The sequence below is a fragment of the Pseudoalteromonas sp. PS1M3 genome, from assembly GCF_016865405.1.
Taxonomy (GTDB): Bacteria; Pseudomonadota; Gammaproteobacteria; order Enterobacterales; family Alteromonadaceae; genus Pseudoalteromonas; species Pseudoalteromonas marina.
In genome coordinates this window covers 2,479,872-2,537,542 of sequence record NZ_AP022624.1, presented here as the reverse complement: position 1 = coordinate 2,537,542, position 57,671 = coordinate 2,479,872, and the positions used below count along the sequence as shown (strand labels likewise).

The window sequence follows — 57,671 nt, the reverse complement described above, 5'->3', positions numbered from 1 at the left end:
GTGGGATTTATATCAACAAAGTCGATAGATGCACCACAATACAGACCACAGTTAGCCGAAGCGACAAATGTGATAGGAGTGGTCCAAAGTGAATCTCCTGGCCCTAAACCCAATGCTAAGCATGCAATATGCAGTGCAGAGGTTGCGCTATTTACCGCAAGAGCGAAATTTGCGCCCGTTGCAGCAACTATTGACTGCTCAAAGGCTGGAACTTGAGGGCCTTGAGTTAAAAAATCAGATTGTAATACATCAATCACAGCATTAATGTCATCTTGTGTAATACTTTGTTTGCCATAGGGAATTATCATATTAGTCATAAGAAGTACTACAGTAACGCTTGAACATTGAAGTTTTTGATTTCTTCTATACTCATGTAATCAGGGTTGTCTAATGAGTTATACTCAAATCCTTGGCATACTTTCTTTCCTTTTTCGCCAATTGCATTTTCAGTAAAGTCGTTGCTTCGGCTGCTAAATTTAATACCTGGGGCAATAACAAAGTGGTCGTTGTACTCGTAGGTTTCAAAACATAAATCAGCGGGGCACATAACCTCATGAAGTTTTTCACCAGGGCGAATACCAATTATTTTTAGTGGTAAGTCAGGTGCCATTGCTTTTGCAAGATCGGTAATACGAATTGAAGGGATTTTAGGAACGAAAATTTCACCGCCTAACATGCGTTCAAAATTAGTAAGTACAAAATCGACGCCTTGTTGAAGGTTTATCCAAAAGCGAGTCATTTCATCGTGTGTGATTGGGATGTGATCGCGCCCTTCATCAATAAACTTTTGGAAAACTGGCACAACAGAGCCGCGAGAGCACACCACATTGCCGTAGCGAACAACAGAAAAGGTAGTGCGGTTGCCACCTGCAATATTATTAGCGGCTACAAAAAGTTTGTCTGATGCCAGTTTTGTGGCGCCATACAAATTAATTGGGTTTGCAGCCTTATCGGTAGACAAAGCGATTACTTTTTCAACATCGTTATCAAGGGCTGCATCAATTACGTTTTCGGCCCCATTAATATTTGTTTTGATACATTCCATTGGGTTGTATTCAGCGGCCGGAACCTGCTTCAAAGCAGCTGCATGAATAACGTAGTTTACACCGCGCATGGCACGTATTAATCTGTCTTTATCTCTTACATCGCCAATAAAATAACGCATACAAGGTTGGTCAAACTCTTGTTGCATTTCAAATTGCTTAAGTTCATCGCGTGAAAAAATAATGATTTTTTTTGGATTGTAACGCTCAAGTAGTGTCTTGACGTATTTTTTCCCGAATGAACCGGTACCACCGGTGATTAAAATTGTTTTGTTATCGAACATAGTGCTACCCAAATTATTTATTATTGGCGTTGTATGACACGCAAACGTGATTTTTTAATACACATCTCAATACTTTAACCACTAAGCAAGCAAAGTGCCAAGTTAATTTAGTCTAACAATGGTACAAAGGGCAAAATTTCGCAAATTAAGCTATAATTTAATCAGTCAGCACCACGGAGGCCGTTATGAAAATTCAATCAGCATCAGCTAACTTTTTAAACCAAACTCAGCAAACAAATAACAAACTTGCAGAGCAACTTGCAACAGGTAAAAAAGTAAATACCGCAGCAGATGATGCAGCGGCTTTGCAAATTATTGATAGGCTTACTTCACAGCAAAATGGTTTTAGCCAAGCTGTAAGTAATGCGTATGACGGGATTTCATATACTCAAGTAAGCGAAGCTAACTTGAGTGGTGTGAATGATGCCGTTTCGCGTATTCAAGAGTTATCAATTCAAGCGGGTAACGGTGCATTGACTGACAATGATCGTGCTGCGTTGCAAGAAGAAGTCGTGCAATTGCAAAGCCAAATATCTGAAACGTTCGAAAATGCTTCATTCGGTGGTAAGCCTTTATTTGATGGTCAAGCTGTCACGTTTCAAGTTGGTGCTGATGCGAATACAAACCAAACGGTAAACTCTACAGATGGTAGTTTTGCCTCTGCGTTATCAACCATTGATATTTCAACCCAAGCCGGTGCTCAAGCGGCTATTGACATCAGTAAGCAAGCAAATGATGAAATAAATGCACAACGAGCTGAGTTAGGTGCATTTCAAAATACGTTGGCAAGCACAATTAAAGGGTTAGGGACGCAGCAAGAAAATAATGCAGCCAGTCAAAGCCGCATTCAAGATACCGATTACGCCCTAGCAATTTCTCAACAAGTGTCTAATGACATTTTAGCGCAATCATCAGTTGCTCTTCGTGGCCAGGCTAACCAATCTGCCGAGTCTATTTTAGGCTTACTTTAAATATTAATACTTAATAGTTAATTCTTAAGTATGATTGAATTAACGAGTGCGTCTGTTTTTTGGCGTTTATGTCAAAAAACTGCCGCTATCACTTGCATCCGTGCTTAACTGGCTTACAATTTAGTTAATTACATTAAAGAGTGAAGCACGGCTCGCTAACTATGATCCTGATTTTAGATAATAATAACAATCGCTCTATTGGGTTAAACGCATCACTTGGTTTTATCGGTGAGGTTACTCATCGTTTAGATGAAGACAACTTTGAACAAGAGTGTGCAAAATATCAGCAGCATGAGTGCATGGTCATTTTAGGGGCATTAAAGTCTCTCGATCACGAAAACTTAATTAAGCGCTACCCAACACTTCCATTTTTATTAATAGGTGAAACGTTAAGACCATTACTTAGCATTGCTAATGTAGTTGGACTTATTTGTGAGCCATTTAATCACGAAGTGACCACACAGTTGCTTCATGATTGCCAGCAGTATCATCGTATGTTGCCGGGGGAGCACAAAAATACTCAGCCACATAAATCTTTTGATGGCCTTGTAGGTGAAACACAAGCTGTAAAAGAGGTTCGCTTTTTAATTGAACAAGTAGCAAAAACAGATGCAAACGTTTTAATTTTAGGTGAGTCAGGTACTGGTAAAGAAGTGGTTGCACGTAACGTTCACTTGCTATCTAAACGAAGTACAGGGCCATTTGTGCCTGTAAACTGTGGAGCTATACCTGCAGAACTATTAGAAAGTGAACTTTTTGGCCATGAAAAAGGGGCGTTTACAGGGGCTATTTCTGCGCGTAAAGGCCGTTTTGAGTTAGCGCAAGGCGGTACGTTGTTTTTAGATGAAATTGGTGATATGCCGCTACAAATGCAGGTTAAACTTTTACGCGTATTACAAGAACGAAGCTACGAGCGTGTAGGTGGCACTAAGGCGATTCAAGCCGATGTACGTGTTATTGCTGCAACACACCGCAACCTCGAAACCATGATTGAAGCAGGCAGCTTTCGTGAAGATTTATATTACCGGTTAAATGTATTCCCTATAGAGAACCCGTCGTTAAGTGAGCGTGCTGATGACATTCCTTTACTACTTAAGGAGTTAATGCGTCGCGTAAACGAGCAAACGGGCACGACAGCTAAATTTACTGAGCGAGCAATCGAAAGTTTAAAAGAGCATGCATGGCCGGGTAATATCCGTGAGCTTGCGAATTTGGTTGAGCGCATGGTTATAATGTTCCCTGAAAAGGTAGTGGACATCCCTGATCTACCCAATAAATATCGTTACATTGAGGTAGATGCTTATGAACCTGAATATCCTGAAGAACTTATGGAAAAAGATGCTTTTAACGATATATTCAGCACAGGGTTTAGTGACTATGAAAACGAACCCGAGGCAGAGTTTAATAGCAACGCTAGCGGCTTACTTCCGGAAGATGGCATTGAGCTTAAAGAGTATTTAGCTGAGCTTGAAATCAGCCTAATAACCCAAGCATTAGAACGATATGATTACGTGGTGGCTCGGGCAGCTGAAATACTGGGCGTAAGAAGAACAACGCTCGTAGAGAAAATGAAAAAGTACAACCTTTCAAGAGATTAGAAGTACGAAAGTGGTGAAATACTCTTCGTTATTTTAATCATTTATGATCAATCACTTTACGGGCTTTGCCCGTCACGCAAGCTTGGCGTCTACAAGATAAACACAAACTTAAACCATGGCGGTAGACGCCGAGCTTGCTCGCGTGAAAAGCAAAGCTTTTAATTACTTACCTACCTGTTTAGCTGCTTACTCACCACAAAAAGCCTCAATAATTTCTTCTTTTCTAAAGCAGTCATTACTATGATCGTTAACCATACCGCAGGCCTGCATATGAGCGTATACCGTAGTAGGTCCTAAAAATTTAAAGCCGCGCTTTTTTAAATCCTTCGAGAAGGCTGTTGATTCTTTGGTGATTGCAGGCGTCTCTTCGGTATAATTTAAATTGCTCACGATCGGTTTGTTATCAACAAACTGCCATTGATACGCGCTAAAACTGCTAAATTCTTTTTGAATGTCTATAAATTGCTTGGCATTATTTATTGTGGCGTTAATTTTTAAACGGTTTCGTACGATATTTTCATCAAGCATTAAACGCTCAACATCGTCTTGGGTAAACAACGCGACTTTATCTACATTAAAATTAGCAAATGCATTTTTATACCCTTGTCGTTTTTTTAAAATAGTATACCAACTTAAGCCTGCCTGAGCCGACTCTAGCGTTATAAATTCAAACAGTGTTTGGTCATCGTAAACAGGGACGCCCCATTCTAAATCGTGATATAAAACGTAATCGGGCTTGGTTGCGTCTAACCAAGCACATCGGCATTTTTTTTGCTCACTCATACATATTCCTTTTTATGCGCGTCATTTTTATGTCACGCTATTATTATTGTAAGTCAATGAAAATAATGTAAATAAATTTTGGTACACATTGTGCATTAAGCTCTGTATCTATACAAATTCGAGATTTGATTATGGCCCTTGCGAGCGTGCTTAAACCACAGTTTATTTCTGCAAATCAGTATAACCCATGTTTACTTCAAGAGGAGTACATAGGTGAGTTAAGCGATCTGCGTCAGCAAGCAAGTTGGCTTTCACATTTAGTTGATACCATGCCCGCAGGTGTGGTTGTGCTTGATGGTAAAGGAATGATTGCAAAGGCCAACCAAATAGCCATTGATATGTTAGGCGAACCTTTAGAAGGTGAAAAGTGGTTTAGCGTTATTCAACGCTCTTTTAGACCGCATCAAGACGATGGTCACGAAGTATCGCTTAAAGATGGCCGTTTAATTAAGCTTGATATAACAGCGTTAGCGCCCGAGCCGGGCCAGCTAATTTTAATGACCGACTTGAGTGAAACACGCCGTTTACAAAAGCGAGTTGCTCATATGCAGCGCCTAAGTGCTTTGGGTAAAATGGTGGCGTCGCTTGCACATCAGGTTCGAACCCCACTTTCAGCGGCCATGCTTTATGCTGCTAATTTGGGCTCTAAGCGTTTACCCGAGGCATCTCGCGATAATTTTCAAAGCAAGTTGATGTCACGCTTAAAAGATTTAGAAACTCAAGTAAACGATATGCTACTTTTTGCCAAAAGTGGCGACCAACAAGTTGTTGAGCAAGTGTCTATGCAGCAGTTACTCAGTGAGGTAAAAGCGGGTGCTGATGCTATGGTGACACTAAATGACAGTCATTTAGCTGTTAACCTCCCAGAGCCAGATATTCAAATAACAGGCAATAAATCAGCCATAGCCAGCGCAATTCAAAATTTAATCCATAACAGTATTCAAGTCATTGGTGCTGGCGCTGAAGTAAAATTAAGTGCTGCGACTGACGAGCAAAATCCAGATTTTGTTCGTATCAGTGTATCCGATAACGGTCCAGGTGTTGATTTAACTCAAGCAGAAAAAATATTTGAACCCTTTTATACCACTAAAAGCCAAGGCACAGGGTTAGGGCTTGCTGTTGTGAGTTCGGTTGCAAACGCTCATCAGGGGCGTGTTGACGTGACTAATAATAAAGGCGGTGGAGCATGCTTTAGTTTGCTTTTACCTATTCGCACCGCATCTAAATTAGAGGAATCATTATGAGTAACACTATTTTAGTTGTCGAAGATGATGCAGGGCTTCGCGAAGCCTTAATTGACACACTCGAAATGTCGGGGATTGAATGTATTGCGGCTAATTGTGCAGAGCAAGCCATGTTATTGCTAAAAAAAGAGCAATTTTCGCTGGTGGTGAGTGATGTACAAATGGGCACTATGAGTGGGCTTGATTTACTACGCAGTATTAAGCTTAACCACCCTGAATTGCCTGTTTTAATGATGACGGCGTACGCTACCATTGACGATGCTGTTGAAGCGATGCGCTTGGGCGCTATTGATTACATGGCAAAGCCGTTTGCACCTGAAGTTTTACTCAATATGGTAAGTCGATACTTACCTGAAAAAGCAAAAGAGACCGACGGCCCCATTGTTGCCGACCCAAGCAGTATTCAACTTTTAGAGTTAGCAAGTAAAGTTGCACGCTCTGATGCGAGCGTTATGGTGCTAGGCCCAAGTGGTTCAGGTAAGGAAGTGCTTGCACGGTATATTCATGATAAATCGAACCGATGCGATGCGCCGTTTGTTGCGATTAACTGTGCAGCAATTCCTGAAAATATGCTTGAAGCAACCTTATTTGGGTATGAAAAAGGCGCGTTTACAGGCGCAATTCAAGCGTGTCCTGGTAAGTTTGAGCAAGCGCAAGGCGGTACTATATTGCTCGACGAAATAACAGAAATGGATTTAGGGCTGCAAGCTAAACTACTTCGTGTGTTGCAAGAGCGCGAAGTAGAGCGCTTAGGTGGAAGAAAAACAATCCAGTTAGATGTACGTATACTTGCAACAAGTAACCGCGATTTGAAAGAAGCGGTTACCGAAAACCAATTTAGAGAAGATTTATATTACAGGCTTAATGTGTTTCCTTTGATGTGGCGACCACTTTGTCAGCGACCTGGAGATATCCTTGTATTGGCTAAGCATTTAATTGAGCGCCACTTAAACAAAAGTAAAGAGCCTATGGCTTATCTTGATAGTGCCGCAGAGAAAAAATTACTTGCTCATTCATGGCCTGGTAATGTGCGTGAGCTTGATAACGTAATACAACGTGCGTTAATACTTAGGACTGGGGATACTCTAAACGAGCATGCTATTTTCATTGAAAACATAGCGGCGACAGATTTTGTAATGGAGCCTGCATCTGTCAGCGCGCAACATACTACTCAGCAACAAATAGGTGTTACTAATAAAGATATTGACCAAGGAGCTATGAGTTCAGCTTATTATGACGAACAGTCATCTCCAGCTGAGCCAACAAAACAAGACTTATTGGCTGTTGATACGGGAAGCTATAAGGATGAGCTAAAAGATAAAGAACATCGTATTATTTTAGAAACGTTAGCAAGATGCCAAGGTAAGCGAAAAGATGTCGCTGAAACGCTAGGTATAAGCCCTCGGACTTTACGTTACAAACTAGCGCAGATGCGCGATTTAGGTATTTCACTCCCCGCATAACATCATTTTTAGCCCTAAATTTACTCTTTGAATTTAGGGCTGTCAAAACTCTGACTTGCCAAACCTCTTCTAACTAATTGAAATTATTAATTTAATTTATTGGCATGCTTTGTGCTTTATTCATGTTAAGAGTTAACTGCATTGTCAGAGACAAATTATGAAAATTCAAAACAGCGCTGTATTTCAAGAAATGCAATCAATGGCTTTAGAGGCTGGCCGTAATAATCAAATCGAAAGACTGCCAGTAAAAACACAAGCCTCATCAACCGCTCAATTTGGCGATATGCTATCGGATGCAATTAATACTGTGCACGGTTTGCAGCAAGATGCTAAACAAAAAGTAGTGGCGGTAGAAACAGGCGACAGAAGCGTGTCTTTGGCTGAAGCAATGATTGCTTCTCAAAAGTCGTCAGTTGCATTTGAAGCGACAGTGCAGGTTCGTAATAAACTTGTCGAAGCTTACAAAGAAATCATGAACATGCCTGTTTAACTAGGTAGTGGAGAATTATTGTGGCGCAATCTAATCAATCAACCGATCTGGCTCTTGCTACTGGTGAAATGGACCAAAGCGATAGCGACGATCAACAAGAACAGAAATCAGGCTACTTAAGTTCGCTAAATGGCGTTGATTTATTGCGCCAAGTAACTTTAGTTATTGCTTTAGGCATTTGTTTAGCGATTGCTATATTTATTATTATTTGGGCGCGTCAGCCAGATATGCGCCCGCTTGGTAAAATGCAGACAGAAGAGCTTATTGAAACGCTCGACTTTTTAGATGCACAAAAAATTGAATACCAAGTAGATGGAAATGTAGTACTCGTCCCTGAAACTGAGTATCAAAATATTAAACTTTTAATGACTCGCGAAGGGTTAGAGCAAGGCCCTACATCGGGTTCAGATATTTTTATGCAAGACATGGGGTTTGGTGTAAGTCAGCGTTTAGAACGTGAACGCTTAAAGCATGGCCGAGAACAACAGTTAGCGCGCACAATTGAAGAGCTCAATAATATTACGCGTGCACGTGTATTGCTTGCCATTCCAAAAGAAAATGTATTTGCGCGCAGAGAGAAAAAGCCTTCAGCAACTGTTGTACTTACTCTTAAGCGTGGGCGTTCGCTAGATAGCGAAGAGGTCGACTCAGTGGTTGATATGGTTGCATCGGCTGTACAAGGTTTAGAGCCGGCTCGTGTAACAGTAACGGATCAAAATGGTCGCTTACTAAATTCAGGCTCACAAACATCGCTTGCTGCACGTTCACGTAAAGAGTACGACATAGAGCGTAAGCGTGAACAAGAATATCTTGAAAAAATAGACAGTATTTTAATACCTGTTGTAGGGCTTGCAAACTACACTGCACAAGTTGATTTAAGTATGGACTTTAGTGCTGTTGAGGAGACGCAAAAACGCTACAACCCAGATTTACCAGCAGTAAGAAGCGAAACAACATTCGAAGAAAATAATATAGGTGGTTTAGCGGTAGGTATACCTGGTGCACTGACGAATCAGCCTCCAGTAAACTCTAATATCCCTGAAGTAGCAGGACAAGGTGGCGCAGGTAGTGCAACTTCACCATCAAGAACGCATAAAGAAGCGACGCGTAACTATGAGTTAGATACAACTATCTCACATAAGCGCCAGCAAACAGGTGTGATACGCAGAATAAGCGTGTCGGTGGCCGTTGACTACATTCCAAAAGTAGGTGAAAACGGTGAAACCACAATGACACCGCGCTCAGTGGAAGAACTGTCAAATATTCGTCGTTTATTACAAGGTGGCGTTGGTTTTGACATGCAGCGTGGTGATGCACTTGAAGTGGTAACGGTTCCGTTTGTTCGCGAAGCAACTGATTTTGATATTAGCGTGCCGCTTTGGGAGCAGGATTGGTTTATGAAAATAATCCGCTTGGTACTGGGTGCATTAGTTATTATTGTACTCATAATGGCGGTAGTTAAACCGATGCTTAAACGCTTAATTTACCCAGACGATACACTTGAAGAATATGACGAAGATGCGTTAAGTGCAGGCGTAGACATTGGCGATAGCACGTTGGATATGCTAAACAAAGACTTTGATTCTGCTTCAATTGGTTTCTCAAGCGATGGTACACTGCAGTTACCAGATTTACATGGCGACGAAGACTTACTCAAAGCAATTCGTGCCCTTGTAGCCAATGAACCAGAACTATCATCACAAGTAGTGAAAGCGTGGTTAACAGAAGATGACTGATCAAGATCAAGAACAAAAACAACTTCCAGCAGCGTTTGATGTTGATAAGCTAGACGGTGTAGATAAAGCCGCTATTTTATTACTGAGCTTGTCAGAGGAAGATGCAGCGCAAATACTTAAGCACTTGGAGCCTAAACAAGTTCAAAAAGTTGGGATGGCAATGGCTGCGTTAGACGACCTGTCACAGGCTAAAATAAGTGCGGTTCACAACTTGTTTATTGAGCAAATTCAAAGCTTCAGTACTATAGGGTTTCAGTCAGAAGACTTTATTAAAAAGGCGCTTACTGCTGCATTGGGTGAAGATAAAGCGGCCAGCCTTATTGACCAAATTGTTATGGGGTCTGGGGCTAAAGGCCTTGATTCTCTGAAATGGATGGACTCTAAGCAGGTGGCGAATATTATTCGTAATGAACACCCCCAAATACAAACGATTGTATTGTCTTACTTAGAGCCTGAGCAGTCCGCAGAAATTATTGCGCAGTTCCCAGAGAAAGTACGTCTTGATTTAACCATGCGAATCGCTAACCTTGAAGAAGTGCAACCAGCTGCACTGCAAGAACTTAACGAAATTATGGAAAAACAATTTGCCGGACAAGCAGGGGCACAAGCTGCGAAAATGGGTGGCTTAAAAGCCGCGGCAGACATTATGAACTACCTAGATACAAACGTAGAAGGGCAGTTAATGGATTCTATTCGTGAACATGACGAAGAGATGTCTCAGCAAATTCAGGATCTTATGTTTGTATTTGAAAACTTAATGGATGTGGATGACCGGGGTATTCAAGCCATTCTACGAGAAGTACAACAAGATGTATTAATGAAAGCAATCAAAGGTGCAGACGACGGTCTGAAAGACAAAATACTGGGTAATATGTCTAAGCGTGCTGCCGATATGCTGGCTGATGATTTAGAAGCAATGGCGCCTGTACGTATTAGCGAAGTTGAAGCTGCCCAAAAAGAAATTCTATCAACGGCACGTCGTTTATCTGATTCGGGTGAAATTCAGTTAGGCGGTGGTGGTGGTGAGGAGTTCTTGTAAGCCATGAGCAAACTCAAAGGGCGTCCACTTCGAGCTGAAGAAGCTGATGAATTATTAAAACATTGGGCTATTCCCGATGTAGCACCTAACGAAAAAAGCTTTGGTAACCGCTCAACAGCCTATGGTACGCCCCTTAGTGAGCTTTATAAAAAAGAGCTTGCCGAAGAAATGCCCGCTGATGAACCCGAAGAGCCCGAGCTGCCAAAGCTTACTATGGTTGAGCTTGAACGCATTAGACAAGATGCTTATGAAGAAGGCCTTAAACAAGGTCATGAACAAGGCTACATTGACGGCTTTGAAAAAGGCGTTAGTGAGGGAAAAGAAGCTGGTTATAAAGAGGGGCTAGAGCTCGGTAAAACTCAAGGCCAAGAAGATATAAAACCGATTATTGAAGAGCAACTAATTAGTCTTAAAGGTATTTTAGAAGCACTTAATTCACCGCTAAAAAAAGTGGATGAACAAGCCGAGTTGCAACTTATTCAATTAGCTAGCATGTTGGCTGAAGCAGTTATATACCAAGAAGTACAAACATCGCCAGATGTTATTTTACATACATTAAAACACAGTATTGATTCGTTAAATGCGCAACAAGAAAAAGTAAAAGTGCATCTAAACCCAACCGATCTAGAGGTTATAAAAGATAGCTATGGCGAGCAAACTATAGCAGACAATAACTGGCAATTAGTTCCCGAACCCACGCTTGAAAGAGGTGGATGTGAGGTAAAAACCGCGCAATCCTCGCTCGATATGACTTTAAAAACACGCGTCAAAGAAACGTTGGATAGCTTTTTGCATAATAGTAATATCTAAATATTTTTTAGGCGTACTATGTCTGTGCAAATTGCTTCTTTGAGCGAACGCTTGTCGCAATATCAACAAAACATTAAGCCCTACACACCTGCAGTGGCGGGTATTTTAACGCGTGTTGTTGGCCTTACCTTAGAGGCAAAAGGTCTGCGGGCGCCTGTTGGTAGTCAATGTAAAATTGAAACCATGAATGGTTTTGTTGACGCAGAAATTGTTGGTTTTAACGACCAAACCTTATACTTAATGCCTAATGATCATATTTCCGGCGTACTGCCAGGTGCTCGAGTAATACCCCAAGTAAATAATTTGGGATTACCTGTAGGGATGAGCCTACTAGGGCGTGTGGTTGATGGCTTAGGCCGTCCACTCGACGGACTTGGTAAAATAAACGCTGAACATTATTTAAAGTTTGCTCAAAATACGATTAACCCTTTAGCCAGACGTCCGATCAGCCAGCCAATGGACGTTGGGGTGCGGGCTATTAATTCAGTGATCACCGTAGGGCAAGGTCAGCGTATGGGCTTATTTGCAGGCTCTGGTGTAGGTAAGTCTGTACTGCTAGGAATGATGACTAGGGGCAGCGAAGCCGATGTCATTGTAGTTGGTTTGGTTGGTGAACGTGGTCGTGAGGTCAAAGAGTTTATTGAAGAAATTCTTGGAGAAGAAGGGCGTAAACGTTCTGTTGTTGTTGCAGCACCCGCCGATTCATCGCCATTAATGCGTTTAAAAGGTTGTGAAAGTGCAGTGACCATTGCCGAATATTTTAGAGACCAAGGTTTAAATGTGTTACTGCTACTCGATTCAGTAACTCGCTACGCAATGGCTCAGCGTGAAATTGCTTTAGCAGTTGGAGAACCACCGGCAACAAAAGGATACCCACCATCGGTTTTTGCAAAACTACCAGCCTTAGTTGAACGAGCAGGTAATGGGGGGGAAGGGCAAGGTGCTATAACAGCCTTTTTCACCGTTTTAAGTGAAGGCGATGATATGCAAGACCCAATTGCAGACGCTGCACGCGCCATACTAGACGGCCATATTGTACTTTCTCGTGAGTTAGCCGACAGCGGCCATTATCCAGCAATAGATATCGAAAAATCTATATCACGTGTTATGCCCCAAGTGGTTTCAGAGCCTCATATGCAACAAGCGCGAGTACTTAAACAAGTGTATTCAATGTACCAACAAAATAAAGACATGATCACATTAGGCGCCTATCAAAAGGGCACTGATCCCATGCTCGACCAAGCAATAAATATGATGCCAAGAGTAAACGGGTTTTTACAGCAAGGTATGCGTGATGTGATAAGTTATGACGATGGGCTGCAAGGGCTAGCCCAATTATTAGGTCAAGGGTAATGGCTAAAAACAAATTTGACTTGCTGCTAAAACTTGAAAGCGACAAAGAAGAAAGTTTACGTATGAGTTATTTGCAAGCTAATCAAAACCTGCAAGCAAACCAGCAAAAACTTCAAGGCTTAAATGACTTTAGGCTTGAATACTCTCAACAGTTACATTTAAAAGGTCAATCAGGTTTATCAAGCGCTGGTTTTGGGCAGTATCATGCGTTTATAGCAAAAATTGAAGAGGCTATTCGGCAACAAGCAAGTACTGTAAATACGGCAAAGCAAGTTGTTTCACAGCGAAAAACGTTGTGGTTAAAACAGCAAATAAAGGCTAAAGCGGTGGCTAAATTGATTGAAAATCAAAAAATAAAAGCAGCAGCTGTGGTAGCTAAAAGCGAGCAAAAAATGCTGGATGAGTTCACATCTAATCAATTTTTTCAGCGTCGCAAGCTTTCTTAAGTTAGGCACGTTTATTGCTTTATTAATGGGTGGTATTTAATTTTGGGCAATGTGCGGTGACATGTTGCCGTAACCGTATTAGGTGACTTATGGCGATGAATGATATTTCTGTTTCAATTTCGGCTGATAAAGAGTCTTTTTTAGCATTTAAAGACAGTAGCTTAGCTGATTCTGCCGATGAATCAGGTACTGAATTTTTTACTCAGTTGCAAGATGCTCACACTACATTTGAGCCAATAAAAAAAGAGATTAATAAGCCTGAAACAGATACTTTATCTGCCGCCTCAGCAGATTCCTCATCAGTTACTAATGAAAAATTAAACAGTGATTCAGATGATGAAGACATTGCCCAAATAAATTTGTCTGGAAGCGATATTCTGGAGCAGATCAATTCATCTCAACTAATGAACACTGAGGTTACAAAGCCAAGTGAAAAAGCAAAAGATATAAACCTTGCAGATACATCAACAAATAAAACACCGCTTGTTATTGCTGATTTAAAAGAGAAACTGCCGGTTAAAGGCTATGTTGCTGTGCCAGCAAAAGATTTACCTGTTAAAGATGAAGTAGGTAAAATAATAAGACCACATGCAACACTTACTGATAACAACACAAGCGGTGTGGCAAGTTTAGTAAATGATGAAGATATTAATGACTCGTCAAATTCACAAAGACAAAATAAAACGTCTCTTGCTCAGGCTGTTGAAGCAGAACTAAATATAAAATCGGATAAAGTTAAACACCCTGCAGAAGCGCAAAGTATAACTCAGGGCTTTGATACAAAAGATAATGGAGCAGATACTAACAAAGGCATTTTTACGGATAAAATAACAGCTTCACAAAGTTCAGTGTTCTCTGACGTGAGTGTCAATTCTGATCAGACTATTTTAAAAACGGATGTTGATAAAATAGTTACTACTCAAAGCACAGTAGAGAATAGCGGTAAAGTTAACGCCAATACTTTAGCTCAAAATACCATAGCTAAAAATACAGTTGCGGAACTAACAGAAAATACGCTCACAGCAACTTCACCCAACTCAAACATAACTGAAACTGAAAACGCGATAAATACACTCATTGCTAAAGATGTAAATGCATTTAAAACAGATAAAGTATTAGCAAGCCTAACGCCTGAGCAGCTAACAAAATTACAGACTGAAATTAAACCAGTAATGCTTGACGCATCAAGCAAAGCTGAAAAATTGACGGTTTTAAAGCAAATGCTTACCCAATTCATAACAGATAATAAACAGACACAAAGCACTGACGTTAAGTCGTCACCCAGCGAGCAGTTTAATACGCTTTCAGGGACTGAAAAGCAGGCATTACTGACTCAATTAAATGCCTTTATTAAAGCCGAGCAACCAAAAGGTGAACAGTTAGCGACTATTAAGCAAGCGATTGGTGAGCTAAAAGTGTTGGTTGCGGAAAATGCGAATCAATCATCAGACACTAAATTTACGGTATCGCAAAAAGCTGTAAATGACTCACAAAACTTGCCGCAAACAAATGAATCGCAAATAGACAAAGTGGTTACCTTACCGGTAAAAGGTGAAGAGATAACAAAACCAGTTACTTTTGTAGCTTCACAAACACCAAATACGGTAAACAGACCACAAAAAGTGAGTGTGAAATCAGGCTCTGAAAATAGCGCTGATCCAACTAAATTAGCAGCACAGCCTACTGGTGATGAAGATCTTACAAAAGCGCTTGAGCAATTGCAAAAAGAGGGGCTAAAAAATACCACGGCTGAGCAGTCACCCGCTAAAGTTATGCAGGTGTTTAACCATATAACTAATGCTTTAAATACAACCCAAACCAGTGCCCAAAGCTATTATGATTCGCTTGATTATGAAATGGGCTTGTTGGATCAACAAGCTATTCAAAATCAGCAGTTACAAAGTACAGCACAGACAAAGCAGGTAAGTATTGATCCTGGTATGATGCAGGCGATTAACATAGTTAAAAGTGACGCGGCCAAGTTACTGCAAGAGCGCGTTAGTTCAATGCTAAGCATTAATAACAAAGAGGCTGAAATTCGTCTGGATCCACCTGAGATGGGCAGCATGCAAATACGAGTTCGTAGCGATGCAGAACAAGCACAAATTAACTTTGTGGTACAAAACCAACAGGCCAAAGAAGCACTCGAACAATCTATGCCTCGCTTACGCGAAATGTTAGCACAACAGGGGTTGGAGCTTGGTGAAAGTACTATTTCATATGGCCAGTCAGGTGGTGAAAACGCAGAGCAAAATGAATCGGGGGCGGGTGAGCAATTGGCCAAAAATGGAGCGGCAAATAGTGAAAGTGATGAGCCATCAAATAGCCCAGAACAAACTTCTGAGCAACAAACATCATCATCAATAGATTACTATGCCTAACTACTGCTATTATAATAACTAAAACAAGCAAATACCTTTGCGATATAAGGAATCATGATGGCTGAAGAAACAAGTTTAGAAATAGAAGAAGCGCCAAAAAGTAAAAAAAAGCTGATAATTATTATTGCAGCAGTACTGCTCGTTGTAGGTGGTGCTGCGGGTTTCTTTTTAATGTCGGGCTCGGATGAGCCTGTTGAAACATTAGATGAAGAAACGACCCTTTCAGAGGAAGCGCCAGAAGCTTCTGGGTCATCCGCAGAAATAGGCAGTGCGCTTTATGTTGCGATGCCAAGACCTTTTGTTTTTAACGTTCCGGGCTCGAGCCGAGATAGAATTGTACAAATTAAAGTGCAACTTTTGGTACGTGGTGAGGTAAATGAAGAAACAGCTAAAAAGCATATTCCGCTGATTGAAGGTAAGTTACTCAGTGTATTTTCGACCACTACTGCTGACGAGCTTAGTACCAGTGCAGGTAAAGAAACTCTGCGTTTTACTGCGCTAGAGACAGTGCAAACTGCCTTAAATGACGTTGAAGGCAGCAAAGTAATTGAGCGGGTATTATTTACCGGCTTTGTAATGCAATAAGGGGTTAGCGTGAGCGACTTATTATCCCAAGACGAAATTGATGCGCTATTACATGGTGTTGATGACGTTGAAGAGGAAGATATAAACGATGGTGAAGATGGCGGGGGAAGTACGCTTCAGTACGATTTTTCTTCGCAAGATCGAATCGTACGTGGTCGCATGCCGACGCTGGAAATTGTTAATGAGCGTTTTGCTCGCCATATGCGAATTAGCCTATTTAATATGATGCGCCGCACAGCGGAAGTGTCTATTAATGGCGTTCAAATGATAAAGTTTGGTGAGTATGTTCATACATTATTTGTACCGACAAGCTTGAATATGGTGCGTTTCAGACCTTTAAAGGGTACCGGCCTGATCACCATGGAAGCACGGTTAGTATTCATTTTGGTGGATAACTTTTTTGGCGGTGATGGTCGTTACCACGCAAAAATTGAAGGCCGTGAATTTACCCCTACAGAGCGCCGAATCGTGCAAATGTTGCTAAAAATAATCTTTGAAGATTATAAAGAGGCATGGGCACCGGTAATGGACGTGTCGTTTGAGTACCTCGATTCAGAGGTAAACCCAGCAATGGCTAATATTGTTAGCCCGACTGAAGTTGTGGTTATTAGCTCTTTTCATATTGAACTCGATGGTGGCGGCGGTGATTTTCATATTGCCTTGCCATATTCAATGCTCGAACCAATAAGGGAACTTTTGGATGCGGGTGTTCAGTCAGATACTGAAGATACCGACTTGCGTTGGAGTAAGGCATTACGAGATGAAATAATGGATGTTGAGGTTGACATGTCAACTCAGCTTTTAGAAGTTGACTTAACACTTCAACAAATAATGGAGCTTAAAGCAGGTGATATTATTCCTGTTGAAATGCCAGAGCATATAACTGTATTTGTAGAAGAGCTACCCACGTTTAGAGCTAAAATGGGCCGCTCTCGTGATAATGTTGCGTTGCAAATTAGCGAAAAAATTAAACGTCCTGATTCAGTTAAATCTGAGCTGCATGTATTTACCAAAGGCGGCAAGAAAATTGACTCAGATGCAGAGTTAGCAGAATTAGAAGAAGATTTACACCTTTCAGACGGTGTAGACTTAGACTGGTAATTGATTAAAAGGTTAAACGTATGAGCGATGATCAAGACACAATGGACGAATGGGCAGCCGCACTTGCTGAGGCTGAAGGTGGTGATGATGCTGGCGAAGCGCAAGTTGCCGAACTTGATGAATTAAGTGATGAAAAAAGCGAAATAACAGGCGAAGAAAAGCGCAAGCTCGATACAATTTTAGACATCCCAGTGACCATATCGATGGAAGTTGGACGCTCAAAAATTAATATTCGTAATTTGCTACAACTTAACCAAGGCTCTGTAGTTGAGCTTGATCGTGTTGCTGGTGAGCCATTAGATGTATTGGTTAATGGTACCTTAATTGCTCACGGTGAAGTGGTGGTGGTAAATGATAAGTTTGGTATTCGCCTAACGGATGTTATCAGCCAAGTAGAGCGGATCAAAAAGTTACGATGAGTGCCTTTTTTGCGCTAACAGCATCTGTATTTACAAAAACAGAGTCAGTTACGCCTACGGGCGATTTAATTTCTATGGTGCTTTCGCTTATTGTGGTGCTAGTGCTCATTGTTGTTCTGGCTATTTTTGTAAAAAAACTTAATCCTAATTTGGCAAACAGTGATGAATTTAAAGTGGTTCGAAGTCTTCCCTTAAGCTCACGCGAACGCTTAATGGTGGTAGAAATTGATAATGCGCAGCATTTATTAGGCGTCACGCCGCACAGTATTAATTACCTTCATAAATTAGAATCACCACTGAGTGAAAAAGAAATCCCAGAACTTGCTAAGCAATTTAGTAAACTGTTAAACCCCAAATCGAAACAAAATAAAAAGAACTAAACCTATGACTAAGTGGCTGCTAATTATTTTTGCCATTGTGTTTGTTCCAAGCGTAAGCGCTGAAGGTATTGATGCGCTTACTATCACAACAAACGCAGATGGCACACAAGATTACTCGGTGACATTGCAAGTTTTAGCCATTATGACGGCGCTGAGTTTTATACCGGCAGCCATAATCATGATGACGTCTTTTACACGTATCATTGTTGTACTCGCAATTTTACGCCAAGCAATTGGTTTGCAGCAAACGCCCTCTAATCAAGTACTGTTGGGCATGTCTTTATTTTTAAGTATTTTTATCATGGCGCCTATTTATCAAAAGGTTAATGACGTAGCCATAGAGCCTTATTTAAATGAGCAAGTTACGTCGGTACAAGCATTGGAGCTTGCAAAAGAGCCAATGAAAGCATTTATGCTCTCGCAGGTTCGTTTAAAAGACTTAGAAACATTTGCCAAAATAGCAGGCTACGACAAGCTAGAGTCACCTGAAGAAACTCCGCTCATAGTTCTTATACCCGCATTTGTAACAAGCGAACTGCAAACCGCGTTCATTATAGGATTTATGTTTTTTATACCTTTTTTAATCGTCGACTTAGTTGTTGCGTCTGTACTCATGGCTATGGGTATGATGATGCTCTCCCCCATGATTGTTTCCTTACCCTTTAAAATAATGCTGTTTGTACTTGTTGATGGCTGGAGCTTAGTGATGGGAACCCTCGCCAAAAGCTTTGGTTTAGGCACATAGTATGTATTTTTTGAATGTAACTAAAAGATAGGATTACAGCATGGAACCAGAAATTTTTGTTGATATTCTTAGCGATGCACTGTTTTTAGTTATTAAATTAGTATCGGCTATTGTTGTTCCAGGTTTAATTATTGGCCTAGTGGTGGCGGTGTTTCAAGCGGCTACGTCTATCAATGAACAAACGTTGAGTTTTTTACCGCGTTTGGTAATTACTATAAGTGCATTAATTGTTGGTGGTCACTGGTTTACACAAGAACTTATGGACTTTTTTACCCGGTTGGTGTTGCTCATTCCCGAAATTGCAGGTTAGCAAGTGGAGTACCCGTTTTCAGTTGTCATTCAATGGTTGAGCGACTTTTTACTACCTTTGGTACGTATTAGTTCCATGATTATGATAATGGCGGGGTTAGGCGCTAAAAATGTGCCAACACGTATAAAGCTGGGTTTATCAGTGGTCGTGACTCTGTTGGTTGTGCCTGTTCTTCCTCCAGCTACATTTACTAACTTGTTTTCGTTTGAAATGATTTTAGTGGTCATACAGCAAATGCTTATTGGAATAGCGATTGGCTTTGCTTCTACCTTGTTACTCAATACCTTCGTATTGGCAGGTCAGATACTTGCTATGCAAACCGGTTTAGGTTTTGCTTCTGTCATTGACCCCTCAAATGGAGCCAGCGTTCCGGCTGTTGGTCAGTTTTTTCTTATTTTAGCAACACTATTATTTTTTGTATTCAACGGCCATTTAATGATGATACAGATGGTTGTACATAGCTTTGAGGTACTGCCAATTGATGGTAATTGGTGGTCAGTAGATCATTACTGGGATATTGTAACGTGGGGCGGTTGGATGTTTACAACGGCTTTAGTGCTCTCACTTGCACCATTGACAGCAATGCTAGTTATTAATATTTCATTTGGTATTATGACCCGTGCGGCGCCTCAGTTAAATATTTTTGCTATTGGTTTTCCATTCACTCTTGTAGCAGGGCTTGTCATTATTTGGGCAACACTGGGCAACTTCATCCTGCAATTTGAATTTCAGTGGCTTAAAATGATCGAACTAATGTGTACCTTAGTTGGTTGTTCACCTTAGGAGTTTGTTATGGCTGAAGATTCAGGTCAAGAAAAAACAGAAGAACCCACAGGGAAAAAAATAGAAGAGTCTAAAAAGAAAGGGCAGGTTGCTCGTTCAAAAGAATTAGGCACCATGTTTGTTCTTATATTTTCAGCTATTTCATTGTTAATGTACGGCCCTGAAATTGGTAAGGGGTTATACAATATTATGGGCAGAATGCTCAGTCTTAATCGAAATGAAACCTACGACACCACTAAAATGTTTGCGGTTTGGTCCAGTGTTGCCGACGCGCTTATTTTTCCTATGGCTATGTTTGTATTCATTATTTTATTTGCGGGCATTATAGGTAATACTTTACTGGGTGGCTTTAATTTTAGTTGGCAAGCAGCCGCTCCTAAAGCAAGCAAAATGTCTCCATTTAAAGGCTTTAAACGCATGTTTGGCCCACAAGCTGCAGTAGAGCTTACTAAAGCTATTTTAAAGTTTTTAGTGGTCGCAAGTTTTGCCTTTTTTTTAATTAATACTTTTTTTGACGAAATATTACACTTAAGTATTGAGTCTGCACCTAATAATATTATCCATGCGCTCGAAATCCTCTCGTGGATGTTTTTAGCATTGTCGTGCACATTGGTAATTATTGCAGCAATCGATGCCCCGTATCAAAGTCATACTCACCATAAGCAGTTAAAAATGACACTGCAAGAAGTAAAAGATGAGTACAAAAACTCTGAAGGTGACCCTCAAATAAAAGCGCGTATTAGGCAAACTCAGAGACAAATGTCTCAAAAAAGAATGATGCAAGACGTGCCCGATGCCGATGTAGTTGTTACCAACCCAACGCATTATTCTGTTGCTCTTAAATACGACACTGAGCGAGCAGGAGCACCTATAGTGCTTGCTAAAGGCGTGGATGAACTGGCTATGCAAATTCGAAAGGTGGCAAACGGCAATGATGTACCCATTGTTGAGTCGCCAATGCTTACTCGAGCGCTTTATCATACCGCAGAAGTAGGAGAACAAATTCCTGATCAACTGTTTACTGCCGTTGCACAGGTGCTAGCTTATGTTTTTCAGCTAAAACGCTTCAATAAAGGTCGCGGAAAACGCCCGACTAAGCTTAATAAAAAGCTCCCCATTCCTGATGCCTACAGGTATTAATATTACTCCTTTATTAACTTGGAATAGTTATTGCTAATTCTACGTAGTGTCAATTTTTTGAAATTGTAGAATTATGAGTTTTAAAGCGGTATTACAACAACTTAATGCAGATAAAAAAGAATATGCAAAAGGCGTAGGTACGCCTTTACTTGTGCTTGCAGCTTTGGGAATGGTCATTTTACCGTTACCGCCATTTTTACTTGATATCCTTTTTTCATTCAATATTGCGTTAGCGTTGGTGGTACTACTCGTCACGGTTTACACCATGAAACCCGTTGAGTTTGGTATGTTTCCGGCCGTGTTGCTTATCGCCACAATTATGCGTTTAGCACTCAACGTAGCCAGTACACGAGTTGTACTTTTAGAGGGACATAATGGTGGAGATGCTGCGGGGAAGGTAATAGAAGCCTTTGGCTCAGTTGTGATTGGCGGCAATTATGCTGTTGGTTTAGTGGTATTTTTAATTCTGATTATTATTAACTTTGTAGTAATCACTAAAGGTGCAGGGCGTATTTCTGAGGTATCTGCACGTTTTACACTTGATGCAATGCCTGGTAAGCAAATGGCAATTGACGCTGATTTAAACGCAGGGTTTATTAGTGCCGAGCAAGCGCGCGATCGCCGAGAAGAAGTAACCCGCGAGGCCGATTTTTATGGTTCAATGGATGGTGCAAGTAAGTTTGTAAAAGGTGATGCTATTGCTGGTATCGTCATTTTAATTATTAACATTGTTGGTGGCCTATTTGTTGGCATGATCCAGCATGACTTAAGCTTTGGCCAAGCTATGGAAGTTTACACACTCCTTACGATTGGTGATGGCTTGGTGGCTCAGCTCCCCTCATTACTACTATCAATTGGTACCGCAATTGTAGTAACACGCCAAAACGAGTCTCTCAATATGGGCGACCAGTTTAAGAAACAACTTGGCAACGAAAAATCTTTATTTATAGCCTCTGGCATCTTAATTACCATGGGCTTAGTGCCTGGCATGCCTCATTTAGCATTTTTAAGCCTAGGTGCATTATTAGGTTATTTAGCTTACTACACTCAACAAAGTAAATTAAAAGTGGCTGCAGCAGAAGCCGAGGCTGCTGCAAATGGAACTGCTGGTACGGGCGTTGCCAACAAGCAAGAGCAGAAAGAACTTGGCTGGGATGACGTTCAGCAAGTAGATGTAATTGGCTTAGAAGTGGGCTACAGATTAATTCCTTTGGTTGACCAGTCTCAAGGCGGAGAGCTGCTAAATCGTATTAAGGGTGTTCGTAAAAAGCTCTCTCAAGAGCTGGGTTTTTTAGTTCCACCCGTACATATTCGCGATAACTTAGAGCTTGACCCTAATGCATACAGAATTACGCTTATGGGGGTATCTACCGGTGAAGGTGAACTCAAGCATGGTGATGAGTTAGCAATAAATCCAGGTCAAGTATTTGGGCCAATTAAAGGGGTTGAAACTAAAGACCCTGCTTTTGGGCTTGATGCGGTATGGATAAAACCAGATCAAAAAGACGAAGCACAATCGCTTGGCTATACCGTGGTAGATTCAGCTACAGTTGTGGCTACACACATTAGCCAGTTGCTTACTAACAGCGCAGCACTGCTGTTAGGTCACGAGGAAGTACAGAACTTATTAGATATGTTAGGTAAAAGCCACCCTCGCTTAGTTGAAGGTTTAGTCCCTGACGTATTACCGTTAACTGTGATAGTAAAAGTACTACAAAATCTACTTAATGAGGGCGTTGCAATTCGTGATATGCGCTCAATTGTACAAACCCTTGTTGAGTATGGGCCACGTAGCCAAGACCCTGATGTGCTAACGGCTGCAGTACGTATTTCATTACGTCGATTAATCGTTCAAGACGCTGTAGGCATGTCTTCAGAAATCCCTGTCATAACCTTGGCGCCTGAGTTGGAACAGATGTTGCATCAGTCACTACAAAATGCAGGCGACGAAGGTGCCGGTATAGAGCCAGGACTTGCAGAGCGACTTCAAGTGTCACTAAATGAAGCGCATCAAAATCAAGAAATGTCCGGTGAACCTTCAATATTGCTAACGTCGGGAATGTTACGCACTGTGTTATCTCGTTTTGTTAAGTACACCATCCCGGGTTTAAGGGTGATGTCTTATCAAGAGGTACCAGATGAAAGACAGATCAAGATAGTCAGCTCTGTTGGCCAACAATAAGATTTTAAAGGGGTTGAATCATGAAAATAAAACGTTTTTTTGCTAAAGATATGCGCACAGTACTTAAAGAAGTTAAAGACGAATTAGGTGTTGATGCGGTTATTATGTCAAATAAAAAACTAGCTAACGGTGTAGAAATTGTAGCAGCAGTAGATTATGACAAAGCAGCCCCTAAAAAAGAGCAAGCACTTAGCGCTCCAGCACAAAGCTCAACAAAAACACAGCCAGTGCATAATTTTGTAAAACCAGAGCCTCTTCGCGCTAAACCAGAGCCACAAGCGAAAGTAGCCGATAGTCTTCAGGCATTATTAGAGCGTCAAGCCCCACGCCCTCGTTCTGCAGAATTGGCTTCTATGTTTTCTCAATCAGGTATTGATACTACAGACAACTACCAAGAGCCAGTTCAAGAGCAGCGTCCTCGTCCTATATTCATTAATGAACGTCAAGCTTCAGCGCGTCCGCAAACACAAGCAGACAGCCTTGGATTTGATGATTTAGAAAGTGGTTTTGATGATCTTGACAGTCCAGTGACACCTCGCGAAGAAACTAAGCATACTGAAAGTGAGCAAATTTCGTCAATGCGTGACGAAATGAATGCCATTCGTCAATTGTTAGAACATCAAGTGTCAGGGCTTATGCAACAAGACATGGCAAGACGCGATCCTACTCGTGCATGCATGATTGATCGCTTAGTCGGTATGGGAATAGATAAAGATGTTGCTGAGCAAATGGCGTGCTTCGTACCTGACGATGTATCTCGCCAGCAAGGTTGGAAAGCACTTTTAACAATGGTTGAAGATCAGATGCAGACAACCAACAACGAGATTTTACGTCAAGGCGGTGTATACGCCTTAGTCGGCCCAACGGGTGTTGGCAAAACAACAACCGTTGCTAAATTAGCTGCGCTTGGCGCACAAAAATACGGTGCAGACAAAGTTGCTTTAATCACAACAGACACATACAGAATTGGTGCTTATGAGCAACTCGCCACTTATGGCCGAATTATAGGTTGTGGTGTAAAGCAAGTTAAAGATGCTAATGAATTAGCTGAAGTTTTATATCATTTACGAAATAAACGACTAGTATTAATTGATACTGCGGGTATGAGCCAACGCGACTTGCGCTTAACAGAGCAACTTAATACGCTAATGCGTAATCAGCGTGTTGATATTCGCAGTTATTTAGTGCTCAGCGCAACATCGCAAATACATGTGTTGCAAGAAACCGTTAGGCACTTTAAAAAAGTGCAGTTAAGTGGTTGTATATTCACCAAATTAGATGAATCTTTAAGTTTAGGTGAGATTATTAGTATAGCGATTCAAAATCGCCTTCCAATAGGGTATCTTACTAACGGTCAACGAGTACCAGAAGATATTCGAGTTGCAAATGCTGAAAAACTAGTTAAAAAGGCTGAGCAACTCTATTTAAAAAGAGCAAAAGCACAACATTCAAGGCACCAAGCAGTGGCGCCAAGCACAGTAGGGATGTATGATTAACACAGTATTAGATCAAGCAAGTGGCCTGCGCAAAATGAGTCAAAACAATAACAACGGCGTAAAAGTTATCGCTGTCACTGGCGGTAAAGGTGGAGTAGGAAAAACAAATGTTTCTCTGAATACTGCAATTGCATTAGGCCAGCAAGGTAACAGAGTGTTGGTTCTTGATGCCGATTTAGGCTTAGCAAACTGTGACGTTATGCTAGGACTACGTGTTGAACGTAACTTATCACATGTTTTATCTGGTGAATGTGAACTTGATGAAATTTTAGTTGAAGGCCCCGCAGGTATAAAGATTGTACCCGCAACGTCAGGCTCTCAAAGTATGGTTGAATTGTCGCCTTCAGAGCACGCGGGACTTATACGGGCTTTTAGTGAATTAAATACAGAATTTGATATTTTAATTGTCGATACAGCCGCAGGTATTTCAGACATGGTGCTGAGTTTTTCTCGCGCGGCACAAGACGTCATGGTTGTTGTATGCGACGAGCCCACATCGATTACAGATGCTTATGCGCTCATTAAAGTGTTGAGTCGCGAGCATGGTGTATACAAATTTAAAATTGTTGCAAATATGGTCCGTAGTATGCGTGAAGGGCAAGAGTTATTTGCTAAACTTTCCAAAGTGACCGATCGTTTTTTAGATGTATCAATGGACCTGGTCGCAACGGTTCCCTACGACGAAAATATGCGCAAAGCAACGCGTCGCCAAAAAGTTATTGTAGAGCTTTTTCCTAATTCGCCGGCGGCACTTGCGTTTCAAGCGTTAGCAACAAAAGCAGTTAAATGGCCAATACCTAATCAACCATCAGGTCATCTGGAGTTTTTCATAGAGAAACTAGTAAACGGCTAATTATGACAACATTGGTGAATAAAGTTATGGGATATCAATCAGCACAAAATTTAAATGTGATTGTTGAAAAACATGCATCACTTGTCAAAAAAGTGGCATGTCATCTTATAGCGCGTTTACCAGCCAGCGTGCAGCTGGACGATTTAATACAATCAGGAATGATAGGTCTGATTGAAGCATCTAAAAGTTTTGATGCAACCAAAGGGGCTAGCTTTGAAACTTTTGCGGGGATTCGTATTCGTGGGGCAATGCTTGACGAGATGCGACGTGGCGATTGGGCACCCCGTTCAGTGCATCGTAAAAGCCGTTTGGTGGCCGAAACAATTGCATTTTTAGAAAAAAGCTTAAACCGTGAGCCGACAGATATAGAAGTTGCTGAAAAACTTGAAATTTCGTTAAATGAGTACCATCATATCTTAAACGATGTAAATGCAAGTAAAGTACTCGGTATTGAAGACCTTGGTGTTGATGAAGATGCCATCAGTCCAGTGGGCCAAGATTTAGCGCTAGACAAACCGTTTAATAATGTTAAAAATGAGCGGTTTAACGAGTCTTTATTAGGTGCAATAAAATCTTTACCAGAACGTGATGCAATGGTGCTGTCTTTGTACTATAACGATGAAATGAATTTAAAAGAAATAGGGCATATACTCGATGTAAGTGAATCGCGTGTAAGTCAAATACATGGTCAGGCGATGATTAAGCTTAAAGCTAAAATCAATGACTGGATAAATTAGTAGTAAGTAAACAAGGTTAAGACCTCACTGGGGGATGTTTTGGATAAAAACATGAAAATTCTGGTTGTTGACGATTTTTCAACAATGAGACGTATTATTAAAAATCTGTTGCGTGACTTAGGTTTCACTAATGTTCAAGAAGCAGACGATGGGTCAACCGCTTTGCCAATGCTACAAAATCAAGTATTTGATTTTGTTGTTACCGATTGGAATATGCCAGGAATGCAGGGTATAGACCTACTTAGAGCAATACGTGCGGATGATAAGCTTAAACACATTCCAGTATTGATGGTAACGGCTGAAGCTAAAAAAGAACAAATTATAGCGGCAGCTCAGGCAGGTGTGAATGGTTATATCGTTAAGCCATTTACTGCTGGAACACTCAAAACTAAATTAGAAAAAGTATTTGAACGTTTAGGCTAATGATAGGGGGAGAGGCTTATGTCAGCACTTGCTGCGCCTCAAATAACTTTAGAACAAGCTCGTCAGCTCGTTGTTTTTCTAGAAAACGGTGAGCAAGACAAAGCCAATCAGTTAATTTTAGATACCGCTTCTAAGGAGCAATCTGAAATATTTGCTGAGGTTGGAAAGTTAACCCGTCAATTGCATGAAGCTTTAAAAAGCTTTGAGCTAGACACTCGCTTATCTGACTTAACTACCGATGCTATTCCAGATGCAAAAAAACGGCTCAATTATGTTATAGAAATGACAGAAAATGCCGCGAATAAAACAATGGATGCTGTTGAGGCTAGCCTACCAATTGCTCAACAGTTGGCAGACGAAATATCTCATATCAAACCGACATGGGATCGCCTAATGAATCGAGAGATTGAGTTAGGGGAGTTTAAATCGTTATGCCACAGCATTGATAAGTTTATGAACAATTCTCATCATAAAACCGATGAGCTGCAAAGTTTGATGACTAATGTACTTATGGCACAAGACTATCAAGATTTAACCGGCCAAGTTATTCGCCGAGTTATTGAGCTTGTTAGAGAAGTTGAAGAAAGCTTAATTCATCTTTTGACAGCCTTCGCTGATCAAAGCGAAAGCAAAGCCGAAAAAATAGAACAACAAAAAACAAATGAACCATTAGACGAACAAACTTTAGCAGGTCCAGAAGGCCCTATTATTGATAAAGAATCACGTAATGATGTTGTATCTGATCAAGATGAAGTCGATGATCTTTTATCAAGTTTGGGCTTCTAAGAGGAGAGTAACTGCATGTTTGAAGTCGATGAAGATATTTTACAAGACTTTCTTGTAGAGGCAGGAGAAATCCTAGAGCTTTTATCTGAACAGTTAGTTGAGCTGGAAAACAATCCAGAGGACACCGAATTACTCAATGCCATATTTAGAGGGTTTCACACTGTAAAAGGTGGTGCTGGGTTTTTAGCTATGACCGAGCTCGTTGACGCATGTCATGGCGCAGAGAATGTCTTCGACCTGCTTAGACAAGGCGTACGAACGGTTAATTCGGAATTGATGGACGTAATTTTACAAGCTCTCGATACGATTAACGAGATGTTTGCCACCATTCAAAATCGTGACAAACCAGAACCCGCCGATCCCGAACTTCTTGAAACCCTTCATAAACTAGGTTTACCTCCAACAGAAGAAGAGCTTGCTGGTGACTCACCCGTTGATTCAACTGAAGAACCTCAAGCCGAGGTTATTGATGCCCCAGTTGCCGAGGAAGCCTCAGGAACTGATGAAGAAGATCCGTTTGCATTTGACGAGCTATTTAGCGGTGGAACAGTTGAACAAAGCGATGATGAAACTCAGATTGACGAAATAACAGAAGATGAATTTGAAAACTTACTAGACGAATTACATGGAAAAGGTCAAAGCCCAGTAGCTGAAAGCGCGTCCAGTAGTAGTGATGTCAGTGGAGACATTACAGATGATGAGTTTGACAACTTACTTGATGAACTTCATGGCGTTGGAAGCTTTGGTGCTGTTGCGGCCAGTGAGCCTGTAAAAGAGCAAACAGCAACTAATAATTCTGCAGAAAGTTCTGCAACGCCTTCAACACGTTCACCTGCAAGTGATTCTAGCGATGATGAAATTAGCGATGATGAGTTTGAAGCATTGCTTGACGAACTTCATGGATCAGGTGCCCCTAAATCAATAGAGAGCCCTGCAGCTTCAGAGCCGAAGCCCGCTGCTAAACCTGTGGCTAAGGTAAGTGAGCCTGTTAAAAAGCCTGAACCTGTAAAAGCCGCTGCGCCAAAACCAGTGCAAAAGCCTGCAGAAAAAGCAGCTCCAGCGCCTGCAGCTGTGAAAAAGCCAGCTCCTCCGCAAGCAGAAACAACAGTCCGAGTTGACACAAAACGCCTAGACCAAATAATGAATATGGTGGGTGAGCTTGTACTTGTTCGTAACAGATTGGTAAGTTTAGCCACTAACTCAGAAAGTGAAGCAATGGGCAAAGCCATTTCTAACTTAGATGTTGTGACGGCTGATATCCAAGGCGCAGTAATGCAAACGCGAATGCAGCCAATTAAAAAGGTATTTGGCCGCTTCCCTCGCGTTGTTCGTGACTTAGCACGAAGCTTAAATAAAGATATTAGTTTACAGCTTGTTGGTGAAGAAACCGATTTAGACAAAAACTTAGTTGAGGCACTTGCAGACCCACTAGTTCACTTAGTTAGAAATTCAGTGGATCACGGTATAGAAATGCCAGCTGACCGTGAAGCAGCAGGCAAACCTCGGACGGGTAATGTTACACTTTCAGCGTCTCAAGAGGGAGACCATATTTTGCTTACCATCAAAGATGATGGTGCGGGTATGGACGCAGAAAAGCTCAAAAAGATAGCGATTGGTAAAGGGGTAATAGATCACGATCAAGCAAGTCGTTTATCGGATACTGAAGCCTACAACTTAATATTTGCACCAGGATTTTCGACCAAAGAAGAGATCTCTGACATCTCAGGCCGTGGTGTGGGAATGGATGTTGTAAAAACTAAAATCACTCAACTTAATGGCTCAGTGAGTATTCAGTCAGAGCTAGGTGTTGGTACAATTTTAGAAATAAAAGTACCGTTAACACTTGCGATATTACCAACCTTGATGGTTGTAGTTGGCGAACAAACATTTGCATTACCATTAGCAGGTGTAAGCGAAATATTCCATTTAGATCTAACCAAAACAAATGTTGTTGATGGTCAATTAACCATTATTGTACGTAAGAAAGCGATACCGCTATTTTATCTTGAGCATTGGTTAGTTAAAGGAGCAGATCGCACTCAGCGCAAAGCGCAAGGTCATGTTGTTATTGTTCAAATAGGTACTCAGCAGGTTGGTTTTGTAGTTGATTCTTTAATAGGTCAAGAAGAAGTTGTAATTAAACCTCTTGATGCTCTTTTGCAAGGTACTCCAGGTATGGCAGGCGCAACTATTACATCAGATGGTGGAATTGCACTAATTTTAGATGTTCCAAATATGTTAAAACACTACGCTGGCTAAATCATAAAGTAGGTACACACAAGATGTGTACCTACGTATAAATTTAATAAGAGAGCTAAATGGCCGTAAAAGTTTTAGTTGTTGATGATTCGAGCTTTTTTCGTCGTAGAGTAAGCGAAATCCTTGAACAAGACAGCGACATACAAGTTATAGGTTTTGCCATTAATGGCAGAGAGGCTGTAGAAAAAACGGCTCAGCTTCGTCCTGATATGATCACGATGGATGTAGAAATGCCTGTGCTTGATGGTATCAGTGCTGTTAAAGAGATAATGGCAAGTAACCCCACGCCAATATTAATGTTTTCCTCTTTAACCCGTGCTGGCGCAACAGCAACACTTGATGCGCTTGATGCTGGAGCGATGGATTTTTTACCTAAAAAGTTTGAAGATATTGCACGTAATAATGAAGATGCGATAAAGCTCCTTCAAGCTAAAGTCAAAGAAATTGGTAATAAGCGCATTCCTAGAGCCTTTAGGCCAATAACACACCAGAAACCAGCGGCACGCTCTGTGCCTGATAAAACCAGTAATACTGGGTCTTCAATCAGGCAACCAGATAGAAGTTTTCAGCGTTCAACAACCGCATCGACATTAACAAAAACACAAAACAACGTACCAACTCGTGCAAGTGGCAAGCAATACAAGCTTGTGGCTATCGGTACATCTACTGGTGGTCCTGTTGCTTTACAAAATGTGCTTACGCAATTACCCGCTAATTTTCCGCATCCCATTTTACTTATCCAGCATATGCCTGCTGCTTTTACACCGGCATTTGCAGCTCGTTTAAATGGATTGTGCAAAATAAAAGTAAAAGAAGCACAGCAAGGTGATCGTCTTGACCCTGGAACTGCCTATTTGGCTCCTGGCGGGCAACAAATGATGGTTGAAGGTCGAGGTGGTTCTAAAACATTGCGCGTTTTTGAAGACAATAGCGAGCGAATCACTTATAAGCCCAGTGTTGACGTTACATTTGCAAGTATTGCAAAAGCTTATCAGGGAGATGTTTTAGCTATTATTTTAACCGGCATGGGGGCTGATGGTAGAGATGGCGCAAGAATGTTAAAACAAACTGGCGCCACTATTTGGGCACAAGATGAAAAAAGCTGTGTTGTTTATGGTATGCCACAAGCTGTTGCTAATGCGGGACTTTCAAGTGAGAGTTTAGCGCTTGACGATATTGCAACGCGGATAAAAAGTGAAACCGGTTGTGGATAAGCTTTCTGTACTTGGTTTAATTGTAGCACTAAGTGCTATAGCAATTGGCTATCATTTAGAAGGTGGTGTTATTGCCGCCCTTTTTAATGGCCCTGCGCTCATTATAGTACTAGGTGGGACAGTAGGCGCTGTAATGCTGCAAACGTCTACTAGTACCTTTAAAAAAATGCTTAGAATGAGTCACTGGGTATTTGTGACTCCCAGTTACAATATTGATGATGCAATTGAGCAAGTTAAACGTTGGTCTCATAAAGCGAGACAAGAAGGATATTTGGCATTAGAGGATGAAGCCCTAACTCACTCAGATGTATATGCAGCAAAAGGGCTGAGTTTACTTGTTGATGGCGGTTCAGAGCAGAGGCTACGTGATACGCTTGAAATAGATTTAATGCTGGAGCGTGAGCGTTTGCTTGAAGCTGCGCGTGTATACGAAGCAATGGGCGGTTATAGCCCTACCATCGGTATTTTAGGAGCTGTTCTTGGGCTCATTCAGGCTATGTCTTTTATTACCGATCCGCAATTGCTTGGCGCTGGGGTTGCAACAGCCTTTATTGCAACGATTTATGGGGTGGGGTTAGCTAATTTATTATTTTTGCCAATGGCACATAAGCTCAAGCAACGTGTAGAAGAAAAGATGCTTTACCACGAAATGCTTGCAGAAGGGATAATTGCAATCAGCGATGGCCAAAGCCCAATGAACATTGAGCTAAAGTTAGAAGCTTATCGTGTTGAACGGCCAAGCCTAGTGGACGCATAAAAATGATGCGTCGACGATTTGGTCGCTCGGCCTATAAAAACCAGCATACAGAGCGCTGGTTAGTATCTTATGCGGATTATATGACCATTATGTTTGCCTTCTTTGTTGTAATGTATGCGATTGCGATTAACAAAGAAGAAAACTTCCAAATTTTATCCGATTCCCTAGAGCAAGTATTCGACAAGTCGGCTCGTGTTTATTCTCAGCAAGGTACGGGGATAGATGGTACTGGAATACTTACTGATAGGGTTACTCCTGAAGATGAATTGCTGTATGGCGAAAGTATCAACAAGGAAGAGCAAGGCCCAGAGTTGTTAGACGGCCAAAGTGAGACAAGTAATATACAGCAAAAATATTTAGGAAAACCACTTGATAGCTTATTAACGAAACTTCAGTCAGCGCTTATTGATGAAATACGTGATGGTGAAGCCAATCTAGAATTGCATCAAGATTGGCTCATAATAGAACTGAGTTCAGGTATGTTATTTTCAAGTGGTAGCGCAGTTGCTCATTCTAGAGCAAAACAAGTTGTTAAAATTGTAAAAGATATTGTCGCGCCAGTGGATAACTATATACGGGTGCGTGGTTATACAGATGATGAAACAATTAAAAATGAAATATTTCGCTCTAACTGGGAGCTTTCTGTCGCTCGCGCAACTTCAATACTTGTTGAGCTTGAAGCACTTGGCATAAATTCGGCCCGAATGGCTATTGAAGGGTATGGACAGTATTCACCCTTTGCACCTAACGACACAGATGAGGGCCGAGCTGAAAATAGAAAAGTAGTAATAGCGTTATCTAAATATGGGTTGCCAGAAGAGAAAAATAAATCAGCAGAAGAGCCGATAGTTGAGGCAGTAGCGCCTGAGCCAGAAGTAGAATTACCGTCAGACGATGACACAATAAAAATTATTCGTTTACCACATGGTGGAATTCGTATTACAACTCGCAATGAACAGTAACTAGGATGTGATGTGAAGATTTGGACTGTAGCCAACCAAAAAGGTGGCGTTGGTAAAACAACGACTGCGGTCAGTCTTGCTGGTACTTTAGCACTGCAGGGTAAGCGTGTACTACTAATAGATACCGATCCTCATGCGTCTTTAACATATTACTTTGGTATTGATTCTGAGGATTTAGAGGTCAGTGTTTACGATATTTTCGCTCGTGGAACTAGTATGCAAAGTGAGGAGATACTTCAAGCATTATGCCCATCCACCCTCGAAAATTTAGATATATTACCTGCTACTATGGCTATTGCTACATTAGATAGAAGCATGGGCAATAAAACAGGCATGGGGTTAATTTTAAAAAAGACACTTGCCAAAATAAGTGAACATTACGATTATGCTATTTTAGATTGTCCCCCTGTTTTAGGGGTTTTGATGGTTAATGCATTGGCTGCGAGTGAGCGCATTTTAGTCCCTGTTCAAACTGAGTTTTTAGCGCTTAAAGGCTTAGATAGAATGATGCGTACAATGGAATTAATGCAGAGCTCACAGGCGAAAAGTTACGAATATACTATAATACCTACAATGTACGATAAAAGAACGAAGGCATCACTCGAAGCCTACAAAACGTTACAAAAAACTTACGGTAACAAAGTTTGGCCAGGTGTTATTCCCGTAGATACAAAACTAAGAGATGCAAGCTTAGCACAAAAAGTACCCATAGAGTTTTGCCCTCGCTCTCGCGGTGTATTTGCTTATAAAGCATTATTAGATTATTTAATTGAACAAGGTTAATGAATGAGTAAGCAATTATTTGCTAATGAAAAAGTAATGACTCAGTACTTAGGTGCCTTACTTTGCGAAGAAGAGCTTGCCAGTGACTTAGAGCCCGTAGCAAAACTTTTAGAAAATATACCGGGTGACTTGCCAAGCGAAGAAGCCACTCATGAAAGTCAGAAGCCAGTTACTAAAGTTAAAGTAGTGGCTGAGCATGAATCATCTTCGTTAGATGATACGCATGAAGTTAAAGAAGCAGAAGCTACAACACCGAAAGTTAACGTCATTGAAACGCCAAAAGAGACAACGAGTACAGACCTTAAAATAGCAAAACAGAAACAATTAAATCTTTCAAATAACAGTGAGTCAGATTACTTTGACGGCGAATTTCAGGCATTGTTCTTTGAAGTTGCAGGACTTACGCTAGCAGTCCCGCTTAAAGCTCTTGGCGGTATACATCAATTAGGTGAAGTGAATCACCTGTTTGGTAAACCAAAGTGGTTTAAAGGCGTTATGCTTAATCGTGATGAAAAGCTCAATGTTGTAGATACAGCACGCTGGGTTATGCCAGAGAAGTTCGATGAAAAACTAGAGGCATCACTTGATTATCAGTATTTAATAACTTTAGGAGATAGCCAATGGGGATTATTAGCTGAGAAGCTTATAAATAACATTACATTGACAAAAGAAGATGTAAAATGGCGTACAGATCAAAGTAAGCGCCCATGGCTTGCCGGGGTTATTAAAGAAAAAATGTGTGCTTTAATAGATGTAGACAATTTAAATACGTTATTAGAAGAGGGCTTAGATAGCCGTCAGTAGTAATGACCATTATGGGGTAACAGCATGAACCAAGAGAAATTACTGTCAGAAAATAAAAATGCAGATAATAATGATGAAATATTACAGTGGGTTACTTTTAAACTAGAAGAGGAAACCTACGGTGTTAATGTAATGCAAGTTCAAGAAATACTGCGTTACACCGAGATTGCACCAGTCCCTGGTGCGCCTTCTTATGTAATAGGCATTATTAACTTACGTGGTAATGTAGTAACCGTTATTGATACACGTGCTCGATTCGGTTTGTCAGCAGCTGATGCAACTGATAACTCACGTATATTAATTATTGAAGCTGAAGAACAAGTTATAGGCATTTTAGCTGATAGCGTTTCTGAAGTTGTATACCTGCGTAGCTCTGAGATTGACAGTGCGCCAAATGTGGGTACTGAAGAAAGCGCTAAGTTTATCCAAGGTGTCTGTAATCGAGATAATGAGCTTCTTATTTTAGTTGATTTAAATAAGCTACTTAGTGATGACGAATGGGATGAGTTAAGCGATTTATAAGCTTTATCAGATAAACTATGCTGTTACTTAGTATTGCTGTAAGCGCGTTAGCGGTAGGTCTTATATCGTTAACGCTTATTATTGCATTTAAAAATAAACACACCAGCGATGTTGCTGATGTACATCAAAAGCTTAAAGAATGTGCAGAACAAGTTCATATTTTAAGAAGCGAAGCCGCTGAATTAAGAACCGGTTTACTCAGTATCGGCAAGCGAGTTCTAGAGGTTGAGCAACAAAACCAAGATTTACTGCAGCAGCAATCGGCTCAAAAATACGATGATCCTGATGCTAAGATTTATTCCCGTGCTGTGAAAATGGTTGAGTTAGGTGCAGATTTAGACGAAGTTATTCGCGAGTGTGAGTTACCAAGGGCTGAGGCCGAGTTATTGTTTTCGTTGCACAAAAAAAAAGGCGCTTAGCGCCTTTTTTACACACATAACATCGTACTTAGACTTTAAAAACTATACTTCACACCAAACATTGCCACTACAGGGTCAAGCTCAACTGTTGATGTTAATGCTTTTGCATTGTTAGCGTACACGGTTGCATCTGTATCAATATCCATTATAGAAACCATTGCATGAAGTCCCCAGTGATCATCCATTGTATAATTAGCCCCTACTTGTACTAAAAACCCTACAGAGTCATCTAGCTCAACTTTAACATCGTCTGTACCAAGGGTAGCTTTAAGAGCTTGCGAAGGCTGTTCATCAAAAAAGGTTGTATAATTAACACCAACACCTATGAATGGTCTGAGCTGGTAGCTTGTATCTAAAAAGTGATACTGTGCCACTAACGAGGGTGGTAAGTGTTTAATGTTAGCAATTTTATTACCAGCCAAACCGCCTGTTCCATTTACATCATGAGAGAATGGCGTAGCAGCAATCAATTCTAATACCCAATTGTCATTAAATGCATAGTCTACCGTAATACCTAGCTGAGTATTAGAATCACCTTTTAGACCTAATGAGGGGGCTTCGTTAATTGCAGAGCCACTGTTATCTGGGTTAACGTTAATAGCGCCCAGATTTACGCTGAAGTTAGCGTGTGCAGCTGGAGAGAGTGCTAATAAAGAGGTTAATAGTGCAATGCTAATTTTGGTTTTCATGTTGTTCTCCAAGAACTACTTTTTGATTGACGCCATTATTACGCTTAACAAATATGGAAAACCTGTTCTAGATCAAAGTTTCAAAAATTATTGAACGTTGAAAAGTATTTTATTGATTTAGATTAATTTTGACGCTGTTTCATAACCGCAATGATTGACAATCTATATAAGTAATAATCATCAGAATGTATAAAAGCTGACATCTCTTAGTCATACTCTCACTATTTAATAATGCCTTACTTAGTAATAAAGGTGTTAAAAAATGTCTTTAGTTGTTTCACAACAAGCAGTCACTTCTCAAAGGTTAAACGCCGAATTAATAAATAAATTACAAACGCTTATCCAATTTAAATCAGTAACGCCGAATCAAGCCGGTGCAATAGATTGGCTGGTTGAGCAGTTATGTGAGCAAGGTTTTTGCTGTGAAAAATTTACGAGTAATGGTGTCACTAACTTAATTGCGCATATTAAATTCAATGAGGGACCGTGTGTCGCTTTTTCAGGGCACATTGATGTGGTTCCTGCAGATAACGGTGACTGGCTAACCCCTCCGTTTGATGGAAGAATAATTAATGGAGTAATTTACGGAAGAGGTGCCGCTGATATGAAAGGAGGCGTGGCAGCTATGCTAACTGCCACAAAAAAATTAATAAATAGCACGTCATCAAAAGCAGGGACTTTTTATTGGCTCATTACCTCTGATGAAGAAGGCGAGGCTGAGTTTGGTTCTGCGCAAATAGCCAATAAGCTTTCTTCAAATGGGATTGTTTTAGACGGATGTATTGTAGGCGAGCCAACGAGTTCGACACATGTTGGCGATACAATTAAAAACGGTCGCCGTGGTGCACTTTCAGCACGTATTCTGGTAAAGGGCAGGGCAGGTCATGTAGCTTATCCTCAAAATACCATTAACGCCGCACATATTAGTGCCAAAATAGTCAATAAATTGAGTGAACAAGCGTGGCACTTAGATGACGCAGGCTCAAAAACAACACTGCAAGTAACAGGCATAAATATTGACAATGTGGTCGATAATTTAGTCCCTAGTTACTGCGAAATAACATTTAATATTCGCTATAGCCATCGGTACAGCAGTGAAAAAATTAAATCGATATTGAACAATTCGTTGGATGAATTTTCACGTTACATAACGATTAATTGGGAGCGTCCATGTGAACCATACTATACCCAACCTAAGAGCAAGTGGAGTTTAATTACTTGTGTTGAACAAGCCATACATAGTCAAACTGGAAACTACCCAGTTCTAAGTACCAGTGGTGGCACATCTGACGGTCGTTTTTTTGCTAACAGCCACACTCAAGTAATTGAATGTGGGCTAAGAAACAATACAATTCACCAGGTTAATGAGCACGTATCTATTGATGACTTAATAAAAGTTGAAGCAATTTATTATGACTTACTTTCACGTATTTATATAGAACGATAATGTTAGTTAGTTCTCAAATAAAACCCAGATAGTGGCGAGGGTAACCTCGCTTCAATTAGCTTAAGTATCGCTTTGCTTTGTTATCTTTAACATTTTTCAAGTCAACCAATACTAAACCATCAATGCAATTGTTAAAGTCGGGATCTACGCTAAAACTTAAAAATTTCACCCCACCAGGTTTGCATAGCTCTGTATATTGTTTAAATAAAGTGGGAACTTGCGCACCCATATTAGCAAGCACATGCTTTAGTTCTACAAAGTCTTCTTTAACGTCGTTTTTGCAAAAAATCATGTCACACTGCGCAAGTTCATGTTCGCTTAGTTTGAATTCATTGTTTGGAGTCGCAAGTACTTCATCGGTTTTATAATAATGCTGATAGTAATACACTAGCATGGCCTTTGCCGGGTCAGGTAACGTATTAGACACGCTAACAGCGCCAAATAAATAACGATATTGTGGGTAGTTTTTAACAAATGCGCCAATGCCGTACCACAGGTAATCTAAGCTTTTACGTCCCCAATATTTTGGCTGAACAAAGCTACGACCAAGTTCAATTCCTTGCTCTAGGTAGGGGCCCATTTCAGTGCTATAAGTAAATAAACTGTCGGTATACAGCCCTTTACGGCCATGTTTATCAATTATTTCTTTAGCGCAAGCTAGCCTATACGCGCCTACCAGCTCTAATTGTGTTGGGTCCCAAAGAACTAAGTGTTGATAGTCCATATCGTACTTATCAATATCACGGCGTTTTCCACTGCCTTCACCTACAGCTCTAAAAGCTATTTCTCTCAACCTACCTAGCTCTCTAAAAATAGGTGAGCTACCCGTATATTGATATAAATGAATATGCATACCATCTTGTGTTTCCCCCAGAAGCTGACACGCATCTATTGCTTTTTTAAGCTCTTTCCTACACTCAGGAACAGCAATAGGAGTTTGTGTTTTAAGTGGTAAGGTTTTTTTAGTTGTTAGGCGATACAGTTGCTTTCGTATTAAATTAACAATCTCTTTATCTTTTAAATTTTCTATGAGGTATGACGCTGGAGGAATAGACGCACCAATTTCAAACTCTAACGATTTCTGGCGTTGTTTAAACATTTCTTTTACTAGTAACAAGCTTGCTAAGGGTTTGTAAATTATTGAAGTCCCATAAAATAATGGGCTGTTTTTAGCTTTTATATAAATAGGTAATATAGGGCAATTGGCTTTTTTTGCCATGCGCAAAAAACCGCTGTTCCATTTACAATCTTTGATACCTGTAGGGCTCAGCCGTGATACTTCACCAGCGGGAAATATCAATAATATCCCCTCATTTTTCAAATGCTGGTGAATATTATAAAGCTCTTGTTTCTTACTTGTGCCAGATAAGTTATTTACAGGTAAAAGTAAGTCGTGCATTGGAGTCACCGACATGAGCATACGGTTAGCAACAACCTTTAAATCTTTTCTTACGCTTGAGAGCACTTTAATTAATGCAAGCGCATCTAAAGAGCCTATAGGGTGGTTTGCAACAATAATTAATTTACCTTCGCTAGGAATATGCTCTATTTGCTTTGGCTTGTAACGTGTATCAAAATTGAGCTCATCAAGAACTTGTTCAACAAATTCTAGCCCTTGTAAATGAGGATAGGTGTCGGCAAAGGCCACAAACTCTTGTTCATGTAGTAAATAGCCTAATCCCTTTTTTACTAGGCTTTTTACTTTTGGTGAGCTTTCTAATTGTGGTAAGTTTGCTGCAATTACTTTATCAACACTGATCATACAAGCCTCTTTTTAATTTAGCACGACTGCCATATCTGTAGAGTAAAAAAAGGGTGTGACAGTTATTTTGCAGTTGTGTGACCTTTTAAAGTGTAAAGGGTGCCAAGTGTTGATTAGTCAGTATGGATTTTATAAAAACTTATTTGGAAGTAACTATGTCGGTATTAGTAGCAATTACAGGTCGAGATAACACAAAGTTAATAGCGCAATTACAAGCCCGATTACCCTCTACAAAAATACAGCAGTGGCCAGATTGCAATAACCTAGAAACTATTGATTTTGTATTAGCATGGAAAGCACCGCATGATATGTGGGCAAAGTTGCCAAACCTTAAAGCGGTATCGTCATTTGGTGCGGGTGTAGACAGTATTGATTTAAATTTGCTTGGTGATGACGTAGATGTGGTGCGTATAGTTGATGAAAAATTGGCACAAGATATGGCCGAATATGTGCTTACGCATGTTTTAGCGCAAAAATTGCGATTAAAAGAATACTTTATTAAGCAAACGCAGCACCAATGGAAGCCCAAAAGGGCTTATCAACAAAACAATGTAGGTATTTTGGGATTTGGGGAGCTAGGCAAAGCATGTGCGAAACGACTTATTGCCAATAAGTTTACTGTAAATGCTTGGGCTCATACACATAAAACCAGTAATACAGTTAATTTATTTTATGGCGAACAAGGGCTTCAAAATATGCTTAGCGACATTGATTATCTAGTCTGTTTGTTGCCATTAACCAAAAAAACGAAAGGTATTATCAATAAAAGTACAATTAGTATGCTTCCTAATCATGCTGTTATTATTAATGTTGCACGAGGAGAGCATGTTATAGAAGCGGATTTACTTAAAGCCTTAGAAGAGAATTCGCTTCGGGCTGCAGTCATTGACGTGTTTGAACACGAACCTCTTAGTGAAGAGCACCCTTATTGGCAGCATGATAAAATAACCCTTACACCGCATTGTGCTGCATTATCAGATATAAACAGTGTTTCAGCACAAATAGCAGAAAATGTTGAACGCTTACAGCAAGGTATTACTTTAAATAATCGAATAGATAGAACGAAAGGATATTGATAAATTTAAAGAAACAGCTTGTTAACATATGTAATTTTTATTAATGTTGTATATGTTCTCAACAATAAAAATATAAAGAGGGTGAAATGAAAACAAATCAGGGTGGTGCTAGATTAAGCTTAATTATAATTTCTATAATAATATTAGGCGTATCTGCTTGGTTTAATCAGCCAACTATTTTATAGAATGGCACCACAGCAAGTTTAGCGCTTGCTGTGGATTTCTCTATTTTCGTGTTTTTTATCGGCACTTTTTTTAAGTAAAACATAAGTCGCACCACTCCCTCCATGATGCCTCTGTGCAGTATGATATGCCAAAACCGCCGGTAATTCAGGTAGCCATTTATTTACAAAACTTTTTAGTATTCCTGGTTTAGTTTTATTTTTAATTCCTACACCATGCCTAATAAGCACCACGCGAACATTTTGCTGCTGACAGTCATTAATAAAATTAAAGAGCGTATTGCGTGCATTTTTAAGTAGCTGGCCATGAAGGTCTAAGGTCGCATCAACTTGATACTTTGCTAAACGTAAGTTTTTAAATACAGGGCCTTGTACTCCGTCTTTTTTAAAACTTAAAATAGCAAATGGCTCAACAAGCTCAACAGACTCTGTACTTAAGTAGTTCTCATCTGTTGATAGAGTATTTTCAGCCGCTTGCCGCTTTTGTTGTTGCGCAAGTGAAGAATGAGGGCTGCTTGATAACGGTTTAATAGTATCACTGCTAATAGGGGTCACATCTTCCATAGAAGATAAAAACAAATCAAAATCAGATAAGGACATACCGAGATCTCAAAATAATGTAGTACGAGGTCAATATTATCTTAGTTCACCTAATTACCCAACCATTTTGATTTATACAATAAAAAAAGCCCAGCAATGCTGGGCTATAAAATATTCTAGGGGAAATTGTTAGCTCTGAGTTACATTAAGTTGCCCAAATGTATAAACCTTAAACAGATAAAATGTATTGATCAATACTAAACTCATATTTGAAATAACACTCGACGACATAAGATCTAAGCTAAATGATAAAAATAACAGGCCACATGCACTTATGGCGGCTACGCGCAGTAATGTTATGTGGTTAATAAAGAATGCACCTAAACCTAGTGCAAGTAGTATCGTGTTTAAAAGCCAATCTAGCTCGTTTAGCATGGTCGTTTCAATAGTTCAGTTGTTGAAAAAAGGAGCGCCATTATGGTGATCTTTTGCGCACCTTTCAACCAAGTAATTTTACATTTTTCAGATTAGTTTTATTAATGCTAAAAGTAACTTTTAATCGCTGAAATGAGACCGTCGTCAGCAATAACTTGATACTTTTGGCAGCTCTGAGGATCCTGTAAATCACTACATAAATAGAGAGATTTACGCTTATCGTCAAACTTAGGATGTAAATGCGAGTCAACAAGCGTTGCACCGTATCCAAATACACCAGGCCAATAAATACTTTTGCTAACCATCCCTAATTTTTTATAGGTGAGTAAAGTTGGTTTTGGAAAAGCTATAATGATAACTGCAATAATAGCGAGCGTTATTAACAGCCCTTTTTTAGGTTTAGGGTTTTGGCTATTTAACTCTGTATCAATAGTGTGTTGTTTAGTTTGTGCCTGCCTTTGAGAAGTTGCCCGAGTTTTATTTTTTTGTGTTGTATTTTTTCTTGCCGGTGTTTTACCTAGCAAGGATTGTTTTTTTGGTGTTTTTGACATAAAGCAGATCTGGCCTTTTTTACATAGGTCTTTATAATTCAAATAGTAAATTTATATACTAGGGGCTGTTGATCTTTGTAGTACATATATCAATCAGCCCACATTGGTAGCCACATCATAGTAAATGCTAAAGCGAGCATTGAATGATAATTTCGTTCAAGCTTTTCATACCGCGTGGCTATCCCTCTATATTGCTTAATACGGCCAAATGCATTCTCAACCAAGTGCCGATATTTATACATGCACCAGTCAATATCTTCATTGCCTACTAAACTGTTGCCCTTACGTGGAATAACGGGTGTAGCGTTATTATCACGAACAAACGCTCTCAGTTTTTCACTGTCGTAGCCTTTATCTGCGACAACCATATTACTTGTTGGGCAATTAGCTACGAGTGACTCTGCATGGACGATATCATGCGTATTTCCACAGGATAATTCATAATAAACAGGCAACCCTCCGCTATCGACTGCAAGATGAATTTTCGTAGAATTTCCACCTCGGCTCTTTCCAATTGATTCATTGTCAGCAGTTCTTGCACCGCAACTATGTTGATGAGCCCTGACAATACTGCCATCAATGAAGACCCAATCCATGTCCGCATCACGAGATAATGCGCGAAACAGTTCATTCAAAATCCCTTTTTTGGACCATAAATTAAACCGTCTGTAGATAGCACTCCAACGGCCAAAATCAGAAGGTAAATCTCGCCATGGAATACCTGTGCGCATCTTATACAGTATGCCTTCGAGCGTTTTTCTATGGTCGGGCTTATTATAAATTCGACCACTTAAGTACATTACTTTTGATAAGACATTCCATGTCCCGTCTGTTAGCATTAATCTTGGCATGTAGGTTCGGTGTAAAGTTTTCTGGCGAATTCAATTATACCTTATCTTCATGCTGTTTGTTTTTCATACCACAAAGATCAACACGCCCTAAGCTAATTATTATAATAACGTAAAGTTAGCTTATAGCCTATGAGGAATGAAGATGGACACGCAGCTATCAATTTTAATAGTGGATGACGTTAGCACGGTGCGTAGTTTTTTGAGCCAAACGCTCATGCATCTAGGGATAGACAATGTAAAGGAAGCATCTACTGCCTCACAGTGTATTAGTGAATGCCAAGCAGCAAAATACAGTATGATTTTTTTGGATATTGAGTTACCGGATGGAGACGGAAAAGAATTAATTGCACAAATCAACGAGATGAGTCCAGAAACGAATGTAATTATGGTGTCTGCGCATTCAGCTGTTGAAAATGTAAAAGATGCCATAGATAAAGGCGCTAAAGGGTTTATCGTAAAACCGTTTACACCTAAAAAAATAGCAGCCATGCTTAAAAAGTTTTATCCAGATTTAGAAATTATGTAGTCCAAAAACTTTTAAGTAAAAAAAAACCGGCAAAAGCCGGTTTTTTATATTCTAACAAAAACAAATTATAGCGCTTTGATCTTAGCTGCTAAACGGCTCTTATGACGAGCTGCTTTGTTTTTGTGGATTAGACCCTTAGTTGCGTAACGGTCTAGGATAGGTGTAGCAACAGAAAAAGCTTGCTGTGCAGCTTCTTTATCGCCAGCTTCAATAGCAACAACTACTTTTTTGAAGTAAGTGCGCATCATTGAGCGACGGCTTGCGTTGTGCTGACGGTTCTTTTCGCTAGTAATAGCGCGTTTTTTTGCAGACTTGATGTTAGCCAAGGTTTGCTCCTAACAATCTTAAAATAAAGCTTAAATTAAAGGCCGTGGAATATGCCTGTTTCTATCATGAATGTCAATTAAATTTAACTATTCAAGAAAAACTGCTCCTTATAACGAACATTAATTTGCCGCTTTAGCAGTTAATGACGCTATTGTAACAAAGCACAGACCCCCAGCCTAGTGCTTTAAAGCGATTTATAAAAAAGACTGTGGCATAATCGCGTATCTTAGGGATTTTTAAGTAGGTTTAAGGTGTCAAAAGGTTTATTTCGCTCCGGTATGATTGTTAGTTGTATGACTATGATCTCGCGTATTTTAGGGCTCGTAAGAGATGCAGTTGTTGCTAATTTACTCGGCGCAAGTGCTGCGGCTGATGTATTTTTATTTGCTAACCGAATTCCTAACTTTTTACGTCGCTTATTTGCAGAAGGCGCTTTCGCACAGGCATTCGTACCCGTTTTAAGTGAAATAAAAGAGCAACAAGGTGATGATAAAGTTAGGCTCTTTGTTGCCCAAGCTGCAGGTACGCTGGGCACTATTTTATTGTTAGTGACTATTTTTGGTGTAGTGGCTTCGCCGGTTATCGCCGCTTTATTTGGTACCGGCTGGTTTATTGATTGGTGGCAAGGCGGCCCCAATGCAGAAAAGTTTGAGCTGGCCAGTTCGTTATTAAAATTTACCTTTCCGTATTTGTTGTTTGTAAGTTTAGTCGCGCTGAGCGGTGCGGTAATGAATGTTTACAACCGTTTTGCCGTTGCCGCATTTACCCCTGTGTTACTAAATATATCAATTATTACCTGTGCAATTTTTTTACATGACAAATTTAGTGTAGGCGCCTATGCGTTGGCCGTTGGTGTGTTTGTTGGTGGCATTGTTCAGTTGTTATTTCAATTACCTTTTTTATCACGCGCTAAAATGTTGGCTCGCCCGCGCTGGGCTTGGCATGACGAAAACGTAAAAAAAGTGCGTAAGCTTATGCTGCCCGCATTGTTTGGCGTATCGATAAGCCAAATTAATTTATTACTAGATACTATGATTGCCTCATTACTGATGACAGGTTCTATAGCATGGCTTTATTACTCAGACAGGCTAATAGAGTTTCCGCTTGGTTTGTTTGGAATAGGTATTGCGACGGTTATTTTACCCGCACTCTCTAAATTGCACAGCAGTAAAAAATTGAGCGATTTTCAGCATACGTTAGATTGGGGAGTTCGCTTTGTAATATTTTTAGGTATACCAGCAATGGTTGGCTTAATGATAATAAGCCCACTTATAATTACGGTCCTATTCGATCATGGTGCCTTTAAAGAGGACAGTGTTGATCATGTAAAAGCGGTAAGTTTAGGTGTTGTAGCTTACTCTGTTGGGTTAGTTAGTTTTATGTTGATTAAAGTGCTCGCGCCTGGGTTTTATTCACGTCAAGATACTAAAACGCCCGTACGCATTGGTATTATAACCCTTGTGCTAAATATGGTATTTAATATTATGTTAGCCCCTTTTATAGGTTACTTAGGGTTAGCACTCGCTACATCAATGTCAGCCAGTTGTAATGCATTTTTACTTTATAGGCAGCTGAAAAAAGAAAATGTTTATCAGTTTTCTTCTATGAGTTTGCGTTTCACTATCAAGTGTATTGTTGCAAGTTTAGGCATGGGGTGTGTTACATGGTATGTAAGTAGTTACTATTTCTGGGCCTCGTGGGCTTTCGCACAACAAGTTATATTATTAATTGCCCTTGTCGTATTAGCAGGAGTTAGCTATTTTTCAATGCTCTTTTTAATGGGTGTAAGACTAAATACGATAAAAAGTGTAGCAATTACTGAATCAAACTAAAAAAAAGATTATAATCGGCAGCCTTGTGGCTTTTCCTTGATATAAGTCGTGATAATACTTGCTGAAAAAAGGCTTTAGGTGGCATGGAGTTAATTAGAGGTATACACAATATTCGCCCACACCATTTTGGGTGTGTGTTAACTATTGGTAATTTTGACGGCGTTCACTTAGGTCATGCGCAAGTATTAAAAGGCTTGTTAGCTGACGCAAAAGCACACAATTTACCCAGTACGGTGTTGTTGTTTGAGCCTCAACCTCAAGAGTTTTTTGCAAAAAATAATGCCCCAGCAAGGTTAACTCGCTTACGCGACAAGTTACGTTTATTAAGTGATTTAGGCATTGAACGTGTAATTTGTATTAGCTTTAACCAGCGGTTTGCAAATATGCATGCAGAACAGTTTGTAAACGAAATACTAATAAAAAAACTCGGTGTTAAAGCGTTAACGGTGGGTGACGACTTTAGATTTGGCCAACAACGTAAAGGTAATTTTAATTTACTTGTAAATATGGGTAAACAAGCAGGCATGGATGTACAAAGCACTGCGAGTTTTCATCAGTTAAATGCTAGAGTAAGTAGCACGTTAATACGCGAGGCATTGGCATGCGGCAACTTAGCCGATGCAAAAGTGATGCTAGGTCATAATTATGCGATTTCTGGGCGTGTTATACACGGTTGGAAACGAGGCCGTGAACTTGGTTTTAGAACTGCAAATATAGCGCTAAAGCGCCAAGTTTGCCCCGTGAATGGGGTGTTTGCTGTGCAGGCGACTATTGCTGGGAAACAGGTTTTTGGGGTTGCTAATATAGGCAATAAACCCACATTTAATGGGACACGTGCACTTCTGGAAGTTCATCTTTTTGACTTTGCACAAGACATTTACGGACAATTTATGCACGTAGAGTTAATACAAAAACTCCGCGATGAAAAAAAATTCGAGACATTAACACAATTAACGGCGCAAATAGCAACAGACGTTGCCGCCGCTAAACAGTGTTTTGGTTTAAATCAGGTAGCCGATAGAGACGGAATGTAGGATAAATGAGCGACTATAAACATACTTTGAACTTACCGGAAACACCGTTTCCAATGCGTGGCAATTTGGCACAACGTGAACCAAAAATGCTAAAAGCATGGTATGAAGACGACCTATACGGTCAAATCCGCAGCGCTAAAAAGGGCAAAAAAACCTTTATTTTGCATGACGGTCCTCCATATGCGAATGGCGACATTCACTTAGGTCACTCAGTAAATAAAATTTTAAAAGACATTATTGTAAAGTCTAAAACGTTATCAGATTTCGACTCACCATATATTCCAGGTTGGGACTGTCACGGTTTACCAATCGAGCTAATGGTTGAGAAAAAAGTAGGTAAGCCTGGCGTTAAAGTAACTGCGAGCGAGTTTCGCGAAAAATGCCGCGCTTATGCTAAAAAGCAAGTTGAAGGTCAAAAAGTAGACTTTAAACGTTTAGGTGTGTTTGCCGATTGGGACAAGCCATACCTAACAATGAATTTTGATTTTGAAGCGAATGCAATTCGTGTACTTGGTCGTATTATTAAAAATGGTCACCTACACAAAGGTGCAAAGCCTGTGCACTGGTGTACTGATTGTGGCTCTGCATTAGCTGAGGCTGAAGTTGAGTATCAAGATAAACAGTCGCCAGCCATTGATGTGCGTTTTATTTTTGCTGACCAGGACGCCGTAGTTAATGCATTTGATATGGCACAAGGGCATAAAGGTAAAGGTAGTGTAGGTACTGTAATATGGACTACAACACCATGGACGCTTCCAGCAAACCGCGCAGTAGCCGTGCATGCTGAGTTAGAATATGCATTAGTACAAGTTGAAGATGAAGGCGCTGAGCAGCGTTTAATTTTAGGTTCAGAGCTTGTAAAAGATGCTATGGATCGTTTTGGTTTTAATCATTACCATGTTTTAGGTTACGTAAAAGGTGCTGCACTTGAAAACTTGCAAGTAGCGCATCCTTTTTATGACTTTAATGTACCGGTGATTGTTGCAGAACACGTAACTACGGACTCAGGTACTGGCGTGGTGCATACAGCACCGGGTCATGGTCAAGAAGATTTCGTGGCAGGCTTAAACTATAACCTAGAAGTTGCTAACCCAGTTGGCGCTAACGGTGTGTACTTGCCTGATACAGAATTATTTGCAGGCCAGCACGTATTTAAAGCAAACGCGAGCGTAATTGAAGTATTAAAAGAGCGTGGGGCTTTAGTGCATCACCATGCGCTTACTCATAGTTACCCACATTGCTGGCGTCATAAAACCCCTATTATTTTCCGTGCTACGCCACAATGGTTTGTTAGCATGGATCAGGCTAATTTACGTAAAGATTCACTTGCTGAAATTAAAAATACGCAGTGGTTACCAGAGTGGGGTGAAAGCCGTATTGCAAACATGGTCGAAGGTCGCCCAGATTGGTGTATTTCTCGCCAACGTACTTGGGGTGTACCCATTGCTTTATTTGTTGACAAAGACACCGGTGCATTACACCCAAATACCCAAGCGCTTATTGAGCAAGCTGCCGCATTAGTAGAAAAATCAGGTATTCAAGCATGGTACGACTTAGATCCTGAAACCCTGCTTGGCGAAGAAGACGCTAAACAATACATGAAAGTGCAAGATACACTCGATGTATGGTTTGACTCAGGCGTGTCGCATGCGTGTGTTGTTGATGCTCGTGAAGAATTAGTAGGTCCAGCAGATTTATATCTGGAAGGGTCGGATCAACACCGTGGTTGGTTTATGTCGTCGATGATGACATCGGTTGCGATTAATGGTCATGCCCCTTATAAACAAGTGCTTACGCATGGCTTTACCGTTGATGAAAACGGCAGAAAAATGTCTAAGTCATTGGGTAACGTTATTTCTCCGCAAAACGTTATGAATAAGTTGGGTGCTGACATTTTACGTTTATGGGTCGCGTCTACCGACTACACGGCTGAAATGACTGTATCGGATGAAATATTTAAACGCTCTGCAGATCGCTACCGCCGTATTCGTAACACAAGTCGTTACTTATTAGCTAACTTAAATGGTTTTGATCCTAAAACAGATCAGGTTGCTGTTGACGATATGGTTGAGCTTGATAAGTGGATTGTTGGCCGTGCTGCACAGCTTCAGGACGAAATTTTAGCCGCTTACGATAGCTACCAAATGCTATTAGTTACGCAAAAGCTAATGAACTTCTGTACGGGTGAGCTTGGTTCGTTCTACTTAGATGTAATTAAAGACCGTCAGTACACAGCTAAGAGCGACAGCCATGCACGACGTTCTTGTCAAACTGCGCTTTACCACATTGCTGAAGCAATGACGCGTTGGATGGCACCAATTATGAGCTTTACAGCACAAGAAATTTGGGAAGCTTTACCTGGAGAACGTAGCGATTACGTATTTACATCAGTATGGTATGAAGGTTTACAAGCACCAACAAATACTCAGTTTAGTAATGATGACTGGCAAGCAATTTTAAACGTACGTGACGAAGTGAACCGTTTATTAGAAGCGGCACGTAAAGAAGAAGTTATTGGTGCGGCTCTTCAAGCTACAGTTAATTTATTTGCGGGCGAAGAGCTGGCAAACAAATTAACAGCATTGGGTGATGAGTTGCGTTTTGTACTGCTAACGTCAGCTGTTAATGTAGCGGATGTTGATAGCCAGCCTGCAGATACGCAAGAAACAGAAATTGAAGGTTTGTACATTAGTGTTGCAGCAACAGATGCCGCCAAATGTGAACGTTGTTGGCATTACAGCGACGATGTAGGCATTGAGCCTGCTCACCCAGAAATTTGCGGTCGTTGTGTTAGTAATGTTGATGGCGAAGGCGAAAAGCGTCAATTCGCTTAGGGGATGTTTTAGTGAGCAAACTAGCCCAAAAAAGTGGTTTAGTGTGGTTATGGTTGAGTCTATTGCTTTTAGCAATAGACTTTGCCAGTAAAACACTTGTTGTAAATACTATGGCTTATAGCGAGTCTATTAATTTACTACCTGTTTTTAGTATTACCTATGTGCATAACTATGGTGCTGCTTATAGTTTTTTAAGTGATGCTGGTGGTTGGCAACGTTGGTTTTTAAGCGCAATTGCAATTGCTATAAGTGCCTTATTGGTGTGGTGGCTAAAAAGATTACCCGCAACTAATAAAGTGTTATGTGGTGCTTACTCGTTAGTGCTTGCTGGCGCTATTGGTAATTTATACGACCGTATTGCTTACGGTTATGTAATTGACTTTATTCACGTATTTTATGAAGACTCACATTTTCCAGTATTTAACTTTGCTGACTGTGCTATTTGTGTAGGCGCGGCATTGTTATTATTTGACGCCTTTACAGGTGAGAGTCCGAAGGAGCATAAAGCATGAGCCAAGCTGTAATTGGTGAAAACTCGCAAGTTATTTTTCATTTTTCTATAAAACTTGAAGATGGCTCTGCCGCTGATTCAACTAAAGTGCACAACAAACCTGCAAAGTTAACAATGGGCGATGGCAGCTTAACGGCAAATTTTGAGAAGTGCCTATTAGGTTTAAGCGCAGGCGAAAGTAAAACCTTTGAATTAGAGCCTGAAGATGCATTTGGTCAGCCAAATCCAGATAACATTTATTATGTTGATCGTAGTAAATTTGGCGCAGAAACACCTGCGAAAGTAGGTGCTATTATTGCGTTTACTCAACCTGATGGTACAGAGCTTCCGGGCTTAGTGCGGGAAGTGCAGGGTGAGTCGGTTACTATTGATTTTAACCATCCGCTATCTGGCCAGCGTTTAACATTTGAAGTTGATATTATTGAGGTAAAAGGCTAATGGATATTTTATTAGCTAATCCACGTGGCTTCTGCGCAGGCGTTGATAGAGCAATTAGCATAGTAGAGCGCGCTTTAGATATTTTTGAAAAGCCAATTTACGTACGTCATGAAGTTGTTCATAACAAATATGTTGTTGACGGCTTAAAGAACCGAGGCGCAGTGTTTGTAGAAGAATTACACCAAGTACCAGACGACAGCATTGTTATTTTTAGTGCGCATGGTGTATCTCAAGCGGTACGCTCTGAAGCCAAGCGCAGAGAGTTAAAAGTATTTGATGCGACTTGTCCACTTGTAACTAAAGTACATATGGAAGTAACCCGCGCAAGCCGTAAGGGTATAGAATGTATTTTAATTGGCCATCATGGTCACCCAGAGGTTGAAGGCACCATGGGGCAATACGACAATGATGCTGGCGGTATTTATTTAGTAGAAACCGTAGACGATGTTATTGCGCTTAATGTTAAAGATGCAAAAAACTTATTTTATTGTAGTCAAACAACGCTCTCTGTTGATGACACTGCTGATGTAATAGATGCATTACGAGAAAAATTTCCTGCAATTGACGGCCCGCGTAAAGATGATATTTGTTACGCGACTCAAAATCGCCAAGATGCTGTTCGCGACCTAGCTGATAAGGTTGATGTATTATTAGTTGTTGGTGCGAAAAATAGCTCAAACTCAAATCGCTTGCGCGAACTTGCAGATAAAATGGGTACAACCGCTTACTTAATTGACGATGCTACTGATGTACAGGAGCAATGGGTTTCAAGCGCTAATTCAGTAGGGGTTACGGCTGGTGCGTCAGCACCTGAAGTGCTTGTTCAGCAGGTAATAAGTCGTTTAAAAGAGTTGGGTGGCACACAAGTTGTAGAAAACCCAGGTGAAGAAGAGAATATCGTATTTGCTGTTCCTGTGGAGCTGCGTTAATCTATATAAATTAATTATTTAGATTACAAGGAGAGCTGTGATGAGCAAAACGCCTCAATCGGATGTATTGCTTTTTTCAGCTCTTTTTAATGAGCGAGGTGTGCTTGCCTCGCTTGTTGTCACTCAAGTTATTGCGGTTGTTTTAGCATTTGCTCCGCATGCTCAGGGTGATATATGGCTTAGGCTTGGAATAATTAGCCTATTTTTACATTTAATTGTTTTATCAAGTACTTCCTCGTTATATATAGCTCGGCACTTTTTACAAAAGCGTACACGTGCCCTACAACTTTCGCTCTTTTTTGTTTCTTTTTTATTATTTACCAGCATGTTTAGTGTTTTATTTTCGCGCTTTGCGTTTGATATAAATACAAATGAACACCTTATTTATTTTGTCATTCAAAATACTATTATTGTTGCATTTTTAGTTGCTTTATTTGTGCAGTTTTTGCTTATCTATGCTGAAAAAGAGCAACAAACTAAGGCACTTTCCCGTGCTGAGTTAGACGCTTTGCAAGCACGAATTCGTCCACACTTTTTATACAACAGCTTAAATACAGCGGCAGAATTAACGCATCACGATGCCGCGGCTGCAGAGCAAGCTATTTTAGCATTAGCTGCATTGTCACAAGCGGCAATGCGTTCAGGGCAAAGCGTGTTGTTGAACGATGAGGTAACACTGAGTAAGCAATATATTGCCTTAGAAACTTGGCGCTTTGGTGAGCGATTAAAAGTTAATTGGCACATTCCCTCAGATTTACCAGCATTAAATATACCGTGTTTAACACTTCAGCCATTAATTGAAAACGCAGTATGCCACGGTGTTGAAACAAGTGAAGACGGCGCGACAATAAATGTAGAGCTGCATATCACCACCGGCTATATAACAATGATTGTCTCAAACCCAATTACAGCCTCAAAGGAGCAGACTAGGCCTAATAATGGAATGGCACTTGATAATATTCGCCAGCGTTTAAATATTTATTATAAAAATAAAGCGCAGCTTACTATTACTAATAGGGATGGCGTATACAGGGTGAAAGTCGTTATTCCTAAACATATTGAGAATAGCGTATGAATGTACTGATTGTTGATGATGAACCATTAGCTAGGACGCGATTAAAACGGCTTTTAGCAGTTGACAAAAGCATAGTGATAAAAGCAGAGGCAGCGAATGGGAATGAAGCGTTAGAGCTTGCTAAAAAGTATAACCCTGATTTAATTTTTTTAGATGTCGATATGCCAGGAATGAATGGCTTAGAGGTAGCGCATAAGCTAAACAGAATGCCTTTACCACCCGCTATTGTGTTTGTTACGGCTCACCCAGAGCATGCATTAGATGCCCTGCAATTAAGTGCTGCGGGATATCTAGTTAAACCTATTACCGACCAATCTTTAAGTAAAGTGCTAGATCAGCTAGGGCGTTTAAATAAAGCGCATGTGCAAAAACAGCAATCAGCTAAAATTAGTTACCAGGTGGCAGGGGTTATAAAAAGTGTAGAGCTTGACAGCATTATTTATTTTATCGCGCAGCAAAAATACACAAACATGGTTTTTGAAGGTGGAGAAGCCTTTATAGAGCAGAGCTTAAAACAGTTAGAGCTACTTTACCCCGCCCAGTTGTTACGAATTCATAGAAATACCTTAGTAAACAAAAGTAAGCTGCTATGTTTGAAAACACAAAATACAGGGGTACATACAATAGAACTTGTTGGTTGCAAAGAGCACTTAGCTGTAAGCCGACGGGAACTAAAAGCAGTTAAAGATATATTAAATGCCTAGCTGTTAACCGTTTATCAACAAATCCTACCGCTTATCCTAGTAAGTATTGAATCTAAATTTTAATGCCATAAACTTACAATCAGACAATTTTTTATTTGGTTTTGGTATGCAATCGTCTCAAACAAAATTGCAAAAAGGTTTTACCCTTATTGAGGTCCTGATTGCGTTTATTATTCTTAGCTTTGGTTTATTGGGGGCTGTAGCCCTGCAAGCAAAAGCAAAACAAGCAAGCTTTGATTCAATGCAACGTGCTGCTGCTGTGGCATTAGGTAACGATATTATTCAACGTATACGTGTTAATGATACCTCAGCGCTTGTAACTCAGTATAAAGGCAACTTTACGAGTGAAACAACTTTAAATTCATCCAATACTTGCTTTACAGATTCGTGTAGCAGTGCGCAAATCGCTGTATTAGACATAGAGCAATGGAAGCGTGCCATTCGTGCTCGTGAAAATACAGGGTCTCTTGATGATGCAATCGTGTGTGTTAATCCCGAAGCGGTAGCAGGCTCTGGCGGTAAAGCGTTTAACATTGAAGTAATTGTATCATGGCAGGGTAGGCAAGAATTCACTGCAAATGAAAATACAGCAAATATTGATTGCGGAACAGCTGATAAAAAACGCCGTGTAGTAGTACTTACCAGCTATGTTTATGTTAGGAGCTAAAATGAGGCAAGCAGGTTTTACACTCATTGAAATGATGATCTCTTTGTTCATCGGCGGGCTAATTTTAGGTGGCGTCATGTTTACTTATATTGGTATGAAAACAACCACCAAAAGCACCATGGCAATAGGTGAACTGCAAGAGTCAGGGCGTTTAGCGATTAATATTATGCAACGCGATATAGAACAAGTAGGCTTTTGGGGCACATTTTATGGCAATTCATTTACTGCAATAAACACCTCATCATTAGCAAGTCCAACAGGTGATTGCTTTGAAGGTCTCAACAATGGCAGTTTTCCTGATTTAACCAGCAGTAGTAACTTTAAAACCCTTTATGCAAAAACAGCGGCAAGTCCAAGTGAACTTAATTGTGTTAATAACCCTGTATCGGGCACTGATATTTTACAAATTAAGTTTGTGCAAGGGCACCAATTAGATGTAACTAACGCGGTTAACGAAACAGCTAATAATGATTATTATTTTGTGGCCGAACAAGAACTTGCTCGTTTTGTCAAAGATCAGGTTGATGCCAACACACTTAATGTCAATGCCACTGTGTGGCCTTACAGCCACCATGTTTATTATATTAGCGAACAAACTTATACCGTAAATAATAAAAAACTAACAGTGCCCGCATTGATGCGAAAACGCCTAACTGGCAACGGTATGACCACCGAAACAATCATGGAAGGGGTTGAAAATATGCGTTTTATTTTTGGTCTCGATACTAATGGTAATGGCAAGGTCGATTCGTATCGCAGCATAAACAAAATGACTGCAGCTGAGTGGGGCAATCAACAAGGTATTTTAACCGTGCAGCTATTTTTATTAGTAAGAACATTGCAACCCGATCCAAGCATAAATAGCAAAAAGCAAATATATACACTCGGTGAAGATGAAAACGCGCGTAAGCTTGAAGTTACTGATAACTATAGGCGTACTGTATTTACTACCACTATTCGTTTAAATAATGTAGGGGCAAATTTATGGCGTATGTAACACACACACCTACACAGCATAAGCAAAAGGGAGTAGTGCTTATTACTGCTCTAATTATGGTAATAGCAGTAACCGGTATTGCCGTTACATTAATGAGTAGCAGTACCATCGACATTAAAATTACCAATGCAGCACAAGAGCGGGAAGTGGCAGAAAACATGCTAGTCGGCGAGGTTCAACGAGTGATAGCACAAGAGGCTAATAAAGGCGGCGCTAGCCAGTTTTTCTTAACTAAGAACGAGATCCCTGAGCAATGGAAAACGATAGCTACTCATGATGGTATGCAAAGTGCCATGACCAATTTAAATAAGGGAGTAATGGAGCTTAACTGCCCGCGTAGATACAACCCTACAGAGGGGGTCGTTTGCAACATGATGGAAGTCACCACTACTATTGAATATGGCTCTAAGAGCAAGCACCAGCTAACAGTTGTAACGGGTATAGCGCAAGAAATGGCCGATAAAGGTAAGGGGATTTAACATGAAACTAGCAGCAAGTATTATATTTACTTATTTTATGTGCCTTTTTTTTACAGCGCCGAGCAAAGCTGAAGACATAGAGCTGTATGTAAATAAAGATGTCAATGTAGATGAAAAACCTCGGGTATTGTTTATTTTTGATACGTCAGGAAGTATGGATGAGGAAGTTACATCAGCAGGCACAAGCGAGCGTTGTTTTATAAAAAGGAGGGGGTTTCTTTGGTTTCCTCCTTATTATGAACAACTACCAAGCTGTTATGAAAGTAAAGATAGCTACAACGAATATAATGAACAATGTTATATAAATATTGGTAACAGAAACTATCAACCAAGTTGTGTTGATGAAGTTGAAAGTGGAACAAGGCTTGAGGTTGCAAAAAGAGCTGTAAAAGGTTTAATAAAGGACAATAATGATATTGACTTTGGTTTAATGCGTTTTAATTATAACGCAGGTAACGAACCTGGTGGTGGTTATGTGCTTGCTAGAGTTGGCACAGACGAAGATACGTTGGTTGATAGAATTAATGAATTACCTGCTTATGGCTCAACGCCCTTAACAGAAACATTATGGGAAGCGTATTTATACATTTCAGGGCAAAACCTTAAGTTTGCAAAAAATGTTGATGATAGAGACACAAGTGCAGAAAATAGCCAAAAGTATGAGTCGCCTTTTAGAAAAAACAACGAAAATTCGCTGCGCTGTGATAACTCCATCAATATTATTTTAATGACCGACGGCGAACCTCAGAATGATGATGAAGCAGATAATAGTATAAAGAGTACTTATAATAACGTTTTTAAAAGTAATACGGGATCTTTTGGGAGTTATAGTAGTTATTTAGTAGCGCTAGCCAAAATTTTACATGGCAACGATAATACTGATGTTGATTTATATCCTCAAACTACTGAAACTATTGATACTGCCAGGTTATTTACTATTGGCTTTGGTGGAGGGATGGATGAAGATGCACTTGAACTATTGGAGGAGGCAGCTAAAGTTGGCGGTGGCGATTATTTTGAAGCAGATACAGCCGCTACTCTTACCTCCGCACTTAAAAATACCATTACCTTAATACGAGAAGAAAACAGCACTTTTACATCGCCTTCTTTTGCAAGTAACAATGTCGATCAGACCCGTAGTAAGGATGCGGTCTATCTCGCCATGTTTTATCCTGAAGTGGGCACTCGGTGGCGCGGTAATTTAAAAAAAATAAAAGTGATGGGAAATAAACTTATAGATTCAACATCAACGCTTGCATTAAATAGTGACGGATTAATTAAAAAAGATGCTAAAACATTTTGGACGAAGGGCAATTTAGCTGACGGCAACTCCGTTGAAAGCGGTGGAGTAAATGCGATGCTGACAAGTTTAGATCCGGGTAAGCGTAAATTAATTTCAGATATTGGGGTATTTAATATATCTAACCTTGTGAAAGTTTATGGTGACAAAGAAAAAGCTGCTGGTGTTTTTAATGTTTCTGAAAGCGTTTTTGATTCAACAATAAACTGGGCACGTGGTGTTGATGTTGATAATGAGAATAGTACAAGCACCCAGCGAGCTGATATTTTTGGCGACCCTTTACATTCAAAACCTGTGGCGATTGATTATGGCAATAATGATGTTCGTATACTTGTCGGTACAAACGCAGGCTTTTTACACATGTTTAAAGATGATGATAGTAAGAATGAAGTAACTGAAAGCTGGGCATTCATACCTTCAGCGTTATTTAATATTATTAAGCCGCTTAGAGCCAAGGAGGCCGGAAAAAAATATGGCATGGATGGCCCTATTAGCGTGTACTCTAAAAATGAAAGTTTAGATGAAGATGGTATTAATGATGGCATTGTTAATGCTGGTCAAGGTGATACTGTATGGGCGTTTGCAGGCATGCGACGTGGCGGTAGAAATTATTATGGGTTAGATATTACTAAGCCTGACTCACCTTCTTTAATGTGGAGTATTAAAGGCGGGGTAGATTCAGGTTTTGAAGAGCTTGGTCAGTCTTGGTCGAAACCACAAGTTGCGTTTATAAAAGCCTTTGGTGATAAGCCCGTTTTGATTTTTGGTGGAGGCTACGACACCATTAAAGATAAAGACAAAGGGAATAAACGCGATGCAGACTCAATGGGTCGAGATGTGTTTATTGTTGATGCTAAAACCGGTAAAAAGCTTTGGTCATTACGCAGTAACAATAGCTTTACTGGTAAACACAGTATTGCCGCAGACGTTACATTACTTGACTCTAATTACGATGGCTATATTGATAGAATTTACGCAGCAGATACTGGTGGCGACATTTGGCGTGTTGATATGCCAAGTAGTCAAACAAATGAATTTAGTCACTTTAAACTTGCATCGCTTGCTGATGGTAAAGACAGGCGCTTTTTTTATAAACCAGCCATAGCGCGAACTATATTTAGTAAAGTGACTCAAAAAGAGGGTGTTACTTCACGTGTTGAAACTCCTTACGACGCCATCGTTAT

58 protein-coding genes (2 of these 58 cut by a window edge) are annotated in these 57,671 nt (G+C 40.3%); 48 read left to right on the top strand and 10 right to left on the bottom strand.

The genetic code is table 11. The features are described 5' to 3' along the window. Both pseC and pseB read right to left on the bottom strand, forming a co-directional pair. A protein-coding gene (gene pseC, locus PS1M3_RS11795; RefSeq protein ID WP_203987318.1) for a UDP-4-amino-4,6-dideoxy-N-acetyl-beta-L-altrosamine transaminase crosses the window boundary here: on the bottom strand, positions 1 to 305 show its 5' end (the start). The gene continues 856 nt to the left of window position 1, outside the view; only the first 305 of its 1,161 coding nucleotides appear in the window; it begins with the start codon at positions 303 to 305; its stop codon lies beyond the left edge, outside the window. A 20-nt stretch (positions 306 to 325) separates the two neighbouring features. Next, positions 326 to 1,327, bottom strand: coding sequence for a UDP-N-acetylglucosamine 4,6-dehydratase (inverting) (gene pseB, locus PS1M3_RS11790; RefSeq protein ID WP_203984375.1), 1,002 nt, complete (start codon positions 1,325 to 1,327; stop codon positions 326 to 328). 185 nt (positions 1,328 to 1,512) lie between these two features. Here pseB and PS1M3_RS11785 point away from each other — a divergent pair, with 185 nt between their 5' ends. Together PS1M3_RS11785 and PS1M3_RS11780 are read left to right on the top strand one after the other, a co-directional pair. Then, entirely contained in the window at positions 1,513 to 2,298 is a 786-nt protein-coding gene (locus PS1M3_RS11785; protein ID WP_203984374.1) for a flagellin, read from the top strand. A gap of 161 nt (positions 2,299 to 2,459) precedes the next feature. Then, complete coding sequence (locus PS1M3_RS11780; protein ID WP_203984373.1) at positions 2,460 to 3,896, top strand: sigma-54-dependent Fis family transcriptional regulator; 1,437 nt, start codon at positions 2,460 to 2,462, stop codon at positions 3,894 to 3,896. 186 nt (positions 3,897 to 4,082) lie between these two features. Here the strand turns inward: PS1M3_RS11780 and PS1M3_RS11775 are convergent, their stop codons facing one another. After that, on the bottom strand, positions 4,083 to 4,679 hold the full coding sequence (locus tag PS1M3_RS11775) for a DNA-3-methyladenine glycosylase I (RefSeq protein WP_203984372.1): 597 nt from the start codon (positions 4,677 to 4,679) through the stop codon (positions 4,083 to 4,085). Positions 4,680 to 4,810: 131 nt separating this feature from the next. Between PS1M3_RS11775 and PS1M3_RS11770 the strand changes: the two genes are divergently transcribed. The 31 genes from PS1M3_RS11770 to PS1M3_RS11620 all read left to right on the top strand — a co-directional run bounded on the left by PS1M3_RS11770 (position 4,811) and on the right by PS1M3_RS11620 (position 35,301). Continuing rightward, positions 4,811 to 5,923: a PAS domain-containing sensor histidine kinase gene (locus PS1M3_RS11770; protein ID WP_203984370.1), complete on the top strand. Its 1,113-nt coding sequence runs from the start codon at positions 4,811 to 4,813 to the stop codon at positions 5,921 to 5,923. After that, a complete protein-coding gene (locus PS1M3_RS11765; protein ID WP_203984369.1) occupies positions 5,920 to 7,386 on the top strand; it encodes a sigma-54 dependent transcriptional regulator in 1,467 nt (488 codons plus the stop codon). The genes PS1M3_RS11770 and PS1M3_RS11765 overlap by 4 nt, the downstream gene beginning before the upstream one ends. A 157-nt stretch (positions 7,387 to 7,543) precedes the next feature. Further along, the gene (gene fliE / locus PS1M3_RS11760) at positions 7,544 to 7,876 is read left to right on the top strand and encodes a flagellar hook-basal body complex protein FliE (protein ID WP_008132633.1); all 333 of its coding nucleotides are present in this window, start codon (positions 7,544 to 7,546) and stop codon (positions 7,874 to 7,876) included. Between the two features lie 20 nt (positions 7,877 to 7,896). Then, positions 7,897 to 9,612: a flagellar basal-body MS-ring/collar protein FliF gene (fliF, locus tag PS1M3_RS11755; RefSeq protein ID WP_203984368.1), complete on the top strand. Its 1,716-nt coding sequence runs from the start codon at positions 7,897 to 7,899 to the stop codon at positions 9,610 to 9,612. After that, a complete protein-coding gene (fliG, locus tag PS1M3_RS11750) occupies positions 9,605 to 10,651 on the top strand; it encodes a flagellar motor switch protein FliG (RefSeq protein ID WP_006792737.1) in 1,047 nt (348 codons plus the stop codon). The genes fliF and fliG overlap by 8 nt, the downstream gene beginning before the upstream one ends. A 3-nt stretch (positions 10,652 to 10,654) precedes the next feature. Further along, positions 10,655 to 11,461 (top strand): flagellar assembly protein FliH, encoded by an 807-nt coding sequence (fliH, locus tag PS1M3_RS11745; protein ID WP_008132631.1) that lies wholly within the window; start codon positions 10,655 to 10,657, stop codon positions 11,459 to 11,461. Positions 11,462 to 11,479: 18 nt separating this feature from the next. After that, entirely contained in the window at positions 11,480 to 12,814 is a 1,335-nt protein-coding gene (fliI, locus tag PS1M3_RS11740) for a flagellar protein export ATPase FliI (protein WP_006792739.1), read from the top strand. Then, on the top strand, positions 12,814 to 13,260 hold the full coding sequence (gene fliJ, locus PS1M3_RS11735; RefSeq protein WP_008132630.1) for a flagellar export protein FliJ: 447 nt from the start codon (positions 12,814 to 12,816) through the stop codon (positions 13,258 to 13,260). Before fliI ends, fliJ begins: the two co-directional genes overlap by 1 nt. 95 nt (positions 13,261 to 13,355) lie before the next feature. Continuing rightward, on the top strand, positions 13,356 to 15,641 hold the full coding sequence (locus tag PS1M3_RS11730; protein WP_203987316.1) for a flagellar hook-length control protein FliK: 2,286 nt from the start codon (positions 13,356 to 13,358) through the stop codon (positions 15,639 to 15,641). Between the two features lie 57 nt (positions 15,642 to 15,698). Beyond that, positions 15,699 to 16,226 (top strand): flagellar basal body-associated protein FliL, encoded by a 528-nt coding sequence (gene fliL / locus PS1M3_RS11725; RefSeq protein ID WP_008132626.1) that lies wholly within the window; start codon positions 15,699 to 15,701, stop codon positions 16,224 to 16,226. Between the two features lie 9 nt (positions 16,227 to 16,235). After that, positions 16,236 to 17,327: a flagellar motor switch protein FliM gene (gene fliM / locus PS1M3_RS11720; RefSeq protein WP_010555915.1), complete on the top strand. Its 1,092-nt coding sequence runs from the start codon at positions 16,236 to 16,238 to the stop codon at positions 17,325 to 17,327. A 20-nt stretch (positions 17,328 to 17,347) separates the two neighbouring features. After that, a complete protein-coding gene (gene fliN / locus PS1M3_RS11715; RefSeq protein ID WP_006792745.1) occupies positions 17,348 to 17,746 on the top strand; it encodes a flagellar motor switch protein FliN in 399 nt (132 codons plus the stop codon). Further along, entirely contained in the window at positions 17,743 to 18,126 is a 384-nt protein-coding gene (gene fliO, locus PS1M3_RS11710) for a flagellar biosynthetic protein FliO (protein ID WP_008132624.1), read from the top strand. The genes fliN and fliO overlap by 4 nt, the downstream gene beginning before the upstream one ends. A gap of 4 nt (positions 18,127 to 18,130) precedes the next feature. Continuing rightward, positions 18,131 to 18,871: a flagellar type III secretion system pore protein FliP gene (fliP, locus tag PS1M3_RS11705; protein WP_006792747.1), complete on the top strand. Its 741-nt coding sequence runs from the start codon at positions 18,131 to 18,133 to the stop codon at positions 18,869 to 18,871. A gap of 40 nt (positions 18,872 to 18,911) precedes the next feature. Continuing rightward, entirely contained in the window at positions 18,912 to 19,181 is a 270-nt protein-coding gene (fliQ, locus tag PS1M3_RS11700; RefSeq protein ID WP_008132620.1) for a flagellar biosynthesis protein FliQ, read from the top strand. Positions 19,182 to 19,184: 3 nt separating this feature from the next. Then, positions 19,185 to 19,964 (top strand): flagellar biosynthetic protein FliR, encoded by a 780-nt coding sequence (gene fliR, locus PS1M3_RS11695; RefSeq protein WP_006792749.1) that lies wholly within the window; start codon positions 19,185 to 19,187, stop codon positions 19,962 to 19,964. A gap of 9 nt (positions 19,965 to 19,973) precedes the next feature. Continuing rightward, positions 19,974 to 21,104: a flagellar biosynthesis protein FlhB gene (flhB, locus tag PS1M3_RS11690; protein WP_010555918.1), complete on the top strand. Its 1,131-nt coding sequence runs from the start codon at positions 19,974 to 19,976 to the stop codon at positions 21,102 to 21,104. Positions 21,105 to 21,177: 73 nt separating this feature from the next. Next, positions 21,178 to 23,286 (top strand): flagellar biosynthesis protein FlhA, encoded by a 2,109-nt coding sequence (gene flhA, locus PS1M3_RS11685; protein ID WP_006792751.1) that lies wholly within the window; start codon positions 21,178 to 21,180, stop codon positions 23,284 to 23,286. Between the two features lie 20 nt (positions 23,287 to 23,306). Next, positions 23,307 to 24,782: a flagellar biosynthesis protein FlhF gene (gene flhF / locus PS1M3_RS11680; RefSeq protein ID WP_203984367.1), complete on the top strand. Its 1,476-nt coding sequence runs from the start codon at positions 23,307 to 23,309 to the stop codon at positions 24,780 to 24,782. Next, positions 24,775 to 25,635 (top strand): MinD/ParA family protein, encoded by an 861-nt coding sequence (locus PS1M3_RS11675; RefSeq protein ID WP_006792753.1) that lies wholly within the window; start codon positions 24,775 to 24,777, stop codon positions 25,633 to 25,635. Before flhF ends, PS1M3_RS11675 begins: the two co-directional genes overlap by 8 nt. A gap of 26 nt (positions 25,636 to 25,661) precedes the next feature. Further along, entirely contained in the window at positions 25,662 to 26,372 is a 711-nt protein-coding gene (locus PS1M3_RS11670; RefSeq protein ID WP_008132612.1) for an RNA polymerase sigma factor FliA, read from the top strand. 39 nt (positions 26,373 to 26,411) lie between these two features. Continuing rightward, the gene (cheY, locus tag PS1M3_RS11665; protein WP_008132609.1) at positions 26,412 to 26,795 is read left to right on the top strand and encodes a chemotaxis response regulator CheY; all 384 of its coding nucleotides are present in this window, start codon (positions 26,412 to 26,414) and stop codon (positions 26,793 to 26,795) included. 18 nt (positions 26,796 to 26,813) lie between these two features. Continuing rightward, the gene (locus tag PS1M3_RS11660) at positions 26,814 to 27,581 is read left to right on the top strand and encodes a protein phosphatase CheZ (RefSeq protein ID WP_006792756.1); all 768 of its coding nucleotides are present in this window, start codon (positions 26,814 to 26,816) and stop codon (positions 27,579 to 27,581) included. 15 nt (positions 27,582 to 27,596) lie between these two features. Further along, a complete protein-coding gene (locus PS1M3_RS11655; protein WP_008132594.1) occupies positions 27,597 to 29,840 on the top strand; it encodes a chemotaxis protein CheA in 2,244 nt (747 codons plus the stop codon). 59 nt (positions 29,841 to 29,899) lie between these two features. Further along, positions 29,900 to 31,054 carry a chemotaxis response regulator protein-glutamate methylesterase gene (locus tag PS1M3_RS11650; protein WP_008132590.1) on the top strand — a complete coding sequence of 385 codons (1,155 nt, stop codon included), beginning with the start codon at positions 29,900 to 29,902 and terminating at the stop codon, positions 31,052 to 31,054. Next, positions 31,047 to 31,811 carry a flagellar motor protein gene (locus PS1M3_RS11645; RefSeq protein WP_006792759.1) on the top strand — a complete coding sequence of 255 codons (765 nt, stop codon included), beginning with the start codon at positions 31,047 to 31,049 and terminating at the stop codon, positions 31,809 to 31,811. Before PS1M3_RS11650 ends, PS1M3_RS11645 begins: the two co-directional genes overlap by 8 nt. Positions 31,812 to 31,813: 2 nt before the next feature. Then, positions 31,814 to 32,773 (top strand): flagellar motor protein MotB, encoded by a 960-nt coding sequence (locus PS1M3_RS11640; RefSeq protein WP_203984366.1) that lies wholly within the window; start codon positions 31,814 to 31,816, stop codon positions 32,771 to 32,773. Positions 32,774 to 32,785: 12 nt separating this feature from the next. Then, positions 32,786 to 33,556 carry a ParA family protein gene (locus PS1M3_RS11635; protein ID WP_008132586.1) on the top strand — a complete coding sequence of 257 codons (771 nt, stop codon included), beginning with the start codon at positions 32,786 to 32,788 and terminating at the stop codon, positions 33,554 to 33,556. Positions 33,557 to 33,559: 3 nt separating this feature from the next. Next, positions 33,560 to 34,360: a chemotaxis protein CheW gene (locus tag PS1M3_RS11630; protein ID WP_008132585.1), complete on the top strand. Its 801-nt coding sequence runs from the start codon at positions 33,560 to 33,562 to the stop codon at positions 34,358 to 34,360. A gap of 24 nt (positions 34,361 to 34,384) precedes the next feature. Further along, positions 34,385 to 34,882 carry a chemotaxis protein CheW gene (locus tag PS1M3_RS11625; RefSeq protein ID WP_006792763.1) on the top strand — a complete coding sequence of 166 codons (498 nt, stop codon included), beginning with the start codon at positions 34,385 to 34,387 and terminating at the stop codon, positions 34,880 to 34,882. A 17-nt stretch (positions 34,883 to 34,899) separates the two neighbouring features. Next, positions 34,900 to 35,301: a DUF2802 domain-containing protein gene (locus tag PS1M3_RS11620; protein ID WP_006792764.1), complete on the top strand. Its 402-nt coding sequence runs from the start codon at positions 34,900 to 34,902 to the stop codon at positions 35,299 to 35,301. A 35-nt stretch (positions 35,302 to 35,336) separates the two neighbouring features. On the opposite strand, the gene PS1M3_RS11615 is transcribed toward PS1M3_RS11620, so the two are convergent. Continuing rightward, entirely contained in the window at positions 35,337 to 35,990 is a 654-nt protein-coding gene (locus tag PS1M3_RS11615) for an OmpW family protein (RefSeq protein ID WP_138740366.1), read from the bottom strand. 262 nt (positions 35,991 to 36,252) lie between these two features. Between PS1M3_RS11615 and dapE the strand changes: the two genes are divergently transcribed. Further along, positions 36,253 to 37,437, top strand: a complete 1,185-nt coding sequence (gene dapE, locus PS1M3_RS11610) for a succinyl-diaminopimelate desuccinylase (protein WP_138740365.1) — start codon at positions 36,253 to 36,255, stop codon at positions 37,435 to 37,437. 55 nt (positions 37,438 to 37,492) lie between these two features. Here dapE and PS1M3_RS11605 read toward each other — a convergent pair whose 3' ends face one another. Next, positions 37,493 to 39,199: a lysophospholipid acyltransferase family protein gene (locus PS1M3_RS11605; protein ID WP_138740364.1), complete on the bottom strand. Its 1,707-nt coding sequence runs from the start codon at positions 39,197 to 39,199 to the stop codon at positions 37,493 to 37,495. Positions 39,200 to 39,354: 155 nt separating this feature from the next. Here PS1M3_RS11605 and PS1M3_RS11600 point away from each other — a divergent pair, with 155 nt between their 5' ends. After that, positions 39,355 to 40,275, top strand: coding sequence for a glyoxylate/hydroxypyruvate reductase A (locus PS1M3_RS11600; RefSeq protein WP_138740363.1), 921 nt, complete (start codon positions 39,355 to 39,357; stop codon positions 40,273 to 40,275). Between the two features lie 203 nt (positions 40,276 to 40,478). On the opposite strand, the gene smrA is transcribed toward PS1M3_RS11600, so the two are convergent. The 4 genes from smrA to PS1M3_RS11580 all read right to left on the bottom strand — a co-directional run bounded on the left by smrA (position 40,479) and on the right by PS1M3_RS11580 (position 42,834). After that, on the bottom strand, positions 40,479 to 41,057 hold the full coding sequence (smrA, locus tag PS1M3_RS11595) for a DNA endonuclease SmrA (RefSeq protein WP_058428560.1): 579 nt from the start codon (positions 41,055 to 41,057) through the stop codon (positions 40,479 to 40,481). A gap of 129 nt (positions 41,058 to 41,186) precedes the next feature. Next, positions 41,187 to 41,432, bottom strand: coding sequence for a hypothetical protein (locus tag PS1M3_RS11590; protein ID WP_006792771.1), 246 nt, complete (start codon positions 41,430 to 41,432; stop codon positions 41,187 to 41,189). Between the two features lie 107 nt (positions 41,433 to 41,539). Then, the gene (locus PS1M3_RS11585) at positions 41,540 to 41,983 is read right to left on the bottom strand and encodes a hypothetical protein (protein WP_138740362.1); all 444 of its coding nucleotides are present in this window, start codon (positions 41,981 to 41,983) and stop codon (positions 41,540 to 41,542) included. Positions 41,984 to 42,072: 89 nt separating this feature from the next. Beyond that, entirely contained in the window at positions 42,073 to 42,834 is a 762-nt protein-coding gene (locus PS1M3_RS11580) for an IS5 family transposase (protein ID WP_024600859.1), read from the bottom strand. 142 nt (positions 42,835 to 42,976) lie between these two features. Here PS1M3_RS11580 and PS1M3_RS11575 point away from each other — a divergent pair, with 142 nt between their 5' ends. After that, positions 42,977 to 43,360, top strand: coding sequence for a response regulator (locus tag PS1M3_RS11575; RefSeq protein WP_006792773.1), 384 nt, complete (start codon positions 42,977 to 42,979; stop codon positions 43,358 to 43,360). Between the two features lie 65 nt (positions 43,361 to 43,425). On the opposite strand, the gene rpsT is transcribed toward PS1M3_RS11575, so the two are convergent. Next, positions 43,426 to 43,686 carry a 30S ribosomal protein S20 gene (rpsT, locus tag PS1M3_RS11570; protein ID WP_006792774.1) on the bottom strand — a complete coding sequence of 87 codons (261 nt, stop codon included), beginning with the start codon at positions 43,684 to 43,686 and terminating at the stop codon, positions 43,426 to 43,428. Positions 43,687 to 43,980: 294 nt separating this feature from the next. Here rpsT and murJ point away from each other — a divergent pair, with 294 nt between their 5' ends. The 12 genes from murJ to PS1M3_RS11510 form a co-directional block, all read left to right on the top strand. Further along, the gene (gene murJ / locus PS1M3_RS11565; protein ID WP_371816579.1) at positions 43,981 to 45,519 is read left to right on the top strand and encodes a murein biosynthesis integral membrane protein MurJ; all 1,539 of its coding nucleotides are present in this window, start codon (positions 43,981 to 43,983) and stop codon (positions 45,517 to 45,519) included. 83 nt (positions 45,520 to 45,602) lie between these two features. Then, on the top strand, positions 45,603 to 46,553 hold the full coding sequence (ribF, locus tag PS1M3_RS11560) for a bifunctional riboflavin kinase/FAD synthetase (protein WP_006792776.1): 951 nt from the start codon (positions 45,603 to 45,605) through the stop codon (positions 46,551 to 46,553). A gap of 5 nt (positions 46,554 to 46,558) precedes the next feature. Beyond that, a complete protein-coding gene (ileS, locus tag PS1M3_RS11555) occupies positions 46,559 to 49,387 on the top strand; it encodes an isoleucine--tRNA ligase (RefSeq protein WP_138740361.1) in 2,829 nt (942 codons plus the stop codon). Positions 49,388 to 49,398: 11 nt separating this feature from the next. Further along, on the top strand, positions 49,399 to 49,899 hold the full coding sequence (lspA, locus tag PS1M3_RS11550) for a signal peptidase II (RefSeq protein ID WP_010555931.1): 501 nt from the start codon (positions 49,399 to 49,401) through the stop codon (positions 49,897 to 49,899). Then, on the top strand, positions 49,896 to 50,336 hold the full coding sequence (fkpB, locus tag PS1M3_RS11545; RefSeq protein WP_008132561.1) for an FKBP-type peptidyl-prolyl cis-trans isomerase: 441 nt from the start codon (positions 49,896 to 49,898) through the stop codon (positions 50,334 to 50,336). The genes lspA and fkpB overlap by 4 nt, the downstream gene beginning before the upstream one ends. Continuing rightward, a complete protein-coding gene (ispH, locus tag PS1M3_RS11540) occupies positions 50,336 to 51,265 on the top strand; it encodes a 4-hydroxy-3-methylbut-2-enyl diphosphate reductase (protein WP_008132560.1) in 930 nt (309 codons plus the stop codon). The genes fkpB and ispH overlap by 1 nt, the downstream gene beginning before the upstream one ends. A gap of 40 nt (positions 51,266 to 51,305) precedes the next feature. Next, the gene (locus tag PS1M3_RS11535; RefSeq protein ID WP_203984364.1) at positions 51,306 to 52,340 is read left to right on the top strand and encodes a sensor histidine kinase; all 1,035 of its coding nucleotides are present in this window, start codon (positions 51,306 to 51,308) and stop codon (positions 52,338 to 52,340) included. Beyond that, positions 52,337 to 53,044: a LytTR family DNA-binding domain-containing protein gene (locus PS1M3_RS11530; RefSeq protein WP_010555933.1), complete on the top strand. Its 708-nt coding sequence runs from the start codon at positions 52,337 to 52,339 to the stop codon at positions 53,042 to 53,044. The genes PS1M3_RS11535 and PS1M3_RS11530 overlap by 4 nt, the downstream gene beginning before the upstream one ends. Positions 53,045 to 53,150: 106 nt before the next feature. Further along, positions 53,151 to 53,711, top strand: coding sequence for a type IV pilus modification protein PilV (pilV, locus tag PS1M3_RS11525; protein WP_203984362.1), 561 nt, complete (start codon positions 53,151 to 53,153; stop codon positions 53,709 to 53,711). Between the two features lies 1 nt (position 53,712). Beyond that, positions 53,713 to 54,708 (top strand): PilW family protein, encoded by a 996-nt coding sequence (locus tag PS1M3_RS11520; protein ID WP_138562931.1) that lies wholly within the window; start codon positions 53,713 to 53,715, stop codon positions 54,706 to 54,708. Continuing rightward, a complete protein-coding gene (locus PS1M3_RS11515; RefSeq protein ID WP_138562933.1) occupies positions 54,696 to 55,187 on the top strand; it encodes a pilus assembly protein PilX in 492 nt (163 codons plus the stop codon). Before PS1M3_RS11520 ends, PS1M3_RS11515 begins: the two co-directional genes overlap by 13 nt. Position 55,188: 1 nt before the next feature. Then, positions 55,189 to 57,671, top strand: the 5' portion of a protein-coding gene (locus tag PS1M3_RS11510) for a pilus assembly protein (protein ID WP_203984360.1). 727 nt of this gene lie beyond the right edge of the window; 2,483 of the gene's 3,210 nt are visible here — the first part of the coding sequence; it begins with the start codon at positions 55,189 to 55,191; its stop codon lies off the right edge, out of view.

Bases quoted from the DNA above. Each gene is read 5' to 3' on its own strand.
- pseB (WP_203984375.1), bottom strand. From the start codon at position 1,327: ATGTTCGATAACAAAACAATTTTAATCACCGGTGGTACCGGTTCATTC.
- PS1M3_RS11785 (WP_203984374.1), top strand. From the start codon at position 1,513: ATGAAAATTCAATCAGCATCAGCTAACTTTTTAAACCAAACTCAGCAA.
- PS1M3_RS11780 (WP_203984373.1), top strand. From the start codon at position 2,460: ATGATCCTGATTTTAGATAATAATAACAATCGCTCTATTGGGTTAAAC.
- PS1M3_RS11775 (WP_203984372.1), bottom strand. From the start codon at position 4,679: ATGAGTGAGCAAAAAAAATGCCGATGTGCTTGGTTAGACGCAACCAAG.
- PS1M3_RS11770 (WP_203984370.1), top strand. From the start codon at position 4,811: ATGGCCCTTGCGAGCGTGCTTAAACCACAGTTTATTTCTGCAAATCAG.
- PS1M3_RS11765 (WP_203984369.1), top strand. From the start codon at position 5,920: ATGAGTAACACTATTTTAGTTGTCGAAGATGATGCAGGGCTTCGCGAA.
- fliE (WP_008132633.1), top strand. From the start codon at position 7,544: ATGAAAATTCAAAACAGCGCTGTATTTCAAGAAATGCAATCAATGGCT.
- fliG (WP_006792737.1), top strand. From the start codon at position 9,605: ATGACTGATCAAGATCAAGAACAAAAACAACTTCCAGCAGCGTTTGAT.
- fliH (WP_008132631.1), top strand. From the start codon at position 10,655: ATGAGCAAACTCAAAGGGCGTCCACTTCGAGCTGAAGAAGCTGATGAA.
- fliI (WP_006792739.1), top strand. From the start codon at position 11,480: ATGTCTGTGCAAATTGCTTCTTTGAGCGAACGCTTGTCGCAATATCAA.
- fliJ (WP_008132630.1), top strand. From the start codon at position 12,814: ATGGCTAAAAACAAATTTGACTTGCTGCTAAAACTTGAAAGCGACAAA.
- PS1M3_RS11730 (WP_203987316.1), top strand. From the start codon at position 13,356: ATGAATGATATTTCTGTTTCAATTTCGGCTGATAAAGAGTCTTTTTTA.
- fliL (WP_008132626.1), top strand. From the start codon at position 15,699: ATGGCTGAAGAAACAAGTTTAGAAATAGAAGAAGCGCCAAAAAGTAAA.
- fliN (WP_006792745.1), top strand. From the start codon at position 17,348: ATGAGCGATGATCAAGACACAATGGACGAATGGGCAGCCGCACTTGCT.
- fliO (WP_008132624.1), top strand. From the start codon at position 17,743: ATGAGTGCCTTTTTTGCGCTAACAGCATCTGTATTTACAAAAACAGAG.
- fliP (WP_006792747.1), top strand. From the start codon at position 18,131: ATGACTAAGTGGCTGCTAATTATTTTTGCCATTGTGTTTGTTCCAAGC.
- fliQ (WP_008132620.1), top strand. From the start codon at position 18,912: ATGGAACCAGAAATTTTTGTTGATATTCTTAGCGATGCACTGTTTTTA.
- flhB (WP_010555918.1), top strand. From the start codon at position 19,974: ATGGCTGAAGATTCAGGTCAAGAAAAAACAGAAGAACCCACAGGGAAA.
- flhA (WP_006792751.1), top strand. From the start codon at position 21,178: ATGAGTTTTAAAGCGGTATTACAACAACTTAATGCAGATAAAAAAGAA.
- flhF (WP_203984367.1), top strand. From the start codon at position 23,307: ATGAAAATAAAACGTTTTTTTGCTAAAGATATGCGCACAGTACTTAAA.
- PS1M3_RS11675 (WP_006792753.1), top strand. From the start codon at position 24,775: ATGATTAACACAGTATTAGATCAAGCAAGTGGCCTGCGCAAAATGAGT.
- PS1M3_RS11670 (WP_008132612.1), top strand. From the start codon at position 25,662: ATGGGATATCAATCAGCACAAAATTTAAATGTGATTGTTGAAAAACAT.
- PS1M3_RS11660 (WP_006792756.1), top strand. From the start codon at position 26,814: ATGTCAGCACTTGCTGCGCCTCAAATAACTTTAGAACAAGCTCGTCAG.
- PS1M3_RS11655 (WP_008132594.1), top strand. From the start codon at position 27,597: ATGTTTGAAGTCGATGAAGATATTTTACAAGACTTTCTTGTAGAGGCA.
- PS1M3_RS11650 (WP_008132590.1), top strand. From the start codon at position 29,900: ATGGCCGTAAAAGTTTTAGTTGTTGATGATTCGAGCTTTTTTCGTCGT.
- PS1M3_RS11640 (WP_203984366.1), top strand. From the start codon at position 31,814: ATGATGCGTCGACGATTTGGTCGCTCGGCCTATAAAAACCAGCATACA.
- PS1M3_RS11630 (WP_008132585.1), top strand. From the start codon at position 33,560: ATGAGTAAGCAATTATTTGCTAATGAAAAAGTAATGACTCAGTACTTA.
- PS1M3_RS11625 (WP_006792763.1), top strand. From the start codon at position 34,385: ATGAACCAAGAGAAATTACTGTCAGAAAATAAAAATGCAGATAATAAT.
- PS1M3_RS11620 (WP_006792764.1), top strand. From the start codon at position 34,900: ATGCTGTTACTTAGTATTGCTGTAAGCGCGTTAGCGGTAGGTCTTATA.
- PS1M3_RS11615 (WP_138740366.1), bottom strand. From the start codon at position 35,990: ATGAAAACCAAAATTAGCATTGCACTATTAACCTCTTTATTAGCACTC.
- dapE (WP_138740365.1), top strand. From the start codon at position 36,253: ATGTCTTTAGTTGTTTCACAACAAGCAGTCACTTCTCAAAGGTTAAAC.
- PS1M3_RS11605 (WP_138740364.1), bottom strand. From the start codon at position 39,199: ATGATCAGTGTTGATAAAGTAATTGCAGCAAACTTACCACAATTAGAA.
- PS1M3_RS11600 (WP_138740363.1), top strand. From the start codon at position 39,355: ATGTCGGTATTAGTAGCAATTACAGGTCGAGATAACACAAAGTTAATA.
- smrA (WP_058428560.1), bottom strand. From the start codon at position 41,057: ATGTCCTTATCTGATTTTGATTTGTTTTTATCTTCTATGGAAGATGTG.
- PS1M3_RS11590 (WP_006792771.1), bottom strand. From the start codon at position 41,432: ATGCTAAACGAGCTAGATTGGCTTTTAAACACGATACTACTTGCACTA.
- PS1M3_RS11585 (WP_138740362.1), bottom strand. From the start codon at position 41,983: ATGTCAAAAACACCAAAAAAACAATCCTTGCTAGGTAAAACACCGGCA.
- PS1M3_RS11580 (WP_024600859.1), bottom strand. From the start codon at position 42,834: ATGCCAAGATTAATGCTAACAGACGGGACATGGAATGTCTTATCAAAA.
- PS1M3_RS11575 (WP_006792773.1), top strand. From the start codon at position 42,977: ATGGACACGCAGCTATCAATTTTAATAGTGGATGACGTTAGCACGGTG.
- murJ (WP_371816579.1), top strand. From the start codon at position 43,981: ATGACTATGATCTCGCGTATTTTAGGGCTCGTAAGAGATGCAGTTGTT.
- ribF (WP_006792776.1), top strand. From the start codon at position 45,603: ATGGAGTTAATTAGAGGTATACACAATATTCGCCCACACCATTTTGGG.
- ileS (WP_138740361.1), top strand. From the start codon at position 46,559: ATGAGCGACTATAAACATACTTTGAACTTACCGGAAACACCGTTTCCA.
- fkpB (WP_008132561.1), top strand. From the start codon at position 49,896: ATGAGCCAAGCTGTAATTGGTGAAAACTCGCAAGTTATTTTTCATTTT.
- ispH (WP_008132560.1), top strand. From the start codon at position 50,336: ATGGATATTTTATTAGCTAATCCACGTGGCTTCTGCGCAGGCGTTGAT.
- PS1M3_RS11535 (WP_203984364.1), top strand. From the start codon at position 51,306: ATGAGCAAAACGCCTCAATCGGATGTATTGCTTTTTTCAGCTCTTTTT.
- PS1M3_RS11530 (WP_010555933.1), top strand. From the start codon at position 52,337: ATGAATGTACTGATTGTTGATGATGAACCATTAGCTAGGACGCGATTA.
- pilV (WP_203984362.1), top strand. From the start codon at position 53,151: ATGCAATCGTCTCAAACAAAATTGCAAAAAGGTTTTACCCTTATTGAG.
- PS1M3_RS11520 (WP_138562931.1), top strand. From the start codon at position 53,713: ATGAGGCAAGCAGGTTTTACACTCATTGAAATGATGATCTCTTTGTTC.
- PS1M3_RS11515 (WP_138562933.1), top strand. From the start codon at position 54,696: ATGGCGTATGTAACACACACACCTACACAGCATAAGCAAAAGGGAGTA.